Genomic DNA, 57,671 nt, shown 5'->3' with positions numbered 1-57,671 from the left:
CAGCAGGCGATGTCGTTGTTATCCGCTACGAAGGTCCCAAAGGCGGTCCGGGGATGCGCGAAATGTATAAAGCCATGAAGTATCTTTATGGTATGGGGCTGGCCAAAAAGACGGCATTAATTACCGACGGACGGTTTTCAGGCACTAACAATGGCTGTTTTGTGGGGCATATCTCGCCGGAGGCGGCTGAAGGAGGACCTTTGGCCATTGTTCAGGATGGCGATGCAATTACCGTCGATATCCCCGCAGGCCAGTTGCAGTTACACCTTTCCGAGCAGGAAATCAAGGCAAGGCTCGCAAGGTGGCGGCGTCCGGAGCCTAAGTTTAAGAGCGGTTATTTAGGTGTATACTCCAAACTGGCAAGTTCAGCGGCGAAAGGCGCTATTGTTAAGATCTAACCGCTTGCCGCCAGTCATTAGGGCCGGGCCCTTGGCGCAAGAAGTTCGTTGTGAACTGTTATCACAGGCATTTACTTCGTCTCCGGGCTGGCCAGCTGATATTTAAAATTTTATGAGGAGGGCTGCAAATGAGTTGTGGCTGCAGTCGTAGTCAATATTTACGGAAAGTTAACTATCAGGGAGACGGCTTACGGGCCGGAACCCAATGGGATGAAACTGACTTGGGAAAACTCCAGATTCTAATTGATACTGTCCACGGTGACAGTCACCCGGGCAGCAGCCATCTGGGCGGGCTGGCCGATGAGGCGAAGATTGGCGTTTATCAATCACAAGGCAAGCCGGCAGTATATGCCGTGACCGATATTTGTGATGGAATTGCAATGGCTCATGACGGTATGAATTATTCTCTGGCAAGCCGGGAAATCATGTCTTATATGTTTGAGATTCATGCTTTGGCTTCACCTTTTGACGGCAGTGTGTTTATGGCATCCTGCGACAAGTCAATTCCTGCCCAATTAATGACAATGCTGCGTCTGGATATGCCTACTTTGCATGTATGCGGCGGCTCAATGCTGAGCGGTCCGAATTATATGTCCTCCGAGATTTTATATGGAGCCGGCGACAAATATGCCAAGGGCAATCTTAGCGAGCAAGAGCTTATGTATTATTCCCGCAACTGCTGCCCCAGTGTCGGGGCCTGCCAGTTTATCGGCACAGCCAGTACTATGCAGTGTATGTCGGAAGCATTAGGCCTATCCCTGCCGGGCAATGCGCTTGCCGCCGCCTATACAACTCACCTGACCCGGTTTGCACGACGGGCCGGCAGACAAATTATCGATAACGTGAAGAATAGCCTGATACCCCGCCAATTTATCAGCAAGAAGCATTTTCTCAATGCATTGATGGTCCATGCGGCCTTAGGCGGATCTACTAATGCGCTGCTGCATATACCGGCTATTGCCCGCGAGGTGGGAATTGTTATTGATCCACAGGATTTTGACGCTGTCAACCGTGAGATTCCTGTGCTTGTCAGCCTGAAAACAGGCGGACAATGGCCGACGGACCTGTTCTGGTACGCCGGCGGCGTACCGGCTGTCATGCGTGAACTTAAAGATAGTCTGTATTTGGATGCAATGACCGTTACCGGCAAAACAGTCAGGGAAAATCTTGAACAGCTGGCGGCAACAGGGTGGTTTAGTGAAGTCAACAGCTACCTAACAAACTACAGGCTCACCGCCGGTGATATTGTTAAGCCCCGTGTAAGCCCTGTAAAACCGCAGGGAAACATTAAGATTCTTACTGGCAATCTTGCCCCGGAAGGGGCCGTAATCAAGTTATCCGGCGTAGATGAAGCCATCCATAATTTTATCGGGACAGCCCGTGTTTTTGATTCGGAGGAAACGGCTGTGGCTGCGCTGCTGGCAGGGGATATAGGCCCCGGGACAGCCCTGTTTATTCGCTTTGAAGGGCCAAAGGCGTCAGGTATGCCTGAAATGCTGCGGACAACAGAAGCCCTTTGGAATATGACGGAGCTATCCAGTAGTGTTGCCTTATTCACCGATGGCCGTTTTTCCGGGGCAACCCGTGGTCCGGCAGTAGGACATATTGCGCCGGAGGGAGTAGAAGGCGGCCCCATTGCTTATCTTGAGGATGACGATCTCATAAAAATGGATGTCGCTGCCCGCACTTTAGATATCATCGGCTTACAAGGCGAGCAGGCCACACCGGAAGAAGTGGCGGCGGCGCTGGCGGAGCGTAAAAAAAACAAAGTCTTCCCGGAGAAGGAGACGACGCCGCTGGTTAGACTGTATCGAAAACTGGCGCGTAAGTGTACGGAGGGGGCCGGATTTGACGTTTAGGCATAGTAAACAAACTCTGTAATATAAAATGCCTGCAAGACAGCCTGTGCCACCCGGGAGAACTTTGTAACTGCAATTGCCAAATCGGAATATGATATTATGGAGTCAAAAATCATAGCGGGAGGTACGAGAGATTTGGCAGCAAAACCAGTTTTCGGACGTTTTGTACCAGCGGGCAAGCATAGATTGCCCCCGTTGCCCTATCCCTATAATGCCCTCGAACCCATTATCAGTTCTGAAACATTAGAAATGCATCATGATCATCATCATAAGGCCTATGTCGAAGGGTTAAACAAGGCAGAACTGGCACTGGTGGAGGCGAGACAGAAAAATGATTTTACACTTATTAAATATTGGGAGAATGAGCTGGCCTTTAACGGTTCCGGACATATTCTTCATAGTATTTACTGGACGGTGATGGCGCCGGCGGGATATGGCGGGGAGCCTGGCCCATGCACTGAGAAGGAGATTGTAAAGTATTTCGGGAGCTTTAACGGCTTCCTGGGGCAATTCATCAATGCGGCGATAAAAGTGGAGGCCTCAGGCTGGGGAATACTCGCCTGGAATCCGGCCTGGCGGCACTTGGAGGTTTTAAACGCCGAGAAACATCAAAATCTAACGCAGTGGGGCTCTATACCGATACTGGTCGTAGATGCATGGGAGCACGCTTATTATCTTGACTATCGATATGACCGTGAGGCATATGTTAAGGAATGGATAGAGTTAATTAACTGGCAGGAAGTGGAGAACCGTCTCCTTTTAGCAATGGACGGACAGCTCCCTATGCTGCTAACCATGTGTGATTAGCGGTTGTTTCAAGTATGAGTAGCGAAGCCGCGATGGTTTTAAGATGATGATTCAAAAAAACATAATTTGGGCCTTGATACTTGTTGAGGTCACTGTCAGCATAATGTATGAAAACCATCGCTCCTGCCGCTTACTGGTCATTGATCCCGGATTGAGCATGAGAACTTTATTTTTAGTATGTATCACTGGCTGATGGCTATGTCCGAAGATGATGATATCAACCTGCTCACTGGCGAAACTTGTATAAGCTCTTTCGATAGTAGTTTTACCTGTGCCGTGGCCATGACAAACTCCGGCCCGGTATTGGCCAAGCGTTATGACCTCTTTTTCAGGCAAGCGGGACTTAATGGCATCATCATCTGTATTTCCCCAGACACCGGCAAAGTTAAAATTGGCCTGCAAATAATCAATTACCCAGATTCCGCCATAGTCGCCGGCATGAATAACGAGATCAGCATCGCGAAATAAAGTGGTTAGGTTGTCTAACTGGCCGGTGTTTTTAAGCAGGTGTGTGTCTGAAAGTACGGCAATGTTCATGAGTGATCGCAACCCCTTTAATTACGGTAAATGCAGCTTTATTAGTATAAAGCCAGGGATTAATTTGTCCCTGGCTGTTGTTTTGTTTTTTTGATTAATTGTCCCATTACCCAACGCAGCACTATGGCAATAATAAAATACCCGACAAAGGAGTAGCAATGTTTCCACATGTCAGGGTGGTATATATCCATCTGTTGAACTTCATCGTAAGATGGAATGGGCTGCATGATTGTCTCCTGGTGCTTGTCCTGCATGCGGCGCTGCATATTACCACATACTTGAGTAGTATTACCCTTTGCCAGCGGAATAAAGCAATTAGCCTATTTCGTTCAATAAATTTTCCTTGTTGACTAATAGCTCGAACTCAGCCGGCGGAACCGGCGGCGAAAAGATATAGCCCTGGACCTGATCACAATTACTCTCTTGTAAAAACGTGAGCTGAGCCTGTGTTGCGACACCCTCAGCCACAATTGTCATATTTAAGCTTTTTCCCATGCGTATTATCGCATCGGCAAGATTGGAGTCCTTCCGATTGCGCCCGATTTCATCCACGAAGGTTTTGTCTATTTTTAGACAGTCGATTTCAAAACGCTTCAAATAGCCCAGCGATGAATAGCCGGTACCAAAATCATCAATAGAAATATGGACGCCCATTTGTCTCAGAGACGCGAACACATTTAATGTTGCTGCACCTTTATTCATAAATGCGCTTTCGGTAATTTCCAGTTCCAGCCACTCCGGGGCCAGGCCGGTTTCCATAAGGATTTCTTCTATCTGACGCAGCAAGTTTTTCTGACTGAACTGATTGGGTGAAAGGTTGACGGAAACGCGTAGCGGACGCAAGCCTTTCAACTGCCATTGTTTATTTTGTTTACAGGCAGTTTGGAGAACCCATTTGCCGATTGGCAGAATTAATCCGGTTTCTTCCGCAATGGGGATGAATTCCGTCGGCGATATAAAAGCGCCGTTATACGGCAACCGCAACAGAGCCTCCATGCCGACGATTTGCCCTGAACGGATATTGACACGTGGTTGGTAATAGACTTGAAACCATTGATTCTCAAGGGCTTGATGTAAAATTGTTTCCAGTTCCATACGGAGCAGCATTTGCTGACGCATCGCGTCTGTATAAAACTGATAACTGTTCGTGCTCCGCCGTTTGGCGGCGTACATGGCTGTATCGGCAGCCCTCAGCATAGCCGCCAGGTCAGTTCCATCCCGGGGATAAAGGCTGATGCCGATGCTGCAGGTTATGTGAAATGTTTTGTTCTCGCTAGCGAAAGGATGGTCAAATACCGCGACAATCTGTTCTGCAAGTGCAGATACCTGCTGTTGACAAGTAAAATCTCGATACAGGAGTATAAACTCGTCGCCGCCTAACCGGGCCAGGGTGTCTATATTCGTCAGGTTTACTTTCATTCGCTCGGCAACGGCTGATAATATTTGATCGCCAACATTATGCCCCAGTGTGTCATTGATAAATTTGAAACGATCTAAATCAATAAAGAGAATAGCGATTGACGGTGGTGTGCTTTCGGCAAATAGCTTATTAAGCCGTTCTACAAAAAAGCGGCGGTTTGGCAGTCCTGTTAAAGTGTCCTGATAAGCCATTTCCAGGATTTGATCATTGGCCGCAATGATTTCCTGCACATAAGCTTTTAATGTGTTAGACATATGGTAGAACCCGCGGGATAACCGGCCTATTTCATCCTTCGTGTTGAGCGGAGAATACCCGCTTAAGGCATTCATATTCCCTGCTGCAATTTGTTCCACATGGTATACAATCTGGTTGACTGGGTGGGTAATTTTTCTGGTAATACGGATGCCTAACAGGATGGCAGTTGCTCCGGAAGCCAAGGACATGAATAAGATCCCGGTAGAGAAAAGTGAAACTAATTGCTGGCCTTCCACATTTTGCCTGTCAGCTAAAAACTGGCTTCGGTCTACCAGTTGCCAGAGGGTATCATCAATAAGTTTTGCCTGTACTTTTACATTTTCCTTATAGTAGCTGTAGGCGGTTTTTCCCTCGCCGCCTGTGGCAATCTGTAATAATGTGCGTACTTTGTATGTATAATCGCGGCTCTGCGCCAATAGTCCGTCGGTCAGCTCCTGCTCCGGCTCATCAGTACAGTTGTTATAAAAAGCAGTAAGTAACCGGTCAAATTCTTCTATGTCGTGGTTAATAGCATCTTCAAGATAGCTTTGTTCAATGCTGTCTCCCTTGACGGAAAGCAAAGTTAATAGATTGGCTTCTATATTTTTGTTTAAGACCCGGCATTGGCCCAGTGTTTCTATGGGTAAAACCCGGTTATTGTACATAGTTTGCACATTGGCGGCGATTTTTTTTATGGCAGTATACCCGGAAAAACCAACTATACCTAAAGAAATGGTCATTATTAATATGATTAGAAAGATTTTGTAAGACATTCGTATATCCAAGTATTTGGTCGGCACGGGTTACTGTCTCCTTTACCGGTTATTTAAGCTGTTTCTAACGCATATGGGGGATATTGTCAATAATACTGTAGATAGAATTGGGTGGCAAGTTGGATTTTATCAGTTCGCTGCTTTTTTTCAGCGAGATAGCCGGAAGCTTCATAAAGAGGAAGCGTATCGTTTGCGGAGAATCTATTACGATATAGACTAAGTAAAGCTGCAGGTAGCTATATGGATACAGAACTGTGGAGCTTACACAAAACCTTGCTGTCTAACAAGCAATGGCATTTAATTAGGGAGGCTGTCAGGCGGGAAATTGCCTTTGAGGCCATCTTTGGCAGCGCCGTTCCCCAACTGGAAGATTTCCTGGCTGTGCTTAATATCCAGTTGCTGCCGACTGTAGCTGTTGTAATCCAGGCGGATACCGCCGGGACAGACTGTTTTGACAAACGTGTAATAAAATTCCGGCAACGGGATATATACAACAGGATTACCGCAATGCTGGATGAGGATGTCGAGGGGATTATCACGGTCGTGGGCCGGGAAAATATCTTCGCCATTACGGTCGGCGAGCGTGATGTAGTCATTCTTTTGCCTGTTGACTTGCGCGACGGGCAAAGTGCCGCGAAAGTTACAGCCAAGCGGTATGGACGGCATATTAAAGCACACTTGACCAAGAATCTAAGCTACAGTATTAGTGCCGGGATTGGCCAGGGCTACAGCTTTAAGAATATCAGGCAATCCTATTTTGAAGCCTGCGCTGCACTCAATTATAAGTTTTATCAGGGAAATGGCGCCGTTATCCACTATAGTGAGGTATCCTGGGGCGACAGGGAGAATCAGCGGATATTTATTGAGTTTGAAACCAGGCTGCTGGCTACTGTTCGCAGGGGAGACTGGCCGACTGTTGCGGATACTATTGCCCACATGCTTGATGCGGCTGGCGGCAAGCGCCGCATACATCCGGATGTTCTTAAGGTACGGGTGCTGGAATTATTGACGGTTATATCCCGGGGGGTTATGGAATTAGGCGGTGATGCCGACATGCTGCTGGATCTTAAAATCAGGTCGGGTGAGGAAATTGCTAAAGTAACTACTTTGCCGGAACTAAAGGTTTGGCTAACCGGTATCATTGGCGAGATGGGCGCTTTGCTCACAGAAAAGCAGCAAGCCGCCATTGTGCGCGCCATTAGTCATGCCAAACAATTCATCACTGAGAACTATCAGCAGGATATATCACTGGAGGAATTAGCCAAGCGGGAATATCTGAGTTCCTCCTATTTTAGCCGGACTTTTACTGAGATGGTAGGCATGAGCTTTACCGATTATTTAAAAACGGTACGGATCAAGCGGGCGCAGGCCCTGCTGTTAACCAGTGGCAGAGGCGTAGCCGACATTGCCGCCGCAGTTGGTTACCAGGACCCCAACTATTTTAGCAGAGTGTTTAAACTGGTAACAGGCAAAAGTCCGCTGCAATACCGGCAGGGTAACTAGCTGGCGTTTACGTGGCGAAGGTACTTTTGAATAAGGAAGAGGCTGGGATTTGTCCTCCAGCTTCTTCCTTATTGTACTTTGTATACCAAATATAGTAAAAACTGTGCTAGTGATGACAAATGGCTATAGAGGTTTTGAACAGCTAGCTGTGTAATATTGTAAACAGAAAAATATTCCAAACTAACAAGGGGGAAGTACAGTGTCGAAAAGAAGGTTTTCTAAATTTTTTACATTGCTGGCGCTCCTAATCAGCATGGCGGTGCTGGTAACCGGCTGCGGCGGCTCGCAAAGCGCTCAGTCCGACAATAAGGGGCCCATCAAAATTGGTTTCTTTGCGCCGATTACCGGCCCGGCTGCAGCCGATGGTGAAAGTGTGCTCAACTCGGCCAAGCTGGCTGTGGAAAACATTAATAACAGCGGCGGCATTAACGGACGAAAAGTAGAACTTGTGCATTACGATGATGCGTTAGACAGTAAGCAGGCTGTAAGTATTGCCCAGAAGCTTACCACCAAAGACGGTGTTGTAGCTGTCGTCAGCGGGTCCTACAGCGGTACTACCCGGGCTTCGGCCAAGATTTATCAGGATGCCAAAATTCCTATGATTTCGGCATTCGCCCTGCATCCCGATATTACCAAGACTGGTAATTATATGTTCCGGCAGTCTTTCGTGGGGCCGGTACAAGGCCGGGCAGGCGGCAAGGTAGCTGTTGACATGCTTAAGGCTAAGCGCATTTCCATCTTACAGGTGGATATTGATTTTGGCAAAACACTAGCAGGCGGCTTCAGGGAAAAAGCGGAACAGTTAGGCGCCCAGATTATTTCTGTGGATTCCTTCTCAACCGGGGAGAAAGAATTTACCCCGGTACTGACTAAAATCAAGCAGCTCAATCCTGATCTGATTTATATCCCCGGTTATGCTGCTGAATGTTCGCAGATTGTGCGCCAGGCCAAAGAACTGGGTATTACCGCCAAGATTCTGGGCACCGAGGGCGCTGACTCTACCGTTCAATTTCTGGGCGTTGCCAAAGACGCTGCCGATGGCGTAATTATTACCACCAACATGAACCGGGATAGTGACCGGAAAATAGTTCAGGACTTTATTAACGGTTATAATCAGAAATACGGCCACAAGCCTGATATGGTTGGCGCGTCCACATATGATGCCTTCATGGTATTGGCCAGTGTTATGAAGTCCAAAGGCGCCGAGCCTGATAAAATTCGCCAGGGATTGTCCGAGGTTAAGGACTTTGAGGCTGTGACAGGACTCATTAAGGGTTACAACAAAATCGGTGAAGTTAAGAAGGCTGTCCAGGTTCAGATTGTTAAAAACGGCGAATTCCATTACTTCGGAGAGATTAATGATGAAGATATAATAACACCGCCGTCAGAGTAAAAGAAAACGGGATAGAGGCTACGCCTCTATCCCGTTGCTACCACATTCTTGATTATTCGTACCGGGAAACTATAAAAAGGAGTAGGAAACTATGATTGTGCAGCAAGTATTGAATGGTCTGGTAATCGGTGGCGTATATGCACTGACGGCGATGGGGGCGGCCATGGTGTACGGCATATTGAGAATATTGGATTTGGCCAGTGCCGGGGCGTATGCCATTGGCGCCTATGCCGGCCTGTTTCTCTATATGGCCACAGATAATATTATAATATCTTTCTTAGGCGCCATTTTGCTTACCGGCTTTTTTGGCACAGCAGTACAAAAATTTCTTTACATCCCGATGCTGAACCGCCCGCCTATTGTACCACTGATTGCCAGTATCGGCCTCTTTATTTTTATTCAGGATTTGCTAAGGCTTATTGCCGGGCCGCGTATCAGGGAATTTCAGGTAACACTGCCTATGGAAGCCTGGAAAACGGATAGTTTGACGGTAAACCCGACCTGGATACTGATTCTGGTGCTGGCGGCCGTTTTCCTGGGACTGCTGTGGTATATTCTTACCCGGACGCGTATCGGCCTGGCCTGGCGGGCGACGGCCCAGGATTTGGAGATAGCCAAAGCCATGGGTGTAAACATTAATAAAGTGGTGGCGCTAAACTTTTTTTTAGGGTACTCCTTTGCCGCTGCTGCCGGCATCATGGTTGGCATGCTGTATAGCTCGGTATTTCCGACAATGGGAGATGTGCCGGCTTATAAAATGCTGGCGCTTATTGTCCTCGGCGGTCTGGGCAGCCCGGTAGGTACTGTTGTCGCCGCCCTCCTGATCGGGCTGGTCGAGACTTTGGTAGCCGGCTATATAGGTTTCTTTTTGCCGCGGGATGCCATCGCGTTCGTCGCCTTGATTATTATTTTGCTGGTTAAACCTGAAGGGCTGATGAGCAAAAAAGCCTAATACGAGAGGAAAAGGGTGTTGGCATGTACGAATTAGTTGTAGGTATTAATATCGGCATTTTTATTCTGCTGGCCCTTAGCCTGAATGTCATAACAGGCTATGCGGGTCAACCATCCATGGGACATGCTGCTTTTTTTGGCATTGGGGCCTATACAGCGGCTGTTATGACCTCTAAGCTGGGCTTGAGTTTCTGGCTGGCACTGCCCGTTGCCGGGATTGCCGCTGGCTTTGTCGGTGTATTGTTAGGTTTAATTAGTCTCAGGGTGCGAGATGATTTTCTGGCTGTTACTACGATTGGCGTAAATTTTGTGGCTGTCGCTGTTTTTCATTATACGCCTTACTTAGGAGGCTCCTTCGGCTTGGAGGTCAAGAAACCGGCCTTCTTTGGAGCCGAGCTCGGTAATATGGGTTTCTTAGCCTTGATTGTTGTTCTTATTATCCTGGTATGCTTGCTTTGCATTAAAATTCAAGGTTCCTGGCTAGGTTTAGCTCTGAGCGGAATACGCAATAACGAAGAGGCGGCCGCCTCGTTGGGCATTGATATCAATAAATTTAAAGTTATAGCCTTTACCATTGGTACGGCCATCGCCGGTTCAACCGGAGCTGTCTATGCGCATTACATGGGATTTATCTACTCAACTGACTTTGCGTTCGTGACCTCGATTTCTATTTTGTCGATGATTGTAATCGGCGGGATGGGAACCATCAGAGGAGCTATTGCCGGGGCTGTCATTTTAGGCCTTATGCCGGAAGTTTTCCGCTTTATCTCCGACTACCGGATGCTCTTATACGGTGGTCTCCTGGTTTTGATGATGCGGTTTCAACCGGAGGGCCTGCTGGGGGAAAATAGTTTCTTGTGGCGGCTTTTTAAAGGCTTAGGCAGTACAGGGGATGAAAGGAGAGCAGCCGGGCATGGAAACTGAAAAAACGATCTCTAAAGAAAAAATGCTTGAGATTCACAACCTTAAAAAATATTTTGGCGGCTTGAAAGCCGTTAACAATGTTAGTTTTGACGTTTACAAGGGAGAAACGCTAGCAGTCATTGGCCCTAACGGTGCAGGGAAATCCACCCTGTTCAATACCGTGTGCGGGGTTTATGCGCCTACTGACGGAAAAATAGTCCTGGCGGGGGACGAGATCCAGGGTCTGAAACCGCACGAGATCGCCAGGCGCCGGGTAGCCCGGACCTTTCAGATATCTCACCCCTTAAAGGACATGACGGTGCTTGATAATATTATTATGGCTATGGGGCTAAGCGAATACAGTTCGCTGGCAGGGATTTTTAAACGCAGCCGGACCAAAGCCAATATGGAAAAAGCCGAGATGTATTTAGATAGAGTGGGTATTCTGGCCCAACAGAACCGGCGGGCCGGCGACCTGAGTCTGGGCTATATGCGGCGGCTGGAAATTGCCCGGGCGCTGGCCTTGGAGCCGGTGCTGATCCTGCTCGATGAGCCCTGCGCCGGTTTGAGCAATAATGCGGAAGATGAGTTCATTGAAATTATTAATCAGCTCAAAGCGCAGGGAACTACCATCATGCTGGTAGAACACAATATGTCGATTGCTATGACCGTCAGCGACCGGGTGGTCGTCATCAGTTACGGCGAAAAAATTGCCGAGGGGCTGCCTCAGGAGATTCAGAGCAATCCATATGTAATTGAAGCTTACCTGGGGAAGGATGATGACTGTGCTTGAATTAAACAATATAAATGCCTTTTACGGCCAGTCGCAGGCGCTGCATGATATATCCATTGAGGTCCAGGCAGGCGAGTTCGTTACCATTTTAGGGGCAAATGGCGCCGGCAAAAGTACTATTATGAAAACAATTATGGGTCTGGTTAAAGCCAAATCAGGCGGCATTGTTTTTAATGGCCAGGATATAACTGATTTGCCTCCCTGGGAACGGGCCGGTATTGGCGTTGGCTATGTACCGGAAGGACGCCGGGTATTCCCCGATCTGACAGTTGAGGAAAACCTGAAAATGGGTGCCTATCGTGTGCAGGATAACAGGCGGATAGCCAACAATTTGGATAAATCCTATGAGCTTTTTCCCCGGCTTAAAGAACGGCGCAGCCAGCTGGCCAAAACCATGAGCGGCGGCGAGCAGCAGATGCTGGCCATTGCCAGGGCGCTCATGCTCAACCCCAAGCTGCTGTTGATCGATGAAATTTCTATGGGACTGATGCCGATTCTGGTCAATCATTCCCTGAGTATTGTCAAGCGGCTCAACAGTGAGGGCCTGACTGTGCTGATGGTTGAACAAAACGCCAACAAAGCGCTTAAGGTTGCTGACCGGGGCTATATATTGAAAACAGGTAAGATTACCATGCATGATTCCAGCGAAAATTTGCGCAACAACAGCGAGGTCGTAAAAGCCTACCTTGGCGAGTAATCAAGCCAATTACTGAAAGACGCCGTCACATTAACTTGTGATAGCGTCTTTTAGTCTTTATTCCCGCGATTTTGGGACTTTCCTATAGAGTTCTTCGTTATTCTGCGTGATAAATAGAGATAAAACAGTTAGAAATCATTTCTCTATTAAATGATATGTTTCTGTTTTTTTCTCCAACTTCGTATTTCAACATGTTTTATAGGTTTTTGAAATGTACTTTTTGGAGGATGAGCCTTCGAGTATAAATATGGTAGTATTAAAGCAAAAAAAAGTCCCCATAATATAATGATCTCAAGATTTGCCATTAATATATTCATACAGTCCTCCTTGTAAATAGGCTTTCCATGGAACCCTGCAACGGAGATTAGCTCCGTTATTCTTGCTTAGTGTTACAATCAAAATATTTCAGCTTGGCGAGTTTTCGTTTTTTGAGTGTTATATATAGACTAAAATATCTGCTAATGCTAAAATTATTTCAATCCGACAAGCCAAAGTTAAATTTCGTGCCAGTCCAGCGCAGCCGATGGCGCTATTAGCTTGCAGTTTATTGTCAGGGAGGTAAGGGTTGAAAACAATCAATATAATTTATAAAGACAATAGCAGCTTGACCCAGTTTGTCAGAAACAATCATGCTGATCTCTTTTCACCCGATAAACCTGCAATTTTGGTACAAATCTTTAGCTCATGGTGTGAACCTGCTTTTTTAGCCAAATTATCCGCGGAAATTGCCGGGCTTATTCCTCACGCGCATATTGTTGGTACAACTACATCCGGCGAAATTATGAACGGACAAGTAAGTGGCTTACGGACTGTTTTATCAATTTCTATCTTTTATCACAGTACAGTACGAACCGGAATTTTTGCCAAAGATGGTCAGGATGATTATCTGCTGGGGCGGAAAATTGCTGCTGATTTGGGGAGCGATAACGCCAAAGTACTGGTGCTGTTTGGCACCAGCTTATCCATAAACGCCCGGGACCTCTTACTGGGTATTCAATCAATATCTCCTAATCTGCCTGTGTCCGGCGGTAATGCCGGCAGCAATCTGCTTAATTCACAAAGCTATGTGGTATGTGACGGACAGGTCAGTGATAGCGGCGTAGCCGGAGTTGTGCTAGCAGGCGAGCAGTTAATTGTCAACCGCCATACTCATTTAGGGTGGCAGTCTATTGGCAAGGAAATGACCATTACCCGGGTCGACGGGACGCGTGTATATACGATTGATCATATGTCTGCCTACGAGGTTTACCGCAAGTATTTAGGCCTTGATGAGAACAGCAACTTTTCCAGTGTTACTGAATTTCCTTTGATAGCCAACAGGCAGGGGATTTTAACGGCCAGAACACCCAAGATCCGGTATGGAGACGGTTCAATCGGTTTTGCCGGGGAGTTGGCCGAAGGAGAAAAAGTTCGCTTTAGTTTTGGCCATATTGCGACCATTGCCGAAGAGGTTGCCGGGCTTTGTAAAAAGATCAGACAACAGCCGGCAGAGAGTATTTTTGTGTATTCCTGCGAGTGCCGCCGGGGGTTTCTTCAGGAATCCAGCCGGATAGAAACCGAACCTCTGCAGCATATTGCGCCGACCGCCGGTTTTTTTACCCAGGGTGAATATTTTCATGTTGCCGGTACCAATCAACTGCTTAACGCGACAATGACGGTAATGGTTTTATCTGAAGCGCCTGTTGACAATATGACCGGTGTATTTAAAACGATGCCGCCGGAAGAAATCCATTCCCGTGTTGATGCTGTCGCTGCAAGAAATAGCGGTGTGCTAAAGGCATTAACTCATTTGGTTAATACGGTAACTGACGAGCTGGTCAGCGCCAACGAAAAGCTTCATTATATCAGTGTGCATGATTCGCTTACAGGCTTGTATAACCGCACTTATTTTGCACAGGAAATGAGACGTTTGGCCGAAATGGATAATCCGATCGGAGTGTTTGTCTGTGATTTGGATTTTCTGAAAAAACTGAATGATGTTTTGGGGCATCATGTAGGCGATCAGGCCCTGCAGGCAGCCGCAAATATATTAACAATATCCTGTCCCCCAGAGGCTGTCATCGCCAGAATTGGCGGCGATGAATTTGCTATATTGCTTATGAACGCGGAGTTGTCCGCGCTGGAAGCGATCAGCCAGACAATATTGGCAGAAGCCGCAAACTATCGCCGGCAACATCGCAATAAGTTGCTATACTTGTCGGTCGGATATGCTCTAAAGGGGCCCGGCGGCTCAGGTAGCATGGGTGAAGCCTTAAAACTGGCCGATGAAAACATGTATCGAAATAAACGGGCAGACAAGGCCGGTGTTCGCCGGGCGCTTACCCGCAATATTAAAGCAATACAAAAAAATGCGGAATAGTTGCTAACCTTATTGTTATAGTGCAGGATCCTCCAGGATGGAGACAATAGTTATCTGTTCATGATTATCTAAGTCCAGTAAATGGCCGTTATCCAGTTGGATTACCGGTTTGGCATTGGCGATATTGCCGACCTGTATTACCTGGCCTTGCATACCGTTGCTTAATAACACCCGTGTGCCAATCAAATATTTCCAAAGCTTAGCCAACAGCGTTAAGCAAATAATAGAATCCAGCTGGTTGCCCATACTGCCAAGCATCTGGTTGATGGCGACAAAGGGCGGCAATTTTTTTCGGTATACACGCTCGGTAGTCATTGCATCATATACGTCGGCAACAGCGACAAATTTTGCAAATATATGCACGTCGCCGCCTTTTAACCCCAGGGGATAGCCGCTGCCGTTCTCTCTTTCATGATGCTGCAATACGCCGAGTTTAACTGCCTCGGGAATTTCGGTGCAATCACTTAACAAATTGTAGCCTTGCATGGTATGGGTTTTAACAATTTCCATTTCCTCAACCGACAACGGGCCCGGTTTATCAAGTATTTTTTGCGGGATAAAGGCTTTGCCGATATCGTGCAGCAAACCGGACAGGATCAAGTTCTTTAGCTGCGAGCCTTTAAAGCCCATCCATTTGCCCAATAAACCGGTAAGGATAGATACATTAAGTGAATGGCTGAAGGTATAGGCATGGTGTGTTTTAACCCGGTACAGGCTGTCCAGCACACCCTCGATATCGATCATAAGTTCTATGTAGTTTTCAGCCAGTTCTTTGCATTCGGCAATCGGCACTTCTTTGAACTTTTGCACTTTGGTAAACGTTGCCGCCACTAAATCAAGAGTTTCTTTATATGTATTAATAAAAGGCCGGTTTAACCGAGCGGGTAGTTCCGCCCGTTTTATCCAGACCGTTGCAACGTGCCAGTTTTGGAGGCTTTTTATATTTTCACAGGTAAGCACTACTCCCTGTTCTAACAGGATTTGTCCGCTTTCTGAGAATACGGGTTGTGCAATCACCATACCTGTCCTGAGGTCTGCTGTTAACACAATATCATGGTTCAAAAAACTCATATATTTTACACCATACTCCTGACAAAATTCTGATTTTTATTTGTAGTTATGCCAATTTTCTACTTTACACATAATTTTAAGATATTTAATAGACAAATTCTATTAGGATAAACCCCAAAAAAAAGAAGCAGTTCTTGTTTCACAATAACAATGAACGCTTCTTTGGAACAAGTAAACATCGCAAATTTTTTCCATACTACCTGGATTAGGCGCGGATGCCGGTTTTATTTTGCAATTCCCATACTTTCAGATGCAGCATGAGTATGACCCGCGTTTCCATCTTATCCAGAGATATTCCTAAAAGTTCTTCGATACGATGCTTTCGCCATATTGCGGTATTATGATGGATGTAAAGCTTTTTGGCAACCGTCTTTAAACTTTCATCTTCCAAAATACATTTTAATGTTAAAAGTAAGCTGCCGCCGCGTGTTTTATCATACTCATCAAGAATCCCTATGGTATTATTGGCAAGAGAAATCGTAGTTTCATCCTTGATAAGCTGAAAAGCAATTTTATATAAACCGATATCGTCGAAGTGTGTAATCCGGTCCAGGTCGCCTGAAGCGGCAACAATGGCCGCACGATATGCTTTTTCATAGATATCCCTGATGTTAAGCGGAATGCGGGAGGCACCCGAAATCCCCATTGTGATTTCGATAGCGGGAAACTGATTCGTTATTTTGCCGGTCAGTAGTCTGGCAAAATCCAGTTGGCTTTGTTTGGATGCTAGCAGGCTGTCTGTTACCGGCATTAACAGAATTATGCTGTTATTTAAGCACCAGACTCTGTCACACCCTTTATTATAAAGCCAAATGAGCACCTGATTTTTTATTAGCGCCAGCTCTCCGTCACGCAGATTAGCGGCCGCTGTATCTGTTTTATCGGCTTGAATAACAAAACAGCAATATTCGCTATCTGCTTCAATGCCAAACTCGCTCAGCGCTTTGCCCGCATATTCCAGGGGATAGTCATTTGTCAGTAAACGATTTAAATAATCGCTGCGGGTTTTTAACTGATCAAGTAAGATCAGTTCTTTTTCCGTTATTTTTTTCCGCTCTTCCGATTGTTTTTTTTCCGTAATATCCAGTGTAATTCCTAATATTTTACTGGCTACAGTACCGCAACGGGCGTATAACCAGCCTGTGGAGCCATCTGCCTTTACAATTTTGAATTCTCCTTCCGGGCTGTATGTACTGCTGGTCTTTGCGATCATGACGCGCAGCAGCTCAATATCTTCCGGATGGATACGAGAACAGAGAAAATCTAAAGTCGGAACAAATTCCTGCGGCTCAAAGCCAAAATTCCGGTATTGCTGATCAGACCAGTAGAGCGTTGCACAGTCCGGGTTCCATACGAAGTAACCTAGTTTGGCGATTTGCTGAACATGGGCCTGATTGTCCTGGCGAGCGGATAATTTCGCAATAACTCGCTGCTTTTTGGTAATGTCATATACTACACCAAGCACCGATTCGACTTCCTGGCGGCCGTTCTTTTCCGGCAACAGCGAGATATGGTAAAACCGCTTGCCGGTTTGGAGTTGAAAGGTTTCTTTTTTTGCGTTTGCAAAGGCTCGGTTTAAGTGATAGGTACATATTTCATAATTAAGTTCGGCTGGCGGAAAATACCGCATATTCTTACCGGTTATGTTTTGCGGCAGGAGGCCAAAAACTGGATCAATATAACTCACCTGCAGCAGTGTCCCTTCGTAAGTAAGCTTGCTGATCAAAATTGGGCTACAGGCTACAGCGGATGTTTTGTTTTTTTTAAGCAGACTACTGCCTTTTTGATGCACGATACCACAACACTCTTTCATATTCTCCTCTTCAACCGTTTTCTTATAGCAGCGGCGCGGCGGCAAAAACGCTGCGGCCATAGTCAATTATTCTCAGTATTCCGCCTAATCGCCAAATCTCCTTTTTTTGTTAAGATGTTCATTTTCCGAATTTGAGTTTTTAGGAATATCCGAAAAAATTGAGATTGATTTTTGTATACACAGATGCTATAATAATTTCAAGAATAAAGTATACATAGCCGATCGGCGACAGAATGAACAGTATGTTCGGGGTCTGCCGCTGGTCGAGTCAAGTATACACCTGAATAAAAGATCCCATCTTGGAGTTGTGTTCATAAACCGCCTCTAAGATGGGATCTTTTTAATTTCCAGCAGAACACGGACTTTATGTTAGCCAGCGCAATTTACCCGACGGCTTAATGTGAACTGCAAACAGGGCAGCCCTGCATGCGGAATGGCTTTTCCAAATGCGCTCCGGCAAGGAGTTCTTCGTTCTGAAAAATCTCCAGGGTCGGTCCATCAGCTATGACGGTGCCGGCGCTTAAAACAACGGTACGGGCGCAAAGATCCAGTACCAGATCAAGGTCATGAGTGGCGATGATTTTAGTGTGCTCAAAGGTTTTTAAGAGATTGATCAACTGGCGCCGGGCCAGCGGGTCAAGTCCGGCGGTAGGCTCGTCCATGACTAAGATACAAGGCTCCATAGCCAGTACCGCAGCTATTGCCACAGATCGCTTTTGACCGCCTGACAGCCGGTAAGGAGTACGGTCTTTTAGATGCAACGCACCGACTGTAGTTAACGCGGCTGTTACCCGGGCATCCACCTCGGCGGGGGGCAGGCCCAGATTGAGTGGACCGAAGGCAACATCATCATACACGGTGGGCATAAACAATTGATCGTCCGAGTTCTGAAAAACCATACCTACAGCCCGGCGAATATGCGGCAAAGTCTGTTTGGTGACCGGATAGCCGCCGATGTTGATTGAACCGGCCGTCGGGAAGAGGACGCCGATCAGATGCGACAGCAGGGTGGTTTTTCCCGAACCGTTAGCACCGACGATAGCGACAGATTCTCCGTGGGTAATACGAACAGAGAGACCGCGCAGCGCTTCGGTTTGATCAGGGTAAGTATATTTCACGTCTTTTAATTCTACGATATGATGGCTCATGACCAGACCCCCATTAAGAGTTTGCCGAGCAGCTGCGGCAGATTAAAGAAGCGGGCTGCAAGGAAAAAAGTAATCCAAAAAGCCAGATAGATGAGATCTGTACTTTGCATGGTATTTGTCCGCAGCAGCCGCACTTCGCCGTCGAAACCCCGGCATAACATAGACTGATAGATGCGGTTGGCCCGGTCGACAGAGCGGATCAGCAACTGTCCCAAAAGCGACCCCCACGCCCTGAAGCGGATGCCGGTGCCATGAAAAGAACGCAGACTGTAGGCCTGCAGGCTGCGAATAAACTCTTCCAGCAAAACATGCAGGTACCGGTACATAAATAAGAGCTGAATCACCAGGATTTTAGGAACTCCAATCCGCATGAGGGCGGAACCCAGAGCATCAATACCGGTTGTAGCCACTAGAATTAAAGCAGTGGTTACTGTCAGACAGAGCCGGATAGTAATAGAAGCAAAAGAAAGCCAGCCGCCGGTAATGATAAATGAGCCTATCTTGGCAACCGGGGCAGTGTCAAATAACGGGTTAAAGATACCGATAAATAGTACAAAAGGAGCTACCAGTAAGAGCCGCTTGCCGAGTGGGCCGGCCGGCAGCCCGCCGAGTGAAATCAGTACAGCCGGAAACAGAAAAAAAGGCAGCAGTCCGGTGATTTCATATTTGGGAAAGGAAGTCACAACAATAATAAAGAAAAGCGTGGTAATCAATTTTATGCAGGGGTTAAGCCGATGAACCGGAGTGCTTTTACTGGCCAGTGTATCAAGGTAGCGCAGGTCAATCCAGTTTGCTTCTATTTTTATCATATAACATCCTCTTTTAATGATAAGAATGGGATACGGTCAAGCCGTATCCCCATTTTTCCTGCTAGAAAGTATAACTTCTGCCCGGATTTGGGCAACTCGGCTTCCACCCATGCCAAGGAATCAGCGGCAGCCGTAGTTTCTGCGCCATCAGTGCTGTTTGGAAAACCGCTGCAGGCCTTTACCGATAGTAAAGGCAAGTGCCAAGGTCAGCAGCGAGCCAATAATACCGGCTGCTGAAGTACCAGTGTCTACAGCAGGCCAGGAAGGTGCTTCTTTTTCTGTGGTTGCCGCAGGCTGACCATCATGTTTAAAGTTGTAGTCAGGGAGAAAAGCGATTTTTTCTTGTAATTCGGCAAGTGCGCTATGAATTCCTTCCGGAGATTTTAATTCGTCTTCGCCGATTACATTGGCAATTGACCACTCCAAACCGTCGGGATCGCTGGAAGCAAACCAGGATAAAGCACCGCCGGTGATAATAGCGGCAATTAAGAGCGTAACTAAAACCGGTTTTACAGATATATTACCAAGCGCTTGACCTTTGGCCGTTTTCGACAGAATTTCCGGTGACTCTTTAGCGACAAACAGGATGACAGCGGCCGTAACCAATCCTTCCACAAGGCCGATGGCTAAATGGATGGGCTGCATCAAAAGGACAAAGGTACTGAAAGGCAGCTCGGATATTCCCGAAAAGGTGGTTTCCAAGACAACTCCGAAGGCGCCTAATTGGAGGCCGATTACAGCGGCCAGGACGGAACCCAGCAAGAGCCGGCCTTTGCTCAGCTTGTCGCCAACAATGGGTTTATAAATAAAAGAATAAGCAATAAAACAGGATAAAAACCCCATGTTGAAAATATTGCTGCCAAGCGCCAACAGTCCGCCGTCGGCAAAAAATAAGGCCTGGATGGTTAAGATGGAAGCCATTGTTAACAAAGCGGCCTGTGGTCCCAGCAAAATTGCCAGTAGCAAACCGCCGCCTAAATGACCGCTTGAACCAGTGCCTGGAATGGAAAAGTTTATCATTTGGGCGGCGAAGACAAAAGCGCCCAGAACCCCCATGAGGGGAATTTTGCGTTCATCAATATCCTGCTGCACTTTTTTCGCAGCGTAGGTAGCCAGGCCAGCCGTTGCCGCCCACATAGCCCCGCCCACTACCGGGGAAATTAAAGCGTCTGCCATATGCATTACAAATCACTCCATTTTTCGAAAATTCTCTTAAATTCAGCAATAAAAAAAACTACTAAGAAACCCCAGGCATTGCTGCCGGAATAAGACTTTCGTAGCCCAGTTCACCGATATATAATTGGATGAAATGAAAAGCAGTTCTTCAGAACTATAGACATCTTCATGATGTACTATATTGTGAATAATTTCATCAATTAATGTTATTCGCTACCGGTATATTTATTCCTGCTGTATTTTCAAGTTTTTCAAAATTTTTACTAAGTTATCATTACTGCCTTACGGCCAGGCTTATCTTCTTAACGTAATATATTAAAACATGTAACTTCTGCAGGTTTTTTACAGTTTGGACAGAATATTATGGAAGTGGTTGTAAATGTTATGTGTGGAGGCTGTTATAATTTATGACACATATAAGTCGCATACTAATGGGGATGACACTGGCTTTCCTTCTGCTTCTGGGCGCGGGTTGTACTTCAGGCGGACTGTTTGCTCCCAAGCCATATCAGGACACGCAGTTCTTGATGGATACCGTTATTGAAATAACGGCCTACGGCCCTGGGAGCGAGGCTGGTGTCAAGGCCGCCTTTGATGAATTCAAGCGGATTAATGCGTTGACCAATCGTTTTGATGAGACCAGTCAGGTATCAAAAGTTAACCAGGCCGCCGGAAAAGAAAGGGTTCAGGTAGATGCGGATGTTATTGCCATGCTCAAGCTGGCGCGCAGCCGTTCCGAGCAGCTAGACGGCGCCCTGGATGTCACGATTGGCGCGCTGACAGATCTTTGGTCTGTTGGCCATAAAGGGGAATTTGTCCCCGCTGATGCTGAAATCAAGGCGCAGTTGCCTTTAGTCAACTATCGGCTGTTGGAAATTGATGATACGAGCAATACTGTCTATTTACCCAAGCCCGGCATGAAAATAGATTTGGGAGCAGTTGCCAAGGGCTTCGCCAACCGCAAAGCCATTGATGCCCTGAAAGCCCATGGGATTGCTTCGGCTTTGGTGAACGCTGGCGGAGATGTCAGGGTTATCGGTAAACGTTCCGATGGGCAGCCCTGGCGAATTGGCGTGCAGGACCCGCGCAATACTGAGGGAATCGCCGCCAAACTGGCCTTAAGTGAATGGGACGTGCTGGAAACTTCGGGCGACTATCAACGGTTTTTTATAAAAGACGGCGTGCGTTACTCCCATATTCTTGATCCGCGCACCGGCTATCAACCGCGGGAAATTGCCAGTATTACCATTGTGGCGAAATCCGAAAACTATGTGGACATTTTGAGCACAGCCATGTTCGTGCTTGGGGTGGAGAAAGGGCAGGAATTATTAAAGAAGTATCCGGGGACAGAGGCGATATTTATTACCAGTGACGGCAGAAAAGTAATTACTCCCGGCTTATCTGGAAAAATTGAACTATAGCCAAGGTTGCGGGACAAACGGCGGGCTTGCTATAATTACAATGCGGTAGACCCTGATATGAGGTGAAAGTAATGGATACCAATAAAGTGAAAACGGCTTTGGCCTGTATGCTCCATGGTCAAACAGGCAGGCTCGCCAATGCCGAAGATTTCTTGCAGTCCGCTGTTACTGTTCCCCTGATTGATGTAGCCGGACAACCGGCTGTTTTATTTGAAGTGCGTTCCGGAAAACTTAACTGGCAGCCTGGGGAAATTTGCTTTCCCGGCGGCCGCATCGAAACCTATGACGCCAGCCCGTTACAAACTGCCGTCCGGGAGACGGTAGAGGAACTTGGCATTGCCAGGGACAGTATTGAAGTATTGGGTGCGCTGGATTTTCTGGTCAGTCCGATCGGCGTTCTGATTTATCCCTTTGCGGTGCATATTGCGGCTTCGCTGCCGTTTTCGCCTAATGCCGATGAGGTAGCCGAAGTATTTACCGTACCGCTGGATTTTTTGCTTAACGCCAAGCCGCAGACAGCCACAATGGAAATGGCAACCAAGCCGCTGTCCGGTTTTCCCTTTGACCTCTTGCCGCCGGACTATCCGCAAGGCTATCGGCGCCGGGCCAATTATCCGGTTCTGTTTTACCAATATAACCAGTATATAATTTGGGGTATTACGGCCAGGGTGCTGGCCACTTTTATCGAAGTATGCCGGAGTCAGTTCATTGGAGGCCCTGGCCGATGATTCCGCATGTTATCCTGCTGGTCAGTATAACCGGACTGGTATTTACCTACCCGTTTGACGGTTATTTTCGTTTCACCCTCAGTGTGGTTGTACTGGCCACACTGCTGCTGTATTTTCAACGGCTGCCGACAATCCGTATTGCCACGGCTGTTGGGGTAATGATTCTGTTTTTCCGGACAATCATAAAATATCCATTTGCTGATGAGCCGTTGCTCAGTGTTTTATTGCATAATTTGCCGTCGTTCGGTTATTATCTTGCTTACGGCTTGCTGTTCAGAGGTTTGAAAGTACGTGACTATACAGGCAACATCCCGGCCTTGGTTCTTCTTCTTAGTATTTGCGATATTACCAGTAACTGTGTTGAACTCATCATCCGGTCAGAGTTGGTAGGACGAAGCCTGGAAGAAGTTCTGACACGGGTGGTGGCTGTCGGGGTTGGTCGTGCCCTGTTGGCCGTGATTGGCTATTACTCGTTAAAACGCTATCGCGATTTTGTATTGGCTGAAGATCATGCCGCCCGGTATGCCGAGTTAATTTTTATCATTGCCAAGCTTAAGGCCGAATTGTTTTATCTGAAAAAATCCTCGGCCGATATTGAATTGGTTATGGAAAAAGGCTATACCTTGTATCAAACCCTTAACGCCGCCCATCCGGGCGAATTATCCCAGACCGATTCGCCAGCCGCCCGAGCGCTGGCGATTGCCCGCGATATTCACGAGGTTAAGAAAGACTATTACCGGGTCACCCGGGGAATAGAGGAAATCCTGAATGTTGCTGTGAGTGAGGAAGGGTTGCCGCTGGGTGAGTTTTTTCAAATTGTCGAGCAAAATACCCGGCGGTATATCAACGGGCTGGACAAGCCTCTGACGATAACCTTTCATTATAATGGTGATTTAATTACCGATAAGTACTATGCCATTGTCTCCATTTTAAACAATCTGATTACCAATGCGGTAGAGGCGGCGGAAGCCGCCGGCATTATTACGGTAACAGCACAGTCGAGCGGCGGCAAACTGGTACTGGTTGTTGCCGATAATGGTCCTGGTATCAGCCCGGAAGAACTGGATTTGATTTTTGCGCCGGGGTATTCCACCAAATTTTCGGAAGTTACCGGCCAGATGTCCACAGGACTGGGATTAAGCCATGTCAAAAATCTTACAGAGTCATTGGGCGGTGAGATAACAGTGAGTTCCAGGCCGGGAAAAACAGTATTTACAGTCACGTTTTTGCTGGAAAACCTGCTGGTAAACCGGCCTAGTCTATCATAAGCCGTTATAATTGGATAGGAGTGCAAAGCAGTGCGGTTTGTTATAATTGAGGATGATATTAGTGTCAGAAAAATTATCGGCAATATTATTGATAAATATAAACTGGGAACGGTGGTTGCCGAGAATGGTGACGGTCTGAAAGCCGAGGCCATCATCGCCGAATACTCGCCTGATGTGGCTCTGATTGATTTACTGCTGCCGGGTCAGGATGGTATTGCATTAATCAGGCGGCTTAAGGAAAGCGGCCTGGAAACCTCCTTTATTATGATTTCGGAAAGCACCAGTCAGCCTATGATCACCAAGGCCTATCAGTCCGGAATTGATTTTTATATACACAAACCTTTGAATGTGCTGGAAATTGTATCGGTTATTGGTAAAGTCGAGGAAAGCCGCCGGCTGAGACAGGTCATGTCGCTCATCTCCCAGACAACTGCCCGGTATGTCGGTCCTGCCAACCGGGCGGTAGAAAGCGATGATACTAATAAGAAAAACCGGATCAACCGAATTTTTTCCGAATTGGGGATCATTGGTGAAGCCGGCGCCAAGAATATTCATCAGTTGGTTCAACTGGTGGACAGCCGCCTGGCAGGGGGGCATGATCAGGCCTATCAGCTGCATGAACTGTATCAGGAAGTATCCCAGGCTATCGGCCAGGATGTCAAAACCATTGAACAGCGAATCCGGCGCACTATTGCCAAGGCCATGCAAAATGTTGCCACTATGGGAATTGAAGACTTTCATAATGATAAATTTGAAATGTACAGCGGCGCATTATTTGACTTTAAAGAGGTCAGGCAGGAAATGGCTTTTGTTCAGGGGAAAGGCACTTATCGGGGCAAAATTAATATTAAAAAGTTTGTGGAAGGTCTGCTTTTTTTGGCTGCCGAATAACCCCGCTAAGCGGGGTTATTGTATTCTGTATACATTTTCTTTGCCGGTGAAACTTTGTGTCTGTTTTTGTAGTTTTTTATAGAGAGACATTTACATTAAATTCTGAAAAGAAATGCAAGCTTAAACTACAAAAGGAGGTACTATCAATGTCTCACGTTCAAGCTGAGAAGCCGAAAAAAGGCATGGGCCTTACAACACAAATTTTTATCGGTCTTATCCTAGGTGTAATTTTTGGCTATGCGTTCCCTAAGTATGCGGTTGAACTGAAACCGGTCGGTGACATGTTCATTCGTATGATTAAAATGATTGTTGTACCGTTGGTATTCAGCTCACTGGTTATGGGGATTGCCGGCACAGGCGACTTTAAAAAGCTGGGCCGCCTGGGTGTCAAAGCCATTCTCTGGTTTGAGATTGCCACGACGCTGGCGCTCATTGTCGGTCTGCTTGTTGTTAATGTATTCCAGCCAGGCGTTGGTGTTAATGTTGTCGCCGGTGATGCGGGCGCTGCCGCCGCCGCCGCCAAGAAAACCATTGACATGACGCAAATGCTTGTCAACATTGTTCCTACTAATATCGTGGATGCTATGGCCCGCGGCGATATGCTCCAGATTATCTTATTCTCGACCTTCTTCGGTGTAGCAGCTGCTGCTATGGGGGCAACCGGCAAACCGGTTGTGGATCTGTGCATCAGTGTTGCCGAGATTATGTTTAAATTTACCTGGTACGTTATGAAGCTTGCACCAATCGGTGTATTTGCCCTGATTGCCTTTACTGTCGGCAAGTTTGGTCTGGGGATGCTTATTCCACTGGCCAAGTTGATCGGTTCATTGTACTTTGCGCTGGTTGCCTTTGTACTCCTGGTATTGTTCGGTGCATCAATGGTTATCCGCGTAAACTTCTTCCATCTGTTAAGAGCCCTGAAAGAACCAATTCTTATTGCGTTCTCAACTGCTTCCAGTGAAGCGGCTCTGCCTATTGCCATGGAGAAACTGGAAAAGTTCGGTGTTCCCAAGCACATTATCACGTTCGTACTGCCGACAGGCTATACCTTTAACCTGGACGGATCGACTTTGTATAGTGCACTGGCGGTTGTGTTCATTGCCCAAGTATATGGCGTGCCGTTTGATATCTCTCAGCAAATCCTTATGGTTCTCACCCTTATGCTGTCGACCAAAGGCATTGCCGCTGTACCAGGCGCATCGCTTATCGTTATTGCCGGTACTGCCGCCGCCTTCGGTCTGCCTGTCGAAGGCATCGGCATCATTCTCGGGGTTGACAGGATTCTCGATATGGCCCGTACGGCCTGTAACCTCATCGGCAACTGTGTAGCCGCCGTTGTTGTTGCCCGCTGGGAAAAGGAATTACCTGACGAAGTATTAAAAGTGGCTTACGCACAAAGCTACGAAGATTAATAGTAACTTAAAAAAGGAGCTGCCTCAGGGCAGCTCCTTTTTTGATATAACAGAAATTATAAGTTTTGCGAATCGCTGAGGCCATATAAAGCAAATGGTGCCAGGCACAAAGCCCGGTGCAGGCGACCATTATACAACGCTGCGCCGTTGGCGCTTAACCTCCGCTTATGCATAACGGCCGCCTGCGCCTCAGTAAGTTTACGCCCAGGTTGAGCCAGGAGACGGTGATCCCGGCAACCCTGGTAACTCCCGTACCCCTCCGGCCTTTGCCGGAAAAGCGTTCCATAGGCTTTTAGAGGCTTTGGGCCTAGACCTTTTGTTACTTTGGGCAATGCCAAAAGTAAAACCCTGTCCCTTGTATTCCAGCATCATCTGACGTGTGCAAAGCCAAGGACCGCATTGGCGGTTTTTCTTATCCTGATAGAAAGTATAACTTTCGCCTGGATAAGGGCAACATCGGCTTCCGCTTTCGCCAAAGGCTCAGCGCAAGCCGTGTTTTCTTTATCCTAACAAAAAGGTTGTAATTTTTTACTTTAGCCCAAAAAAGGATAAAAGCAAAAATCATAGAATTAAGGTATATAAATAAAATTACCATATTGGTTGGAGACAGGTATGACTATACAAATTTCTTTAGCATACGGGCTGCAGTCTATGAGTGTCGATGTTCCGGAACAGCGCCTCGTTGGTATCCTGGACAGCCAGGACACACCTCATGTGCAGGATATTCCGGCGGCCGTCAGGGCGGCCCTTGACAATCCCTGCGGATCGCCGCCGTTGTGTGACATCGTGTCGTCCAACGACAAAACAGTTATTATTGCATCAGATATAACCAGACAATGGGTCAGGCACGACTTGTTTTTGCCGACATTGCTTAATGAACTGAACCGGGCCGGTGTGGACGACAGCCAGATATTGCTGGTAGTGGCACTGGGAGCCCACAGACGCCAGACAGCGGAAGAAAATGTTTTAACTTACGGTCAGGAAGTTGTCAGCCGGATTAAAATTGTCCAGAGCTATGCATCGGACAGTGCGGAATTTGTTGCAGTCGGTTGCACCGGCCGGGGTACCGAAGTGTTTATAAACCGCCATATAATCAGTGCGGATAAAGTCATTCTGACAGGCGGAATCACCTATCATTCCATGGCCGGGTTTGGCGGCGGCCGCAAAGCAATCTTGCCTGGGGTGGCGGGATATGCGACTATCCAGGCCAATCACCGGTTATGCCTTAGCCGGCAGGAGGGCCGGGGGCTTAATCCTGAGTGCCGTCAGGGCAGCCTGGAAACAAATGATATGCATTTGGATATGATGGAAATTGCCGCGATGATAAAACCTGCTTTCCTGCTCAATGCGGTTTTTAACGGGCAGGGTGATTTTGCTGCCTTTGTTGCCGGAAACTGGCAGGAGGCCTGGCTGGAAGGGTGCCGGATGGCTGCCGGGATTGCCAGTGTGCCTGTGGAGGAACTTGCCGACGTCGTTATTGCTTCGGCCGGCGGCTATCCAAAAGACATCAATTTCTATCAAGCCTCTAAAACTATCGAGAATGCCTGCCTGGCAGTCAGGCAGGCAGGTGCGCTGATTGTTGCCATGGAGTGCCGCGAAATTGATGATCCGCCGGATTTTAGCCAGTGGTTCAGCTATACTACTCTGTATGAGCGGGAAATGGCGCTTAGGAAAAGGTTTACTGTTCCGGGTTTCGTGGCGCTAAAACTAGGCTATATTGCCAAAGAACTGACTGTTATTGTAGTTTCACGGCCGGAAAATCAGCAGTTCCTGGAGCGGGCAGGCATGCTGTTTGCTCCGTCCCTTGATGCTGCTCTTGCAGTGGCTTCGCAAAAACTCGGGCGGGAGGATTTTTCCATAAGTATTCTGCCGCAGGGTGGAAATGTTGTTCCGATGAGGACAATTTAATCGGATGTATATTTATGCGGGATATTTTAATATTCTTGAAAGCAAGGCAGGAATATAGTGATTTATGACGAAATTAGTGAAAAAACCAGTATAAATATTATCTGAGGAGAGGGATTTCATGCAAAAGAGAATAATGGCGTTGCTGTTGCTGGTAGCTATGCTGGCTGTGGCAGTTGCCGGCTGTGGCGCCAGCAAACCCGCGGAAAAGGCTGCACCGCAGGCAGCAGAGAAAAAACCGATTATTATTGCCTATACCCCGTGGACAGGGTATGGTGCTCTATTTGTTGCTCAAGAGAAAGGCATGTTTAAGAGCAGGGGCGTTGACGTTGAACTGCAGGCGATTGAGGGCGTTGGTGACCGTAAACAGGCGCTGGTAGCCGGCAAAATCCAGGCTATGGCGGCTTCGCTGGATGTATCGGTATCGGCTGCCGGTGAAGGTGTGCCGATGAAATTCGTTTGGGCATTCGATTCTTCCAATGGCGCTGACGGGCTGATCGTGAAAAAGAGTAAAGGTATTGAAAAAATCGCCGACCTGAAGGGTAAAGAAGTGGCATTTCACCGGGGTTCGGCCTCGCATTTCCTGTTGTCTACCTTGCTTGAGAAAAACGGTCTGACAGATAACGATGTCAAAGCTGTCGATATGAAAGCCAGTGAAGCGGCATCCGCATTTATGGCCGGCAAAGTGGATGCGGCAGTTACCTGGGAACCGCATTTAGGCAAGGCCAAAGCGGCCGGTGAAACGGTTTTGGCTACCACCAAGGATACCCCCGGCCTAATTGCCGATGTACTGGCTTTCCGGGAAGATATGGTGAAGAATAATCCGGATACTGTACAGGCTGTTGTCGCAGCATTAGCCGAAGCTACCGAATTTATGAGCAAAAACCCGGATGAAACCAACAAAATTCTGGCCGCAGCTTTCAAAATGAAGCCGGAAGAGGTTGCAGCCGATATTGCAACCGTTAAGTTTTATGGTTTGAAAGACAATCTTGAGTTTTACGGCACTAATGAAAAACCAGGTCCTATTTATGATGTAGGCAAACGGGCCGGCGACTTCTATGTCAAACTCAAATTGTTATCACAGGCTCCTGACCTCAATAAGTATGTTGACAATACCTTTATTACTAAAGTCAAGTAGCAGGCTAGCCGGTAATGGGGCCGCGCTAGAGGCGTATGCGCTTCTACGCGGCCTTTCTTATACTGAAAGACAGTATATGTTTTTTTAGTATAAGGGCAATATCGGCTTCCACCTTCGCCAAAGCTCGGTGCAAGCCGTGTTTTCTTTATTTAAGGAGGATGTAGTATGGTCAAGTGCAAGTTTTTAACACCAAAAGCTGAAATTGCCGCGCCGCTGTATCTTACTTTAAGCGCATTGACCTTTATTTTGCTCGGAGTGGTCTGGTCGGCGCTTACGTACAGCGATCTAATTCCACCGATGTTTTTGCCGCCGCCGGACAAGGTAATTAAAGACGGCATTATCTTATTTTCCGAATTCAATTTGCTGGACGACATCTGGGCAAGTGTCTTGCGGGTCACAATTGGCTTTCTGCTTGCCGCTGTTATTGCAGTGCCGCTCGGAATTCTGATGGGTACTCTGAAAGTATGTGAAGCGCTGGTTGAGCCGCTCTTAAGTTTTATCCGCTATATGCCGGCTTCGGCTTTTATACCGCTTTTCATTCTGTGGCTGGGAATTGGTGAAAGCGAAAAGATCGCCGTTATATTTTTCGGAACCTTTTTCCCATTGGCCCTCATGATTATGGATGTCACCAAGAACGTGCCCCATGATCTAATTGAGACCTCTTACACGTTGGGTGTATCCCGCCTGGGTGTGTTTCGCCGGATCATCCTGCCCTCCAGTATGCCGGGCATTATCGACACGCTCCGTATTGCTTTCGGCTGGGCCTGGACATATCTGGTGGTGGCCGAAATTGTGGCTGCCGGCTCGGGTCTGGGCTATATGATTATGCAATCCCAACGTTTTTTAAAGACTGGAAATATTATTGTCGGCATTGTTGTTATCGGCATTATCGGCATTCTGATTGATGTGGTATTCAAATGGCTGTACGCCAGAATGTTTCCCTGGATGGGCAAAGGAGGACGGTAGCATGACTGATGCGACACAGGATAAGTTACTCATTGAAGGGGTAAGCAAGATATTTACCAGTAAAGAGCGTCAGGTAACCGCACTGGCAGAGGCCAGTTTTACCGTGAAACCCAGCGAGTTTGTCACCATCCTGGGGCCGTCAGGCTGCGGCAAATCAACGATATTGAAGATTGTCGCCGGACTTGAAGCGCCGACTTCCGGGCGCGTGCTCTTGGACGGCCGGGAAATAACCGGACCGGGACGCGACCGGGGAATGGTTTTTCAGACCTATACTTTGTTTCCGTGGTTGTCGGTGCGCCAAAATATAGAGTTTGGCCTGGATGTCGCCGGTAAAAGCGTAAACGAGCGGCGGGAGATCTCTGAGCACTATATTGAGAAGATCGGCCTGAAGGGCTTTGAAAACTTTTTCCCCCGCGATTTATCAGGCGGTATGAAACAACGGGTGGCTATAGCCCGCGCTCTGGCTAACGACCCCGAAGTTCTCCTGATGGATGAGCCGTTTGGCGCCTTAGATGCCCAGACCAGAACCGTCATGCAGGAATTATTGCTGGATGTGTGGGATGAATCCCATAAAACCATACTTTTTGTTACCCATGATGTTGACGAGGCGGTATTCATCGGTGATACAATTTATGTAATGACTGCCCGGCCAGGGCGAATCAAGGCCCGGATCGAGGTAGAACTGCCCAATCAGCGGACTTTTGATTTAAAACTTAGCGAAGAGTTTATGAAAATCAAACGGGAAGTTATGGGACTTATCCGGGAAGAAGCCTGGAAAGCAGCCAACACCAATACATAATGCGCGGAGGGACCACCCATGAAAAATTTGTCCAGAATTACTGAGACTTTTTCCGAATCGGTTATTCGTGAGATGACCCGGATTTGCGACGAGGCAGGCGGTTATAACTTATCCCAGGGTTTTCCTGACTTTGAGAGTCCCAAGGCTATTCGGGACGCCGCTGTCCGAGCGATTGCGGAAGGGCTTAACCAGTATCCGGTTACTTTCGGCGAACCTGAGCTCAGAGCGGCCATCAGCCGCAAAGTTGCGCACTATAACGGGATAACCTGCGACCCTAAGACAGATATTACCGTGACCTGCGGGGCTACCGAAGCCATGATTGCCACATTGAAAGCTCTGATAAACCCCGGTGATGAAATTATCATTTTTGAACCGTTTTATGAAAACTATGGCCCGGATTCCATTCTATCCGGCGCCACACCGCGTTATGTGACTTTGTACGGACCTGACTGGCACTACTCGCCGGCGGAGCTGGCAGCTGCATTTAATGAAAAAACCAAAGCCATTATCATTAATACTCCCAATAATCCGACCGGTAAGGTCTTTTCGCGGACGGAACTGGAGGAAATAGCCGCTTTATGCGTAAAGTGGGACACCTATGCGGTGGCGGATGAAATTTACGAGCACATACTCTACGACGGCGCAGAGCATGTTTCCATTGGCTCTCTGCCGGGCATGGCGGAGCGGACAGTCACGATTAACTCTATCTCTAAAACCTACTCGGTTACTGGCTGGCGGGTAGGCTGGGCAATCGCCGCACCGGAAATTACCCAGCGCATCCGGAAGGTTCACGACTTTTTTACTGTGGGCGCACCTACTCCTTTTCAGCACGCCGCCGCCGAGGCCATGTCCTTTGGACCGGAATACTATGAGGACCTGAAAAGTCACTATGGCGAAGCCCGGGACTTTATTCTGGCCGCGCTGCGGCAGGCCGGTTTTAGCTGCGAATTGCCCCGGGGAGCTTACTATGTGCTGACAGACGCCAGTAGTGTTATGGAGCGCCTGGGATTAACCGACGATACCGCTTTCAGCCGTAAACTGATTGAACTTACCGGCGTAGCTACCGTGCCTGGTTCTTCCTTCTATGTCGAAAAGAACAAAGGCAGCAGGCAGGTACGGTTTTGCTTCTGCAAAAAGTGGGATACCCTGGAGGCGGTTGCTGCGGCACTGACCACCAAGCTGCCTAAATAATTAGATTTGGATTTAGTCTGATGAAGGATTCCTCATGATGCATATGACTGAAGCGTGGCTCTGGTTAAAGAGCCGCGCTTTTTGTTTGCATAGCGGCGGTATACCAGTGGAGCAAATCCATTGGCAAAAAATAATGCAGGCTTTTCAATTATTTTGTATAAGAAGGCGTGACAGAGAAAAGGAATTTTGACAATTGATGTCAAAATTCTCAGTAAAGTGTTTTCCGGGAGGTAAGCGGCGGTGCACCAAGATAATTTATTTGAGGATTTTGTTCAGGAAGCGCGTAGTTATATTGCCGATATGGAAGCCTGTCTGCTAGCCCTGGAACAGGAAAACTATGAAGATGATACGGTAAACCGGTTGTTTCGAGCAGTTCACACCATCAAAGGAACGGCTGCTTTTTTTGATTTGACTACTATTGTCGAGTTGACACATACCCTGGAGAATCTGCTCGATCAGTTGCGCAACCGGAAATTGCCGGTTACTTCCTCACTTGTGGATATGCTGCTGGCAGTAACTGATTTTTTAAAACAGCTTGTCAATCAGCCGGCAGCTAGTCAGAGTAAGGATATCGGCCAGGTGCTGGCGCAAATCCGCTCTTTTCTTGCTGCGCCCGAGCCCGCTCCCCAAACATTGCATGATGCCTGGGAATTGTGGGATCAGCTTATTGTGGAGTCAGCATCACAGACCTATGCGGAATCTTCTTTGCCGCCGCCGGCACCTAGTGAAGGAGCTCAGACCTTGCCGACGACGAGTCCGCCACCTGACAGCAGTTTTGTACTCCCGATTGTTCCGGTTGCGGCCCAACCGCCGCCCGAGGAGCACGCCGGCGCCAGGGGCGTGGAAGATAGTATCCGGGTCGGGGTAGAGCTGTTAAACGATTTGCTGAATATTGCCGGGGAGATGGTATTGAGCAGGAATCAACTGCTGAAAATTGTGGAGGCCGGCGGGCGGGAAATCCCCAACCTGGAGTTAGTGACCCGCAATATCGATTTTATGACTACCAGGTTGCAGGAACGGGTGATGCAGGCCCGGATGCAACCGGTGTCTCACATATTCAGCAAGATGCCGCGAATTGTCCGGGACCTGGGCCGGAAAATTGGCAAAGAAGTCGACTTGTTAATAAAAGGTGAAACCGTTGAACTTGATAAAACAATTATGGAAGGGCTTTTAGAGCCGCTCACGCATTTAGTGCGTAATGCCATTGATCACGGACTGGAGCCGGCTGAGCAGCGGCGTCAATTAGGCAAGCCGCTGGCGGGGAGGCTGCTGTTAAAGGCCAGTCATGAGGCCGGCAAGGTAATTATTGATGTAGCGGACGACGGACGGGGCATTGATGTTGAGAAGGTGGCGCGCAAGGCCATTCAACAAGGTTTGGTTGAACCGGCGTTAGCCGCGACGCTGGAAACCGGCCAGATTTTATCATTCTTGTTTCATCCGGGATTCTCAACTGCGGAAAAGGTTAGTGATATTTCCGGACGTGGCGTTGGTCTTGATGTAGTAAAAACCAGTATAAAAAAGTTAGGCGGAAAAATTGAGATAATTAGCGAGCAAGGTGCCGGTGCGACATTTCGCTTGATGATGCCGCTTACCCTGGCCATTATTGCCAGTATTATTGTGGAGTCGTCCGGGCAACTATTTGCTTTACCGCAGGTCAATCTGAAGGAATTTGTCCTGTTGCAGCCGGAGGAGAGCCGGACAACCGTGGAATTTGTCAGAGAACACCCTGCTCTATATTTAAGAAACGAGCTCTTGCCGATTGTCAGGCTGTCACGTGTTGTTGGTCTTGAGGAAAATGAGAATTGTCCCGATACTGAGTATTTCCGGCAGCAGAATCGAATTTTTTCCTTTTTGGTGGTAAAAAGCGGCTATCGTCAATTTGCCTTGGAAGTCGACCGCATTTATGACAGTGAGGAAATCCTGGTTAAACCGTTGCCGCCTGCACTTAAAGACTGCAACTGGTATTCCGGCACCACCGTGCTGGGGGACGGACGTATCGCCATGATTCTTGATACCGAGAACCTAAGGGTTAAAGCCGGAATTTTTTTAATTGAGGAAGAGTTTGCCCAACAAAACAACGACAACCTAATGGCTGCTCGGTCTAAAAAGGCGGCTGACAGTCAGCGGTTGCTCCTGTTTCGCTGCTCAGGCGGAGAAACTCTGGGGCTGGATCTGGGAATGGTGGCCAGGGTGGAGGAGATACAAGCAACGCTGCTGCAAAGTATTGGTGAGCATGAATATGTCAGTTTTCGTGGCAAGTCCCTGCGGGTGATCCGACCTGAGTCCTGTTTGCCCATCAAACAAAAGGAGCAAGAAAGTCAAATTTTATATTTGATTATTCCGCGGCTGATAAAACGGCCGGTAGCGCTCATAGCCCACGAAATCATTGACATTATCGACACCGGTGCCGTTTTGGATACCGAGGTAATCAGTGGCTCGGGTGTCATTGGCTCCACGCTGGTTGCCGGGAATATGGTTTTACTGATCAATTTATACGAACTGCTGGAACTTGCAGACCCTGCCGGACAGCCCGGCTTTTTGCCCAATGCGCCGTCAACTGAACGCAAGATACAAGTGCTGTTAGCTGAGGATACGCCGTTTTTTGCCCGCATGACCAAAGGCTATCTGGAGTGGGCCGGCTATGACGTTCTGTTGGCTGAAAATGGACGTGAAGCGTTGAAACTGCTTGACAGTAAGCCGGTAGATATTATTGTCAGTGATATTGAAATGCCGGTTATGGACGGACTGGAACTTGTACAGACAATCCGGAGTGACGAAAATTTGCGGCATTTACCTGTTATCGCCTTAACGTCTCTGAGCCGCCCGGATCAAAGAGAACGGGGACTCAGGGCCGGTTTTGACTTATATGAAGTCAAACTGGACCGGGATACATTGCTGGAAAGTGTGGCATTACTTCTGAAAAAGAGGCTGAAGACTGGGTAGCTGCCGTTTGGTACCAGAATAAAGGTTGAAAGAGGGATGTTGGTGTTTAATTTTCGCAGTATTAATTTTAAGTTAACGGTTACCGTCCTGCTTGTTATTACTGTTGCTCTGGCCGCATTGGCAATCAGCGCTTATATTTCTGCACGGGATGTTATTGTCAGCAATATAAACAAAGAGCTGGAAGACCGGGCCCATAACGTTTCGGAAGATATGGCGCTATGGTTTGATATGAAAAAAGGTGAAGTAGCTGCTATTGCCGCATCCCCTATCCTGGAAAAAGCCAGGCGGGATGATTCGCTCGCCTATATTGCCGCCGAGGCTAAGCGGTTAAACGGCTACGAAATTCTTTTGGCCGGTAATGACAAAGGTGATTATTTTACCAGTGCCAATCAGACGGCCAATAATATGGATCGCGATTATTTCAAAGCAGTTATGGCAACCGGTGAAACATATGTGTCTGATCCGTTGGTAGCCCGTACCGCCAAGAAAAATGCTGTGATTGTAGCCGCTCCTATCCGGCATAACGGTAAGACCACAGGCTTGGTTGGCGGCTTGGTATTGTTGGAAAATTTGGAAAAACGGTTAAAAATGGACAATGGAGTCAAGGGAGCATATGCCTATCTAGTGCAGGCGGATGGGGTGATTATTACCCATCCTGATCCCGGCTATGCGATGAAGAAGAATATTTTTACGGAATCCGGCATAGATGAAAAGACAAAAACGGCATTGCGGGAGGCAGTTGCGGGGCGGATTACGACCAGCAAATACGTAAGTTCATACACCAATAAGGAAGAGTTTGTGGCTTTTGCCCCCATAAGAGGTACAAACCAGTGGGTGGTTGCAGTTACCGCGCCAGTTGATCAAACGATGAGCCTCTTGAGCCGGCTTGGTGTATTATTTACCATGGCTACAGTGATTTTGTTGATTGCTGCTATTGTTGTCTTACGCTACTCACTGAAACGGATGATAATCAAACCGTTATATAATCTGAAACAGCTAATGAGCAAAGTTGAAAGCGGCGATTTTTCCGCCCGGGTTGAAGTCCGGTCCGATGACGAACTGGGCGTGCTGACAGAAGCCGTAAATCAAACAGTAGGCCGCATCAGTCATACCATGGGGCAAATTAACATGGTTGGCGGTGAACTGCGCCAGGCCGTGGCTGTATTGCAGGAAATCTCGAATGGAATGGCGGCCAACAGTGCGGCCACCAGTAACCGGGCAAGGGTGACCAGCGGCGCAGTGGAGGAGATTCTAGCGAAAATCAGTGATGCAGAAAGCTCTGCCGGTGAAACGGAAACCAATATAACCAATATAGCAGCCGCTGTTCAGGAAATGGCGGCAACGACGGCAAACTTAGCCGTAGTGGCGCAAAAAGTGGCGCAGGAAGTTAATCATGTAAGCAATGTTATTGATGGAATTTATACCAACACCAATCTGGTGACCGCTTCGGTGTCCGATATGTCAGCCAGTGTAGAGAATGTAATTAGTTCTGTCCGCGACATTAACGACTCCCTGGGTGAAGTCAGCGACAAATGTGAGCGTTCTATCAGGATTACGCAGGAAGCAAGGGATTTCGCCGGTGATACCCGCCGTATTATCAGTCAATTGAGTGATTCCTCCAAAACAATTTATAAGATAGTTAATATTATCAGCAGCATTGCCGGCCAGACTAATATGCTCGCGCTTAATGCCACCATTGAAGCTGCCAGTGCCGGAGAAGCGGGCAAGGGCTTTGCCGTTGTCGCCGGTGAAGTAAAAGAACTGGCGCAGCGCACCGCCAGAGCGACCGGAGATATTGGCCAGCAGCTGGAGGATATGCAGACCAATATGCACAATGCCGTTCAGGCAGTGGAGAAAATTACCCAGGTAATTTTCGAAATAACCGACATTACCGGCACAATCGGCCGGGCAGTATCTACTCAGTCCCAAACGTTAAATGTTATTTCCGGTGAAGCGGGCGCCACCGGACAGAAAGTGAATGCTATTGTAAAAGAAATTATGACGGTTAACGAGAACTGCCGGTCAGCAACCCGCAGTGCTGTTGACGCGGCCGAGGGCGTAGATAATATCGCCAACTCCACCGGAGAAATGTCAGGCGCAACTCATTCGATAGCTCAGAATGTGGAAAAGGCCTCGGCTATGATGGTTGCTGTTGTCGAGACCAACCGTGAGATTCTGATCAGTTCCAATGAAATAGCGGCCAGTGCGGCCGAGGTAAGCCAGACTTCAGTTGATACGGCGACGCAAGCCGATGAGACTAAGAAGTCGGCTGATAAGCTGGCTGATATGGCTACCCGGCTGGATAACCTGTTAAAGCAGTTCCGGTTTGAGCATAAGGATCTGGAGCAAGACGGGGGCAAGCAATAGGGAGTTATGGGCAGTGAGTGTAAGATGCAGGAGGACATGGCGTTATGAACAATCGAGCCGGAGAAATCATGGAAGCAGAACTTGCCGCCTGCCAGGCCAGACTGGCGGATTGTGAAGCCAAACTGGCCGGCCTTATCAACAATCCCAACGACTTTATTTGGGCTATTGACAGCCACTATCGCCTGACGGTGATGAATGATAACTTTCAGGATACTTACCGGTCGACTTATCAGGTTGAACTGGTCCCAGGCGATAGTGTGCTGGAGATAGTGCATCCCCATATGTCCGGTCAGTGGCGCAGCCTGTATACCCGGGCTTTGGCCGGTGAACGGATTGTAGAACAGCACGTCATGGGTGAAGGGGAAAGAAAACAGTTTTTTGATGTATTTCTGCACCCGATAAAACAAGAAAATAGAGTGACCGGAGCGGCTGTTTTTGTGCGGGATATCACAGCAAAAAAGCAGATGGAACGTCAGGTTCATCAGTTAAACCAAATGTACGAAATGATAATTGAAAATGCTAATGTCTGGATTACCGTACAAGACTGCGACGGCTGTTTTGTTATCTGGAATCAGGGAGCTGAAGCCATTAGCGGCTATTTGCAGGAGGAGGTCTGCGGGAACCGGCAAATAGCTGAAAAGCTGTATCCTGATGAGGAGTACCGCCTATATGTTGAACGCCAGATGAATAATGTCCGGAACGGGCATGTACTGGATAATTTATACCTTTCAGTCCGGAACAAGGAAGGCGAGCAGCGTATTCTGGCTGTCAATGCCAGGCGGATAGTAGACGAGACAGGGAAGTGCGACGGCATTTCCCAAATTGCCTTTGATATAACTGAACATGATCAGCGGGAAAAAGAGCTTACCTCTTATGCCAATACCGATTCACTAACCGGTGTTCTGAACAGGCGGACCGGTCTGGACGCGCTCCGCCGCATGCTGCAGATTGCGGTGCAGGACAAAACACCCATGTGTGTCTGCTACGCCGATATGAATGGGCTGAAAAAAATTAATGACACTTATGGGCACCAGGAAGGTGATGCAGCTATCATGACAGTGGCAAATACGATTATAGAAACCATAAGACAGTCGGATATCGTTTGCCGACTGGGCGGCGATGAATTTTTGATGGTTTTGGGAAATTGTACAGCACAATCGGCACGGCGGGTGAGAGAGGAAATTGGCCGTCGCCTTGCTGCCTATGGTCAGATGCGCGGCAAACCCTACTTTGTATCTGCCAGTATTGGTATCTGCGAATACAATCCTGTGCTGGATGAGACCTGTTGTGCCGAAGAACTCTTAGCCCGAGCCGACCGGGATATGTATCAGGAAAAATGGGCAAGTGTCAATCTGTAAAGGTGGCAAGGAAAGATGGCAAAAATTCTAATTGTGGACGATTCTTCGATTATGCGGCGCAGTATGAGCAGTATGCTTCAGCAGGCCGGGCATGAGATAGTGGCGGAGGCCGATAACGGGCTAGCGGCTTGCGAGCTGTATGCCACTTACAGACCGGATATCGTGACGATGGATTTGGCAATGCCGGACATGGATGGCTTAGAAGCCATGCGGCGCATTGTTGCTGTTCATCCGCTAGCGAAACTCGTGGTGATTAGCGCATTAAGCGGAAAGGATAAAATCGTGGCCGCCGTTAATGCCGGCGCCAGCCATTTTATCATTAAACCGATCACGTATGACAAAGTAGTCAAGGTCATAAAAACTGTGCTGGAAGGCAATATTGCGCCGGAGCAGAGACTCAAGCTGGCGACAAGGCTTACGGCCGATGAGGCGGCCCCTGCCCCGGAATTCCCGGTAGGGCCGGCACTAAGGGAAGAGTCGTCTTATATACTGGAGAATAAACATGGTAAATTTATTTCTATAACCGTTAAGCAGGGTATGAATACCGCACAAGCCGAGCAGCTGGCAACAGATATTGAGGACTGCCTGTTTACCGGCTACCGCCGGTTTTTATTCGATTTTGGTACTGTTACACAAATACAGGCTGAAGTTTTTGCTATTTTGACCGCTGCCGTTGCCAGTATTCAGGCCGAAGGCGGCCAGGTGCGCGCTATGGCCGAATCCGCCATATTTATTCGGTTTGTGCAAAGCAACGCCAAAGCGGTAGCAATAGGTTTAGCCAGTGTTTTGCGCCAGGTAGGTGAGCGATGAATAAGAACTGTCACCAGGCCAATACTATTGTTGAGAAATTCAATAATTAGTAACGGAAAGGGTGACAGTTTTGCGCGTTCATAAAGGCTATCAAGTAATTGCAGGTGCTCTCCTCGTTATGTTTGTTATCGCCGCTGTTTTGACCGGCGGCTGCGGTACCGCCAACAAGCCGGCGCCCAAGCCCCTGCCCGGCGATCAGTCCAAGCAGGGAGCACCGGGAAATGTAGTTATGCCGCCTCGCATGATAATCGGTTATTACGAGAATCCCTGGCCGGGGACACCTGACCAGACAGGTTCCTTTCCCAGTATGAAGGCTCATGCCAAGAGCATGACGGCAGTCGGCCCCTTCTGGTATAAAGCTACTAAAGAAGGCACGCTGGAAGCTAAGGACAGTCAGCTTGTTTTTGACACGGCACGGCAGTCAGGGCTGAAAATGTATCCCCTGGTGACGAATAAAACCGGATCGACCGACGATGTGCTTGGCGATCCGGCAGTGCGTACCAAGGTAACTGACAGTATTGTCAAGTTAGTGCAGGAAAAAGGCTATGACGGCATTAATATCGATTTTGAACTTCTGCCGCCCAAGCATAAGGATAACCTTACAGCCTTTATGGCCGAGCTATATCCTAAAATGAAAGCTATTAATAAGCAGGTCATTATTTCGGTATTCCCCCGGGTAGAAGTGGCTGAAGATGTTTCCGGCGCGTATGATTATCCGCAGCTAGCCAAGAATACCGACTTTCTCCAAATCATGACCTATGATAACCATTGGGCTACTTCTGAGCCTGGTCCTATTGCTCCTATCGACTGGTATGAGAAAAATATAAAATATGCTATTGAACAGGCCGGCGGCCCCCACAAAGTCATTATTGGCGTAGGCGCCTATGGCTACGACTGGGTCGGCAAGGAAGGCGAGACAATTAAATATGCTGATGCCATTGTGTTAGCAGAAAAAAATGGCGCCAAAATCAATTACGATGATAAGGCGCAGGCGCCCTGGTTTAAATATAAGAATCATGAAGTTTGGTTTGAAAATGACAAAAGTACGGCCGCCAAACTCGATATTGTAGCCAAGTATAATCCGGCCGGGATTGCCATCTGGCGCTTAGGCCAGGAACAGCCGGAAATCTGGGGAAGCATCGATAAAAAATTCCCGAAAGGTCAGTAAAATCTGCCTGCCGTGAGTGCGGCAGGTTTTTTTCTGCATAGTGCGAAATAATTCATTGTAAAGTAATAACCGGAGGCGAAAGCTATGGCTGTTGTGGAAGTAACCATTGTTCCCTTAGGAACAGGATCCCCCAGTGTTAGTCAGTATGTGGCCGGTTGCCACAAGGCGCTCGAGCAGGCTTCAGACCTGACTTACCAGTTAACGCCTATGTCGACAATTATTGAAGGAAAGCTTGACCGGATAATGGAGGTTATCCGCCAGATGCATGAGACGCCGTTTGCGGCCGGGGCCCAGCGGGTGTCTACCACCATCCGTATTGATGACCGCCGGGACAAAGAAATTACTATGTCCGGAAAAATGCAAGCAGTTATCGAGAAGCTTTAATAGCCAACAGCTGCGGCTAAAAAGTTCTTGACGTAAAACAACATTTTTTGCTATACTACAAGACAAGCCCCCGGCGCGGGGGCTTGTCTTGTTATGTAATAATGCTGCAAATAGACGATGAAAGGGTGATCGTGTAATGACATCATCACGCCTCGAAAAACGATTGACAGAACAGCGCAAAGTCCGGCGCAACCGGTTTTTACTCATATTTATCTGCCTGCTATTATTCATTAGTGTTGCCGGAGCCACTTATTACTGGGCAACAGGCGGTACCTTCGAAAAAGCGCGGCGGGCCGGTGCCGCCGTTACGGGTGCACCGCATAAAGTAAATATACTTGTAATGGGAGTGGATGAACGCAGCGACGATGTAGGCCGGTCCGATACCATGTTCGTTGTAACTGTGGACACCTCGACAAAACAGGTATCGCTCCTCTCCATACCGCGTGACACTAGGGTAAAGATCCCCGGTCACGGCTGGGATAAGATCAATCATGCATATGCCAATGGTGGCCACACTTTGTCTCAACGGGCGGTGGAGGAGCTACTGGGCATCCCGATGGATTATTACGCCATTATTAATTTTTCCGCTTTTAACAAGATTGTGGATGCTGTTGGCGGAGTGACGGTAGATGTCGAAAAACGCATGTATTATGAAGATCCTTATGACAACCTGGTAATCGACCTTCGACCAGGCGAACAGGAGATGGACGGACGCACAGCTATAAAATATGTACGCTACCGGGATGAAGAAGGCGATATCGGCCGGATAGAACGTCAGCAGAAATTTATCAAGGCTATGCTCAAAGAAGTGGCAAGTCCGTTTATCCTGCCACGGATTCCGGCTATAATCCGTGAAGTCAACGCCGCTATCAAAACCGATATGACAACAGCGGAAATGCTGAATCTGGCCAAGCTTTTGAATGATGCGTCCAAGGCGGGTTTAAAGACGGAGACTGTACCGGGAAAACCGGCCTATATCAGTGATATTAGCTACTGGTTGCCTGATATCAATGAATTAAGGAATTATGTGGCGCTTTCCCAGGGGATGACAGCCGATTCCAAATATTTGTCGGAGGCGCGTTCCACTGCTGCCCAGTATGAACGATCCATCCCACAGGAAATGAAAATTGTCGAAGCGCCGAAAAAACCGGCTGAGCCGGCTGCTGCCGCTAAAACGACAACGGTTACCGACCCCAAGGCTCCTGTTAAACCCAAAGAAGCCGATAAGCCGACGGTAACCGAGCCTAAGAAACCCTCTACCGGCGGCAAACTGCGGTTTGAAGTGGTTAACGCCAGCGGTGTCCCCGAAGCCGGCGATAAGATGGCGGCAGCACTTAGAAGTCAGGGATATGATGTTGCCAGTGTAGCCGATGCTGGCTCGGCCAATAGAAATACCGTTGTTATTGCGAGTAGCAGCGAAGCGAGCGGTAAACTGACCGCCTTGCCGTTCCGTTATGCTCTGCAGATCAATAAAGATGACAGTAATGCCAATACAGTAAGGGTAATTGTTGGCAAAGACTATCTAAACCAATAATTGCAGTACAGTATATTCTTCAAATAGCTTGGTTTCCGCCTTGGCGGTAACTAAGCTATTTTTTTCTGCCTGTTATGGGATACTATGTATGTGGAATTTTTAGCTCTAGGAAAAGGAGACAGCCTATGTGGGACGAAAGAAGCCGTCGCCTTACGATATTAGCGGTTATTGTGGCAAGTGTTATAGGCGTACTTGTGCTCAGGCTGGTCTGGATGCAGTTGGTCCAGGGCGTCCAGTATAAAAAAACAGCCGAACAAAATCGCACCAGGCAGATCACCGCCCAGGCGCCCCGCGGTACATTCTATGATAGAAACGGCGCCGTTGTTGTTGCCAACAGGCCAAGTTTTGCTGTATCCATTATTATAAATGATTATAGCCAGCCACAGGCGGCTACCCCTCTTTTGGCTTCCATTACCGGTCTTGCGGTGGATGAAATTAATCAGATGATCCAAAGCAATGCCGAATTTCCCTACACGCCGGTTCGCATCAAACGGGATGCCGATGATGCCATGATTGCCAAAATTCAGGAACGTCAGGCTTACCTGCCAGGGGTGATTATTGAGGCCATTCCGGTCAGACACTACGTATATAAAGAATTGGCCGCGCATGTTCTGGGGTTTGTTGGCAGCATCAGCCAGGAGGAGTATGCCCGCCGAAAAAGTCAGGGTTACCATCCTGACGACTTAGTCGGCAAGGATGGACTGGAGCGGGAATGGGAGGATGTGCTGCGCGGCATAGATGGCGGCAAAAAGCTGGAAGTAAACGCCGGCGGCGAAGAAGTGCGCTCGCTCGGTGATCAGCCTGCCATTTCCGGGCAGGGCCTGGCACTTTGCCTGGATGCCAATCTGCAAAAAGCGGCGGAAGAAGCATTGGCCACGCAGATTGAAGACAGCCGCAAGCTGGGCGAGCCGGCCAAAGGCGGCGCAGTTGTCGTGCTGGATGTAAAAACAGGCGGTGTGCTGGTTATGGCCAGCAATCCGTCCTTTGATCCTAACCTGTTTGCCGGCGGCATCACCAGCCGGAACTGGAATCAACTGATTGCCAATCCTAATTACCCGCTTAACAACCGCGCTATTCAGAATGCCTATCCGCCAGGCTCGGTTTTTAAAGTGGTTACAGCGGCCGCTGCGCTGGAAATGAATTTGACAACCCCCCAGGAAATATTCGAGGATAAGGGCGTCTATGTGTTAAATGGCTGGAGCTTCTACGGCTGGGATACCAAAGGGCTGGGAAAACTGACCGTTATCGATGGTCTGGGGTGGTCCAGCGACCCGGTATTTTATGAGTTGGGCCGCCGTTTAGGCGCCGACAATCTGGCTGCTTACGCGCTGACTTTTGGTTTAGGCCAGAAAACCGGAATTAAACTTGCCGGAGAAGAGAACGGGATGGTGCCGTACATTGAGTGGAAACAGGCCACCTACGGTGAACCCTGGTATCCGGGAGAAACGCTCATAGCCGCCATCGGGCAGGGATATTATCTTGTAACACCCCTGCAGCAGGCGCTGCTGTTGATGGCGGTAGCCAACAACGGGACAATTTACAAACCCATGATTGTTGACAAAGTGCTGACACCGGAAGGAAATCTGGCCGAAAAGCTCACGCCTGAAGTGCTAAGGACGGTGAACCTCAGGCCTGAAGTATGGGATACCCTGCACCAGGGGCTGCTGGCAGTAACGACCCGTGGTACAGGCGCAAGTGTATTTCGGGGGTTTGTCCGTCCTGTTGCCGGTAAATCGGGTTCTTCGGAAACAGGGCGGGGTACAACTCATTCCTGGTTTGCCTGCTACGCGCCGGCCGATAAACCGGAGATAGCCATGGCCGTCCTGGTAGAAGAAGGCGGGGAGGGATCTATGGCGGCTGCACCGGTTACCCGCCGCATTCTGGAAGCCTATTTTGGCGTACCGCAAAAGGCGTTGCCGCCGGCAACCAAAACGGATTAACGCCGGCTGGATGTTTATCAACTGCCGTTTACTAAAGTAGGCGCGGGGCAAGCAGTAAAATCAGGATTCACAGCATGTCCGCGGGATAGGAAAATTCTAAGGCTGCTGCCGGCAAACTAAAGGACTTGGCACAAGTAAGGTTTTTCTAACAAATAAAAGGAGAATTACCATTTCAGCGCGAAGTATGATAAAATATTTGTGGTAAATAACTCGTCCAGGACGTGAAAATAAATGGAGTTATATCCAATCAATCTCAAATTGGCCGGGCGGCGCTGCGCTGTCGTCGGCGGCGGGACGGTAGCCGAGCGGAAAGTTAAGACATTGCTGGCAGCCGGGGCTGCAGTAAGCGTATTCAGTCCGGAGTTGATTCCCGGGCTGCATGCTCTTGAAGCCGCAGGCCAGCTGACCTGGGTACCTCAGGTGTATCAGTCCGGGGATTTACATAACTTTTTTCTTGTCTTCTGCGCGACAGACAAACAGGATATAAACCGGCAGGCCGCGGAGACGGCCCGGGCGGCAGGAGCTCTGGTGAATATTGCCGATGCGCCGGATTTGTCGGATTTTTTTGTGCCAGCCCAGGTTGCGCACGGTGATTTATTGCTTACCGTATCGACGGGCGGTGGCAGCCCGGCTCTGGCCAGGCGGCTGCGGGAAGAAATCGCTGCAAGGTATGGGCCTGAATACGGGCACTATCTGGCGCTTATTGCCAAACTTAGGCCGGAGATAAGAAGCCGTCTGGGAACAGCCAGGGAACGGGAGAAGTTTTGGCGGGAAACCATTGACCATGAGGCGCTTGATTTGCTGAAACGCGGCAAGTTTAGCGAAGCAGAGGAGAGAATACGACATGCAGCTTGTTGTACTGGGCCTTAATCATAGAACCGCCCCGGTAGAAGTCCGGGAGTGCTTCTCTTTTTCCGAAGAGCAAATCAAAGCAGCTTATAAGCGGCTCCATGAGTATGATGATATTCGCGAATGCGTTATTTTGTCGACCTGCAACCGCACCGAAATGTATGCGGTGGTTGAAGATGCCGATGACGCCCTGCCGGTTATGCAGGAATTTCTTGATAATATGTCTCCCGGTGTGCTGGCTGAGACAAGCTATGATTATTTGTTCTATTTTCAGGAAGAGGAATGTATCCGGCATTTGTTCAGAGTAAGTGCCAGTCTCGATTCGCTGGTGCTTGGCGAAGGCCAGATTCTAAGTCAGGTAAAAACGGCATATGCTTTGGCACGGGCTGCCGGTACCACCAGCACGGTGCTAAACACACTGTTTAATAAAGCCATAGCCGTGGGGAAAAAAGTGCGGACAACTACCCGCATTGCCTATAATGCAGTATCTGTCAGTTATGCCGCCGTGGAACTGGCAAAAAAAGAGCTGGGTGATTTGTCCAGTCTCAACGTACTTGTGCTGGGGGCCGGTGAGATGAGCGAACTGACAGCCCGCCACCTGGTAGCCAGCGGCGTAAAAACTGTATTTGTATCAAATCGTAATTTTGACCGGGCAAAGGCTTTAGCCGATAAATTCCGGGGAGTGGCCATACCCTTTGAAAACTGTATGAAGTGCGCTGTTGACGCTGATATTGTAATTACCTCAACAGGCGCACCCCATTATATAATTCACTCCTGGGATGTTGCTCATCTTATGCCCAAACGGCAGGGACGGCCTATTTTTTTCATCGACATAGCCGTACCGCGGGATATTGAACCCGAGGTAGGGGCCATTGCCGGTGTAACATTATATAACATCGACGATCTCGAAGCCGTTGTTGAATCCAATCTGCGCGGCCGCGAACAGGAAGCCAAAGAGGCGGAACGGCTGATTGACGAAGAAATGGCCGGGATTATTGAGCGATTCCGTTATCTGTCTTACCGTCCGACCCTGGCCCGGCTGACTGACAAGGCCGAGCGCATCCGCCAGCGGGAAATTAAACGGGCGCTCGCCAAACTGCCGGATATTTCGCCTGATGAACGGCGAATATTTGAGAATATGTCAAAAATGATTGTGAGAAAATTGCTCCGTGATCCCATTATCCGTCTCAATGAAGCGGCCGGCACCGATAAGGAATCTTACTATCAGGATGCCCTCCGTAAAATGTTTAAGCTCGATATTGCACTGGAAATGGCGCGGGAGCATCAAGACCACTTAGGAGAGGAACACGACAGTGAAACAAAAACTTGTCATCGGTACGCGCGGCAGTAAGCTGGCATTATGGCAGGCCAATCACATTGCCGCCTGCCTGCGGGATAAGTACCCGGGAGTTGAAATAGAACTCAAGAATATGGTAACAACAGGCGACAGGATCTTGGATGTGCCTCTGGCTAAAATCGGCGGCAAGGGACTGTTTACCAAGGAACTGGAAGTAGCTATGCTGAGCAGGGAAATCGACCTGGCCGTTCACAGTCTGAAGGATATGCCTACCGAACTGCCGGACGGCCTCGTGCTGGCGGCGGTTACTGACCGGGTTGATCCCGGTGATGCATTAATTAGCCCTGCTTACAAGACGCTGGCTAATTTGCCGCAGCAGGCGCGGGTGGGTACTTCCAGCCTGAGACGCAAAGCTCAGCTTTTAAATGCCCGTCCGGATCTAACGATTGTTGACTTGCGCGGCAATCTGGACACCCGGCTTAAAAAGCTGAATACGGAGAAACTGGATGCCATCATGCTGGCGGTGGCCGGTCTGAGGCGGCTGGGCTGGGACGAACACATTACCCAGATTGTGCCGCAGAATATCTGCCTGCCGGCGGTCGGACAGGGAGCGCTGGCCATAGAAGCGCGGGCGGAGGATATCGAGACACTGGCTATGCTGGCGTTTTTAAATCATGAGCCTACTTGCCAGGCTACCTTAGCGGAACGGACTTTCCTGGCGGAAGTGGAAGGCGGCTGTCAAATTCCGATAGGCGTTTACGGGCGGGTTATAGAGGGGCTGCTCAGCGTGAATGCAGTTATCCTGTCGCCGGACGGTAAAGAAGTTGCCCGCGATAATATCGCCGGCAATCCGGATGCTGCGGCTGAGTTAGGCCGTACACTGGCTGAGCGTATGCTGGCCAACGGCGGTCGGGAAATACTCGCCAGATTGTATGAAGTTTAAGGGGGATGCCAATGAAGCAGGGAATTGTCTATTTAGTCGGCGCCGGTCCCGGGGACTACGGACTAATTAGTCTAAAAGCAATAGAATGTATTAAACAGGCAGATACCATCGTCTACGACCGTTTGGCGGATGACCGCCTGCTGGATCATGCCCGGCCCGATGTCGAGCTGATCTATGTCGGCAAGGCTTCCAGCAACCACACCATGCGCCAGGAGGATATCAACCAGCTTTTGGTTGATAAAGCCCAGGAAAATAAAATTGTTGTCAGGCTTAAAGGGGGCGACCCGTTCGTTTTCGGACGCGGCGGGGAAGAGGCCCTCAAACTTTTAGAGAACAAGCTGCCATTTGAGGTTGTACCAGGCATTACTTCAGCCATCTCCGTGCCGGCGTATGCCGGTATTCCGGTTACCCACAGGGGAATTGCCACTTCTTTTGCCGTCATCACCGGCCATGAGGATCCCACCAAAGGCGAATCAACGATGAAATGGGAAAAGCTTGCTACTGCTGTGGATACACTGGTGTTTCTCATGGGGGTGGAGAATCTGCCGCATATAACCGGCAAGCTGATGGAGCATGGCCGGGCGGCCGATACGCCTGTTGCCGTTATCCGCTGGGGCACCAAGCCGGAGCAGGAAGTGCTTGTGACTACGGTTGGCCGGGCGGCCGCCGATGTAGACGCCAAAGGTCTAAAGCCACCGGCCATTTTTATTGTGGGTCATGTGGTATCCCTGCGCGAAAAACTGGCCTGGTTTGATAATAAACTGTTATTTGGCAAGAAAGTATTAGTAACCCGGGCCCGCGAACAAGCCAGTATCCTCACCGATGCCTTGGCCAAACTGGGGGCTAACTGTATTGAGGCGCCAGCCATCAAAATCGTAGCGCCGGATAGCTATGCACCGCTTGACGAAGCCATAGCCGGTTTAGAGGAATATCAATGGCTGATCTTTACCAGCGCCAACGGCGTTGACCACTTCTTTGCGCGTTTGGCGGCAGCCAAGCTTGATACCCGCGCTATTCACGCCCGAGTGGCCGCTATTGGCTCACAAACAGCCGCCAGGCTTAAGAACTATGGTATTACGGCCGATGTAGTGCCGGCCGAGTTCAGGGCCGAAGGCATTGTTGAAGCTCTGGCAACCTATGTAACACCAGGCATGAAAGTGCTGATTCCCCGTGCTCTGGTAGCCCGGGATATATTACCGGAAAAATTGAAAGAACTGGGGGCCGACGTGAATGTCGTGCCCGCATACCGCACGGTTACCGGTGGCACAGACGGCCAGGCGCTGGCTGCCGGACTGGCTGCCGGTGAATTTGAGATGGTTACCTTTACCAGTTCCTCGACTGTTTCAAACCTGCTCAGTTTGCTTGGTGAGAATGGCGCTCAGCTTGTTGTCAAAGCCAAAGTCGCCTGTATAGGCCCGATTACGGCTGAGACCTGTCTGAAAAACGGCATCAAGCCGGACGTCATTGCCGAAGAATTCACTATCAAAGGCTTAGTGGAGGCTATTACCACGTTGTATCACAAGGAGGAGTAGAAATGTCCATCATTCACCGGCCCCGGCGGCTGAGAACCACCGCCGGCGTTCGCAGTATGGTGCGGGAGACGGTACTGACGGCCGCTAATCTGGTCTATCCTTTATTTGTTGTACCTGGTACCAAGGTGAAAAAAGAAATATCCTCACTACCGGGGAATTTTCACTTATCACCGGATATGGCGGTTGAAGCGGCCAGAGAAACGTTTGCAGCGGGTATTCCGGCTGTGCTGGTTTTTGGGCTACCGGAGTACAAAGACGAGCGCGGCGCCAGCGCCTGGGATATGAAAAGTCCGGTGCAGCAGGCCGTCCTGGCGATCAAGCAGGCAGTTCCTGAGCTTGTGGTCATTACCGATGTCTGCTTGTGCCAATATACCACTCATGGTCATTGCGGCCTGTTAAACGGCCATAAGGTGGATAATGATCCGACCTTGCCGCTTCTCGCCGAGGTGGCGCTTAGTCATGCCAAGGCCGGCGCCGATATGGTAGCCCCGTCCGATATGATGGACGGCAGAGTGGCTGCTATGAGAAAGGTGCTGGATCATAACGGTTTCAGCGATGTCAGTATAATGTCTTATGCTGCCAAGTATGCTTCGGCCTACTACGGTCCTTTCCGCGATGCCGCCGATTCGGCGCCGCAGTTTGGCGACAGGCGGGCTTATCAGATGGACCCGGCCAATTCACGGGAAGCGCTGAAAGAAGTGGCGCTGGATATTGAAGAAGGCGCCGATATCGTTATCGTCAAGCCGGCGCTGGCGTACCTGGATATTGTCCGCCAGGTCAAGGATGAATTTTTGCTGCCGGTGGCTGCCTATAATGTCAGCGGTGAGTATGCCATGGTCAAAGCCGCCGCCGCCCAGGGGCTGATCGATGAACAGCGCCTGGTTATAGAAACGCTGACAGGTATGCGGCGGGCGGGAGCCGATATTATTATTACTTATCACGCCCTTGATGCGGTTAAATGGTTGTAGTACTCGTCGCACTAAAGGAGACTTTGCGCTTAGTGAAAGGAGAATAGATATGACCTTTACATTAAAGAAATCTACCGCTGCCTTTGCCGAAGCCAAACGGTACATTCCCGGCGGAGTCAACAGTCCGGTCCGGTCTTTTCGGGGAGTTGGCGGTACGCCGCCCTTTATTGCCAAAGCAGCCGGCAGCCGTATCTATGATATTGACGGTAATGCTTACATCGACTATGTAGGCTCCTGGGGGCCGATGATCTTAGGCCATGCCCATCCTGAAGTCCTGGGTGAATTAAAGGAAGCACTTGAGCGCGGCACCAGTTACGGTGCGCCCACACTCCTGGAGACCGAACTGGCCCGGCTGATTATCGAAGCCGTCCCTTCCGTAGAACTTATCCGTTTTGTTAATTCCGGGACAGAAGCAACTATGAGCGCCTTACGACTGGCCCGAGCTTATACCAAACGCAATAAAATTGTCAAATTCGCCGGTTGTTACCACGGCCATCATGACAGCCTGCTGGTTAAAGCCGGATCAGGGGCCACTACCCTGGGTGTGCCTGACAGCCCCGGTGTACCGTCTACCATTGCCGGCAATACGCTGACAGTGGAATATAACGATGACGAGGAGCTGGCGGCCGTCTTTGAACAGCATGGCGAGGATATAGCCGCTGTTATTATTGAACCGGTACCCGGCAATATGGGGCTGGTATTGCCGCGGCCCGGCTATCTGGAAAAGGTTCGCGCCATTACCGAGCAGTATGGCGCCCTGCTAATCTTTGACGAAGTTATGTCCGGTTTCCGGGTAGCCTATGGCGGCGCACAAGAAGTTTATAAAATAACTCCTGATCTTACTTGTCTGGGTAAAGTAATCGGCGGCGGGCTGCCAGCGGCAGCTTACGGCGGACGCCAGGAGATTATGGAGATGATTGCTCCTGCCGGTCCTGTATATCAAGCGGGTACTTTAAGCGGAAACCCCCTTGCTATGGCTGCCGGTTTGGCTACCTTACGATTGTTATCGCAAACAGAGGATTTTTACGAAAAGGTAATAACCATGACTGCCGCCCTGTGCGCCGGCATTCAGGCCCAGGCGCTCGCCTATGGCTTCAATTTCCAGTTCCATCAGGCGGGTACTATGTTTGGACTGTTCTTCAGTGATAAGACGGTCTATGACTATAATAGCGCCAAGCAGTCCGATGTAGCTGCTTTTAATATCTTCTTTCACGCCATGCTGGCCGAGGGCGTTTACCTGGCTCCATCCCAGTTTGAAGCCGCCTTCATGTCCGGCGCTCATACCCATGCTGATATAGGTGCAACTATTGCCGCCAGCGGCAATGCATTTGCCAAAGTCGCCGAATACTACCGTCAGCAAAAACATTAATAAAAAGAGTTCTGTGTGTACACACAGAACTCTTTTTATTGACGAATATTGTTGGAATATAAGAGAAAATGTGTAGATGTTTTTCTGCAAAGTACAAAGATACTACTTTACTTTTTAGGTTAAAAATATGATAATATAATACCAGAAGCGTACAATTTTTCTCCTAGCAGTAAAGGAGTTTTTTGGCTGGATGAGTGTAACAAAAAGCGCGTTTGCAGTTAAAATGTGGAATGACTCGTCCTCCCGGTTGCAAAACATTGCCAGGCGAATGAGTTGCATTTCCGCACTGTTCAGCATGGCTGCCGCTGTGTTGAATCCGGGTCCGCACTGGATTACTGTTGCTGCTCTGTCTATTCTGTATATCTGTTATCATTTAATTCTTAGTGTAAAAAGGGTAAAACCTAACCTAACCGAACTGGCTGCCAGTTTGGTTTTGTGTGCTGGTCTCACCCTGGCCGGTGCCGTCTATAGCAATGTTTTGTACCACCTGCTCTTGATTCGCATGGTGCTTAAGGTCGGACACGGCCGGGCGAGGCGGATGCTGATTGCGGTGGCGGCAGTTTACCTGGCTGCCCATGCTATGGCACTTGGTTCATTTACCTTACCGTTTTTGCTGGAGGTAGCCTATAACGTTATTGGTTTTACAGTTTTAGCTTTTACTGCAGTGTACATGCATAGCGTGATGGAAATTCATTATGAGCATGAGGGGCAAATCGCTGAGCTCAGGCGGGAGAATGCCCGCCATTATGAGCTGGCTCACACCGATGAGCTGACAGGCCTTTTAAATCACCGGGCCTATCTGGAGAAAACCGCTGACCTGCAGCAATATGTCCTACTCATTGTCGACATTGATCATTTTAAGAAACTAAATGATACCTATGGTCATCTGTTTGGTGATCAGGTATTACACACGGTTGGCAACATTATTAAAATGAGTATCCGCAGCAAGGATATGGCTTTTCGCTATGGCGGTGAGGAGTTCGCTCTGGTGCTGCCGGGAACAACGCTGGATGTTGGCTTGAGAATTGCCGAACGCCTGCGCTATCAGGTAGCCAATTGTGAGTTTTACCACAATCAAGAACAGGTGGGCATTACTATCAGCATCGGGCTGTCCAGAAAGATGCCCAGCGCGGCCTGTCAGGACGCTTTCCGGGAAGCCGACAGTGCTTTGTACCGGGCCAAACGGCAAGGCCGGAATCAGTGCGCCGTGTTCTAGTGAATATAAAGAGACTGCTTGCCGCAAAATTTGCGCTCAGGCAGTCTCTTTTGTTTATTGCTTAGCCTAATATAGCTTTTAAATCTTCATCCGGAGTGGTAATTGGCTGCAGGCCAAAGCTCTCGTTAAGAACCTTGAATACGCCTGGGGATACAAAAGCCGGAGCGGATGGGCCAAGGCGGATATTTTTTACGCCAAGGTGCAGGAGGGTGAGCAGAATGGCCACCGCTTTCTGTTCAAACCAGGATAATACGAAGGAGAGCGGCAGGTCATTTACACCGCAGTTGAATACTTTAGCCAGGGCGACGGCGACCTGAATGCCGGAGTAGGCATTATTGCACTGGCCAAGGTCTATCAGGCGGGGAATACCGTCAATAGTGCCGAAATCAAGATGATTGAAGCGGTATTTGCCGCAGGCTACCGTGAGAATAACGCAATCCTGAGGTACTTTTTCGGCCAGTTCAGTATAGTAGTTGCGGCCTGGCTTAGCGCCGTCGCAGCCGCCGATGAGGAAGAAACGTTTAATTTTACCGGCTTTTACTGCGTCCACAATTTTATCAGCCAAACCAAGAATGGCATTGTGATGGAAACCGGTGGTCAAAGTATAGTCGCCTGCTTTGTCGGTCAGAGCCGGCAGCGCTTTGGCTTTAGCAATGATTGTTGAGAAATCGCGGCCGGCAATATGGTTGCCGCCTTCCAGGCCGGTAACGCTGCGGGTAAAAATGCGGTCGCCGTAGGACTCATTGGCTGTCAGCGGCATTACACAGTTCGTGGTAACCAGGATGGCGCCGGGGAAGGCTTCGAATTCTTTGCGCTGATTCTGCCAGGCGGTTCCGTAGTTGCCAACAAGGTGTTTGTATTTCTTCAGTTCAGGATAAGCATGACCTGGCAGCATTTCGCCGTGAGTATAGATATTGATGCCGGTACCTTCGGTTTGTTTTAAAAGCTCTTCCAGATCCAGAAGGTCATGACCGGTAACGAGAATGCCATGGCCGGCTTTAAAGCCTGTAAAGACTTCAGTAGGAACGGGTGAACCAAAATGGTCAACGTGGGCTTTGTCCAATAGCTCCATGACTTTGAGATTGATCTCGCCACATTTTAAGACCATATTAATATGTTTTTCGAGGCTGAAATTTACGTTGGTCAATGTAAAGAAGAGGGCGTCATGCATAAAGGCGTCAACCTGTTCGTCCCGGGCGCCCAGTTCGCGGGCGTGATGGGCATAGGCGGCAATGCCTTTAAGACCGTAAACCAGTGTATCCTGCAAGCTGGCGATATCTTCATTCTTGCCACAGACTCCCACTTTGGTGCAACCGGCGCCGCCGGCAGTTTGTTCACATTGGTAACAAAACATACTCATTGTTGAATCCCCCTTGTTATTTAACTTATAAGTTAATTATAGGGGATAGAGAAACCTGAGACTGTGATGTGTGTCACAGTCTCAGGTGATTTTTTAAGAGGAGATTCAATAAAGATTTTAGTTTGTTTTAATATCCACAGTGTCGCCATTTTTAACAATAGCTGTATATTCGGTTGGTGAACCGTTCAATAGCACGGTAACCCGGCTTGTCGGCGGCAGGGTGCGCGGATCGAAATCAGCAGCGAGCAGCACGTCGCTAATTAGCGGCAAGCGATCGGGAATGAGCGTAAAATTTATATTGCTGCCGGGGGATGCAATCTGGCCGGCTTCTGCCGGCTGGCCGTCCACCTGTATAGTATACCGGCGAATAGGAATGATACAGGGTGCACCGTTGAACAAGACATGGATAGCTGACTCGCTGTCGCTAGCGTCAATCCCCAAAACTTCCGCCAGAGTGGGCGGCGGCAACTGGAGTATGCTAACCTCGTCGCTGTCTGACACCACGCTATCGGCTGAAGCCGCCGCCGCGTTGATTGAATATTTGGGCCAGGTCCGGTATGAGCGTTCTGAACCGTTAACCTGGTAGCGATGCTCGGCAGGCGCTGACTCAAGATCAAGCTCTTTTAACACCTGACTAAGTGGAAACGTGCTGGCGGTAGTAACCTGATCGCGGTCCTTAAGCACCGTTTCCGCCGCGGCCGGCTTGCCGTTGACTGTTACCTGCGGCGGTAGTTGATACTCTTTGCCGTCAATGCTGACTCTTACAGACTCAGGTACCGGGGCAACTTCTTTAAGCCTGGGGGCCGGTGTTGCTCCGTCAGATCCCAGTGTTACCACGATACTGTCCTCATCGGTCAGCGCATCGTCCAGTCTGGCCGGCTGGCCGTTTATAGCGATTTGGCCGGGAGCGCCGTGCCCGCCGGCAATAAAGCGGGTTTGACCGTTGACGGAAATGGTCAGTCCCATACCAGGGCGGCCTCTGAGTGCCCGGATGTCAATGCCGGCGGCTAATAGCGCGTCGGCCACTGCTAAGCGGCTTAGGTTGAAGAGGCGGATAGAGCGTTCGTTTACTGTTATGTTAATAAAGTTTAACGTACGTCCACCGGCCAGTTTTAATATTCCAAGCGGGGTTACCGCGTCCGGTGTGCAGAGGGTGGCGGGAATGCCGGTAATACCTTCGAGCGAGTCCGGGCGGCGGATGGCAACCCTGGCGGCGGGAATATTGAGGGCTTCGGCAATGGCTTCCGGTAAAAGGGGGGTCAGTGCGCCGCCGCCGACTAAGAGTACGGCCTGGGGCTGTTCAATGTTGAGCGACAGGATTTCGGCGGCAATGGCTTGAGCCAGTTCGCCGACTTTTGGAGTCATAGCGTCAAGAATGGTTTTTGCCGGTAGCTTTTGGGACATACCTAATACATCTGTAAAAGATATTTTCTTATTTTTACCGCCTAACTGCCGTTTGACAGTTTCGGCGACATTGAAATCAAGCAAAAACTGCTGGGATATGGCTTCGGTAATTTCATCGCCGGCAAACGGCACCATGCCGTAGGCGATAACCGAGCCGTCACGGGTAATGGCGACGTCCGAAGTGCCGGCGCCGACATCAACAAGCACAAGATTAAGATGGCGCATAGTAGCCGGAATGAGTACATTGATAGCGGCAATAGGTTCAAGGGTCAGGGTAGCCATTTCAAGACCAACTGTCTGAATGGCTGATTGCAGTGAGTCGATAACCTGCCGGGGTAAAAAAGTCGCGATGACTTCAATGGCCGTGCGCTTACCGCGCTGGCCAACAAGGCTTTTAATGCGGGTTCCGTCCAAGCTGAAGCTGACGACACTATAGCCTACGCAGTAGTAATCGGCCGGATCGGGGACGGCGCCGGAAGTAGCCAGTTCGGACTGGGCTGTCTGGATGGCGGTAAGCTCAAGGGAACGTTCGTCTTCCGGTGTCAGGAGTCCTCGGCTGGCAGTTTCAAGCTCGGCGGTAACCCGCAAGGTGCACAATGCACGGCCGGCTGCGGCAACGGCTACTTTTGTCAGCTTGCCGACAGTAGTTTCCAGGCGATTCTTCACGGCGGCAAGTATTTCGGCCACTTCCTGCACATCATGAATCTGTCCGTCCAGCATAGCACGGGTATGATGTTCTTCCCGGTCTGCAGCTAACAGTCTGATAGCGCCGTTTTGCACTTCGCCAACAAGGCCCACTACACTGCGGGTCCCAATGTCTAAAGCAAAGAGGAGTTGGTTATTTTCCATAGTTACTCCTTAAAAAGTGTTATAATGAATAGTAACAATTGAACACTCACATAATACAGCAACTTTACATACCTTATTCTTAATTCGCCGCGGAATATCCTATTTCCTGTCAGCAAATGAAAGAATATAGCATAGACTTGTAGGTTTTGCGGTAATTGACCGAAACATTATTTTAGTATATTTGGCTCTGATAATTTGGTAAAATATAGTTTAAGCTAAGGAGAGGAGTTTACGAACGTTGTCAGATATACATATTGTGGTTGACAGTACTGCCAATTTGCCTGCTGCAGTGCTGGCAGCCAACCCGAATCTCCATGTTGTGCCGCTCAAGGTGATGTTGGGTGAAACAGCTTGGAGTGAACAGGAATTGACAAACGCGGAATTATTCCGCCTGGCCCGGGAAAAAGGGATGCATCCCCGTACTTCGCAGCCATCGCCCGGTGATTTTGCCAGAGCTTTTGAACCTGCCGCCGCCGGTCAGCCTGTGATCATGATTAGTTTAGCAGGCGGGTTAAGCGGCACAGTGGATGGCGCCAGAGCGGCCGCCAGGGAATACAAAGGTGGAGAGATACATATTGTTGATTCAGGCACTGCCGCCACCGGTGTAGTCAAACTGACGGAAACGGCCCTTGCAATGGCTGCTGAGAAAGAGCCTCCGGCTGCTATCGCCGGACGGCTGCAAGAACTGGCAGCCGCAACCCGTACGCTTTTTATCCCTGATTCCCTGGAATATCTTCATAAAGGCGGGCGGATTGGCGGCGCTGCTGCACTGTTCGGTTCCATTCTGCAGATAACTCCCATCCTGCATTTGCATGAAGGCCGGGTGCAGGTGCTTGACAAAGTGCGCACCAAGACGCGCGCGCTGGAACGCATGCTGGCAGAACTGGAGAAGCGCGGCGAGCTTGCCTATATCGGCGTGGCGCACGGCGAATTAGCGACGGCTGCTGAAAGCGCGTATCATACCATTTGCCAGCGATATCCCAATATACCTGTATCGCTTAATCCTATCAGTCCTGT

46 protein-coding genes (2 of these 46 running past the window's edge) are annotated in these 57,671 nt (G+C 49.0%); 36 read left to right on the top strand and 10 right to left on the bottom strand.

The features are described 5' to 3' along the window. The 3 genes from ilvD (SATMO3_RS27815) to SATMO3_RS27805 all read left to right on the top strand — a co-directional run. Positions 1 to 398, top strand: the end of a protein-coding gene (gene ilvD / locus SATMO3_RS27815; protein WP_371374031.1) for a dihydroxy-acid dehydratase. It extends 1,282 nt beyond the left edge of the window; the window shows 398 of its 1,680 coding nt (coding positions 1,283-1,680); the start codon falls outside the window, past its left edge; its stop codon occupies positions 396 to 398. A gap of 128 nt (positions 399 to 526) precedes the next feature. Then, positions 527 to 2,257 (top strand): dihydroxy-acid dehydratase, encoded by a 1,731-nt coding sequence (ilvD, locus tag SATMO3_RS27810; protein ID WP_371374028.1) that lies wholly within the window; start codon positions 527 to 529, stop codon positions 2,255 to 2,257. 135 nt (positions 2,258 to 2,392) lie between these two features. Next, positions 2,393 to 3,064, top strand: coding sequence for a superoxide dismutase (locus tag SATMO3_RS27805; protein ID WP_371374024.1), 672 nt, complete (start codon positions 2,393 to 2,395; stop codon positions 3,062 to 3,064). Between the two features lie 51 nt (positions 3,065 to 3,115). On the opposite strand, the gene SATMO3_RS27800 is transcribed toward SATMO3_RS27805, so the two are convergent. The 3 genes from SATMO3_RS27800 to SATMO3_RS27790 all read right to left on the bottom strand — a co-directional run bounded on the left by SATMO3_RS27800 (position 3,116) and on the right by SATMO3_RS27790 (position 6,055). Next, complete coding sequence (locus SATMO3_RS27800) at positions 3,116 to 3,601, bottom strand: metallophosphoesterase (protein WP_371374021.1); 486 nt, start codon at positions 3,599 to 3,601, stop codon at positions 3,116 to 3,118. A gap of 59 nt (positions 3,602 to 3,660) precedes the next feature. Continuing rightward, the gene (locus SATMO3_RS27795) at positions 3,661 to 3,828 is read right to left on the bottom strand and encodes a hypothetical protein (RefSeq protein WP_371374018.1); all 168 of its coding nucleotides are present in this window, start codon (positions 3,826 to 3,828) and stop codon (positions 3,661 to 3,663) included. A gap of 88 nt (positions 3,829 to 3,916) precedes the next feature. After that, complete coding sequence (locus SATMO3_RS27790; protein ID WP_371374016.1) at positions 3,917 to 6,055, bottom strand: EAL domain-containing protein; 2,139 nt, start codon at positions 6,053 to 6,055, stop codon at positions 3,917 to 3,919. A 213-nt stretch (positions 6,056 to 6,268) separates the two neighbouring features. On the opposite strand from SATMO3_RS27790, the gene SATMO3_RS27785 reads away from it, so the two are divergent. The 7 genes from SATMO3_RS27785 (at position 6,269) to SATMO3_RS27755 (ending at position 14,627) form a co-directional block, all read left to right on the top strand. Further along, positions 6,269 to 7,531 carry a helix-turn-helix domain-containing protein gene (locus SATMO3_RS27785; protein WP_371374013.1) on the top strand — a complete coding sequence of 421 codons (1,263 nt, stop codon included), beginning with the start codon at positions 6,269 to 6,271 and terminating at the stop codon, positions 7,529 to 7,531. 199 nt (positions 7,532 to 7,730) lie between these two features. Further along, positions 7,731 to 8,924: an ABC transporter substrate-binding protein gene (locus SATMO3_RS27780; protein WP_371374010.1), complete on the top strand. Its 1,194-nt coding sequence runs from the start codon at positions 7,731 to 7,733 to the stop codon at positions 8,922 to 8,924. 91 nt (positions 8,925 to 9,015) lie between these two features. Then, a complete protein-coding gene (locus SATMO3_RS27775; protein WP_371374007.1) occupies positions 9,016 to 9,876 on the top strand; it encodes a branched-chain amino acid ABC transporter permease in 861 nt (286 codons plus the stop codon). Positions 9,877 to 9,899: 23 nt separating this feature from the next. Next, positions 9,900 to 10,799 (top strand): branched-chain amino acid ABC transporter permease, encoded by a 900-nt coding sequence (locus tag SATMO3_RS27770; protein WP_371374005.1) that lies wholly within the window; start codon positions 9,900 to 9,902, stop codon positions 10,797 to 10,799. After that, complete coding sequence (locus SATMO3_RS27765; protein ID WP_371374002.1) at positions 10,789 to 11,571, top strand: ABC transporter ATP-binding protein; 783 nt, start codon at positions 10,789 to 10,791, stop codon at positions 11,569 to 11,571. The genes SATMO3_RS27770 and SATMO3_RS27765 overlap by 11 nt, the downstream gene beginning before the upstream one ends. After that, positions 11,558 to 12,268, top strand: coding sequence for an ABC transporter ATP-binding protein (locus tag SATMO3_RS27760; protein WP_371373999.1), 711 nt, complete (start codon positions 11,558 to 11,560; stop codon positions 12,266 to 12,268). The genes SATMO3_RS27765 and SATMO3_RS27760 overlap by 14 nt, the downstream gene beginning before the upstream one ends. Positions 12,269 to 12,833: 565 nt before the next feature. Continuing rightward, entirely contained in the window at positions 12,834 to 14,627 is a 1,794-nt protein-coding gene (locus tag SATMO3_RS27755; protein WP_371373996.1) for an FIST N-terminal domain-containing protein, read from the top strand. Positions 14,628 to 14,642: 15 nt separating this feature from the next. On the opposite strand, the gene SATMO3_RS27750 is transcribed toward SATMO3_RS27755, so the two are convergent. From SATMO3_RS27750 to SATMO3_RS27730, 5 genes are all read right to left on the bottom strand, one after another. Continuing rightward, a complete protein-coding gene (locus tag SATMO3_RS27750; RefSeq protein ID WP_371373993.1) occupies positions 14,643 to 15,698 on the bottom strand; it encodes an HD-GYP domain-containing protein in 1,056 nt (351 codons plus the stop codon). A gap of 205 nt (positions 15,699 to 15,903) precedes the next feature. Further along, positions 15,904 to 17,571, bottom strand: coding sequence for a PAS domain-containing protein (locus tag SATMO3_RS27745; RefSeq protein WP_371381812.1), 1,668 nt, complete (start codon positions 17,569 to 17,571; stop codon positions 15,904 to 15,906). A gap of 335 nt (positions 17,572 to 17,906) precedes the next feature. Then, positions 17,907 to 18,659, bottom strand: coding sequence for an energy-coupling factor ABC transporter ATP-binding protein (locus SATMO3_RS27740; RefSeq protein WP_371373990.1), 753 nt, complete (start codon positions 18,657 to 18,659; stop codon positions 17,907 to 17,909). Next, entirely contained in the window at positions 18,656 to 19,468 is an 813-nt protein-coding gene (gene cbiQ, locus SATMO3_RS27735) for a cobalt ECF transporter T component CbiQ (protein WP_371373988.1), read from the bottom strand. The genes SATMO3_RS27740 and cbiQ overlap by 4 nt, the downstream gene beginning before the upstream one ends. A gap of 147 nt (positions 19,469 to 19,615) precedes the next feature. After that, positions 19,616 to 20,650 carry an energy-coupling factor ABC transporter permease gene (locus SATMO3_RS27730; RefSeq protein ID WP_371373985.1) on the bottom strand — a complete coding sequence of 345 codons (1,035 nt, stop codon included), beginning with the start codon at positions 20,648 to 20,650 and terminating at the stop codon, positions 19,616 to 19,618. Between the two features lie 401 nt (positions 20,651 to 21,051). On the opposite strand from SATMO3_RS27730, the gene SATMO3_RS27725 reads away from it, so the two are divergent. The 25 genes from SATMO3_RS27725 to SATMO3_RS27605 all read left to right on the top strand — a co-directional run bounded on the left by SATMO3_RS27725 (position 21,052) and on the right by SATMO3_RS27605 (position 53,041). Further along, the gene (locus tag SATMO3_RS27725) at positions 21,052 to 22,065 is read left to right on the top strand and encodes an FAD:protein FMN transferase (RefSeq protein WP_371373982.1); all 1,014 of its coding nucleotides are present in this window, start codon (positions 21,052 to 21,054) and stop codon (positions 22,063 to 22,065) included. A 71-nt stretch (positions 22,066 to 22,136) separates the two neighbouring features. Further along, positions 22,137 to 22,793 (top strand): CoA pyrophosphatase, encoded by a 657-nt coding sequence (locus SATMO3_RS27720; protein WP_371373979.1) that lies wholly within the window; start codon positions 22,137 to 22,139, stop codon positions 22,791 to 22,793. Beyond that, on the top strand, positions 22,790 to 24,061 hold the full coding sequence (locus tag SATMO3_RS27715) for a sensor histidine kinase (RefSeq protein ID WP_371373977.1): 1,272 nt from the start codon (positions 22,790 to 22,792) through the stop codon (positions 24,059 to 24,061). The genes SATMO3_RS27720 and SATMO3_RS27715 overlap by 4 nt, the downstream gene beginning before the upstream one ends. A 30-nt stretch (positions 24,062 to 24,091) precedes the next feature. After that, positions 24,092 to 24,952 carry a response regulator gene (locus tag SATMO3_RS27710; protein WP_371373975.1) on the top strand — a complete coding sequence of 287 codons (861 nt, stop codon included), beginning with the start codon at positions 24,092 to 24,094 and terminating at the stop codon, positions 24,950 to 24,952. A 146-nt stretch (positions 24,953 to 25,098) separates the two neighbouring features. After that, positions 25,099 to 26,364, top strand: a complete 1,266-nt coding sequence (locus SATMO3_RS27705) for a dicarboxylate/amino acid:cation symporter (protein ID WP_371373973.1) — start codon at positions 25,099 to 25,101, stop codon at positions 26,362 to 26,364. A 612-nt stretch (positions 26,365 to 26,976) separates the two neighbouring features. Beyond that, a complete protein-coding gene (larA, locus tag SATMO3_RS27700) occupies positions 26,977 to 28,272 on the top strand; it encodes a nickel-dependent lactate racemase (protein WP_371373971.1) in 1,296 nt (431 codons plus the stop codon). A 118-nt stretch (positions 28,273 to 28,390) separates the two neighbouring features. After that, positions 28,391 to 29,407 (top strand): ABC transporter substrate-binding protein, encoded by a 1,017-nt coding sequence (locus SATMO3_RS27695; RefSeq protein ID WP_371373968.1) that lies wholly within the window; start codon positions 28,391 to 28,393, stop codon positions 29,405 to 29,407. Positions 29,408 to 29,572: 165 nt separating this feature from the next. After that, positions 29,573 to 30,373 carry an ABC transporter permease gene (locus tag SATMO3_RS27690; RefSeq protein ID WP_371373965.1) on the top strand — a complete coding sequence of 267 codons (801 nt, stop codon included), beginning with the start codon at positions 29,573 to 29,575 and terminating at the stop codon, positions 30,371 to 30,373. A gap of 1 nt (position 30,374) precedes the next feature. Next, positions 30,375 to 31,172 carry an ABC transporter ATP-binding protein gene (locus SATMO3_RS27685; RefSeq protein WP_371373962.1) on the top strand — a complete coding sequence of 266 codons (798 nt, stop codon included), beginning with the start codon at positions 30,375 to 30,377 and terminating at the stop codon, positions 31,170 to 31,172. 18 nt (positions 31,173 to 31,190) lie between these two features. After that, the gene (locus SATMO3_RS27680) at positions 31,191 to 32,363 is read left to right on the top strand and encodes a pyridoxal phosphate-dependent aminotransferase (RefSeq protein WP_371373959.1); all 1,173 of its coding nucleotides are present in this window, start codon (positions 31,191 to 31,193) and stop codon (positions 32,361 to 32,363) included. A gap of 240 nt (positions 32,364 to 32,603) precedes the next feature. After that, positions 32,604 to 35,306, top strand: a complete 2,703-nt coding sequence (locus SATMO3_RS27675) for a chemotaxis protein CheW (protein ID WP_371373956.1) — start codon at positions 32,604 to 32,606, stop codon at positions 35,304 to 35,306. Positions 35,307 to 35,348: 42 nt separating this feature from the next. Continuing rightward, positions 35,349 to 37,673 (top strand): methyl-accepting chemotaxis protein, encoded by a 2,325-nt coding sequence (locus tag SATMO3_RS27670; RefSeq protein ID WP_371373953.1) that lies wholly within the window; start codon positions 35,349 to 35,351, stop codon positions 37,671 to 37,673. 44 nt (positions 37,674 to 37,717) lie between these two features. Next, positions 37,718 to 39,031: a diguanylate cyclase domain-containing protein gene (locus tag SATMO3_RS27665; RefSeq protein ID WP_371373950.1), complete on the top strand. Its 1,314-nt coding sequence runs from the start codon at positions 37,718 to 37,720 to the stop codon at positions 39,029 to 39,031. A gap of 15 nt (positions 39,032 to 39,046) precedes the next feature. Further along, entirely contained in the window at positions 39,047 to 39,841 is a 795-nt protein-coding gene (locus SATMO3_RS27660; RefSeq protein WP_371373947.1) for a response regulator, read from the top strand. Between the two features lie 61 nt (positions 39,842 to 39,902). Continuing rightward, the gene (locus SATMO3_RS27655; RefSeq protein ID WP_371373944.1) at positions 39,903 to 41,009 is read left to right on the top strand and encodes a glycosyl hydrolase family 18 protein; all 1,107 of its coding nucleotides are present in this window, start codon (positions 39,903 to 39,905) and stop codon (positions 41,007 to 41,009) included. An 84-nt stretch (positions 41,010 to 41,093) separates the two neighbouring features. Further along, positions 41,094 to 41,393: an MTH1187 family thiamine-binding protein gene (locus tag SATMO3_RS27650; protein WP_371373941.1), complete on the top strand. Its 300-nt coding sequence runs from the start codon at positions 41,094 to 41,096 to the stop codon at positions 41,391 to 41,393. A 136-nt stretch (positions 41,394 to 41,529) separates the two neighbouring features. Further along, positions 41,530 to 42,927, top strand: coding sequence for an LCP family protein (locus SATMO3_RS27645; RefSeq protein ID WP_371373938.1), 1,398 nt, complete (start codon positions 41,530 to 41,532; stop codon positions 42,925 to 42,927). Between the two features lie 125 nt (positions 42,928 to 43,052). Continuing rightward, entirely contained in the window at positions 43,053 to 44,867 is a 1,815-nt protein-coding gene (mrdA, locus tag SATMO3_RS27640; RefSeq protein ID WP_371373935.1) for a penicillin-binding protein 2, read from the top strand. 231 nt (positions 44,868 to 45,098) lie between these two features. Then, positions 45,099 to 45,737: a bifunctional precorrin-2 dehydrogenase/sirohydrochlorin ferrochelatase gene (locus tag SATMO3_RS27635; RefSeq protein WP_371373933.1), complete on the top strand. Its 639-nt coding sequence runs from the start codon at positions 45,099 to 45,101 to the stop codon at positions 45,735 to 45,737. Beyond that, entirely contained in the window at positions 45,712 to 47,067 is a 1,356-nt protein-coding gene (gene hemA / locus SATMO3_RS27630; RefSeq protein WP_371373931.1) for a glutamyl-tRNA reductase, read from the top strand. Before SATMO3_RS27635 ends, hemA begins: the two co-directional genes overlap by 26 nt. Then, positions 47,030 to 47,956 (top strand): hydroxymethylbilane synthase, encoded by a 927-nt coding sequence (hemC, locus tag SATMO3_RS27625; RefSeq protein ID WP_371373928.1) that lies wholly within the window; start codon positions 47,030 to 47,032, stop codon positions 47,954 to 47,956. The genes hemA and hemC overlap by 38 nt, the downstream gene beginning before the upstream one ends. 11 nt (positions 47,957 to 47,967) lie before the next feature. Continuing rightward, entirely contained in the window at positions 47,968 to 49,488 is a 1,521-nt protein-coding gene (cobA, locus tag SATMO3_RS27620) for a uroporphyrinogen-III C-methyltransferase (RefSeq protein ID WP_371373926.1), read from the top strand. A 2-nt stretch (positions 49,489 to 49,490) separates the two neighbouring features. Beyond that, positions 49,491 to 50,456, top strand: a complete 966-nt coding sequence (gene hemB / locus SATMO3_RS27615; protein ID WP_371373923.1) for a porphobilinogen synthase — start codon at positions 49,491 to 49,493, stop codon at positions 50,454 to 50,456. Between the two features lie 49 nt (positions 50,457 to 50,505). Then, positions 50,506 to 51,825 (top strand): glutamate-1-semialdehyde 2,1-aminomutase, encoded by a 1,320-nt coding sequence (hemL, locus tag SATMO3_RS27610; protein WP_371373920.1) that lies wholly within the window; start codon positions 50,506 to 50,508, stop codon positions 51,823 to 51,825. Positions 51,826 to 52,015: 190 nt separating this feature from the next. Next, positions 52,016 to 53,041 (top strand): GGDEF domain-containing protein, encoded by a 1,026-nt coding sequence (locus SATMO3_RS27605; protein ID WP_371373917.1) that lies wholly within the window; start codon positions 52,016 to 52,018, stop codon positions 53,039 to 53,041. Positions 53,042 to 53,102: 61 nt separating this feature from the next. Here the strand turns inward: SATMO3_RS27605 and hcp are convergent, their stop codons facing one another. Continuing rightward, the gene (gene hcp, locus SATMO3_RS27600; RefSeq protein ID WP_371373914.1) at positions 53,103 to 54,401 is read right to left on the bottom strand and encodes a hydroxylamine reductase; all 1,299 of its coding nucleotides are present in this window, start codon (positions 54,399 to 54,401) and stop codon (positions 53,103 to 53,105) included. Positions 54,402 to 54,518: 117 nt separating this feature from the next. Beyond that, positions 54,519 to 56,654 (bottom strand): cell division protein FtsA, encoded by a 2,136-nt coding sequence (locus SATMO3_RS27595; RefSeq protein WP_371373912.1) that lies wholly within the window; start codon positions 56,652 to 56,654, stop codon positions 54,519 to 54,521. Between the two features lie 238 nt (positions 56,655 to 56,892). On the opposite strand from SATMO3_RS27595, the gene SATMO3_RS27590 reads away from it, so the two are divergent. Then, positions 56,893 to 57,671, top strand: partial view of a DegV family protein gene (locus SATMO3_RS27590; protein WP_371373909.1) — the 5' portion only. It continues 58 nt past the right edge of the window; 779 of the gene's 837 nt are visible here — the first part of the coding sequence; the start codon lies at positions 56,893 to 56,895; the stop codon falls past the right edge of the window.

It is taken from the genome of Sporomusa aerivorans (genome assembly GCF_041428895.1).
GTDB lineage: Bacteria > Bacillota > Negativicutes > Sporomusales > Sporomusaceae > Sporomusa > Sporomusa aerivorans.
Note: the sequence above shows the minus strand (reverse complement) of the source record. Positions and strands in the feature narration are given on the sequence as shown.

Coding starts and splice junctions, on each gene's coding strand:
- SATMO3_RS27720 (WP_371373979.1), top strand. CDS start 22,137: ATGGATACCAATAAAGTGAAAACGGCTTTGGCCTGTATGCTCCATGGT.
- SATMO3_RS27715 (WP_371373977.1), top strand. CDS start 22,790: ATGATTCCGCATGTTATCCTGCTGGTCAGTATAACCGGACTGGTATTT.
- SATMO3_RS27740 (WP_371373990.1), bottom strand. CDS start 18,659: ATGAGCCATCATATCGTAGAATTAAAAGACGTGAAATATACTTACCCT.
- SATMO3_RS27785 (WP_371374013.1), top strand. CDS start 6,269: ATGGATACAGAACTGTGGAGCTTACACAAAACCTTGCTGTCTAACAAG.
- SATMO3_RS27680 (WP_371373959.1), top strand. CDS start 31,191: ATGAAAAATTTGTCCAGAATTACTGAGACTTTTTCCGAATCGGTTATT.
- SATMO3_RS27645 (WP_371373938.1), top strand. CDS start 41,530: ATGACATCATCACGCCTCGAAAAACGATTGACAGAACAGCGCAAAGTC.
- hemA (WP_371373931.1), top strand. CDS start 45,712: ATGCAGCTTGTTGTACTGGGCCTTAATCATAGAACCGCCCCGGTAGAA.
- cbiQ (WP_371373988.1), bottom strand. CDS start 19,468: ATGATAAAAATAGAAGCAAACTGGATTGACCTGCGCTACCTTGATACA.
- SATMO3_RS27650 (WP_371373941.1), top strand. CDS start 41,094: ATGGCTGTTGTGGAAGTAACCATTGTTCCCTTAGGAACAGGATCCCCC.
- SATMO3_RS27635 (WP_371373933.1), top strand. CDS start 45,099: ATGGAGTTATATCCAATCAATCTCAAATTGGCCGGGCGGCGCTGCGCT.
- SATMO3_RS27795 (WP_371374018.1), bottom strand. CDS start 3,828: ATGCAGCCCATTCCATCTTACGATGAAGTTCAACAGATGGATATATAC.
- SATMO3_RS27730 (WP_371373985.1), bottom strand. CDS start 20,650: ATGCATATGGCAGACGCTTTAATTTCCCCGGTAGTGGGCGGGGCTATG.
- mrdA (WP_371373935.1), top strand. CDS start 43,053: ATGTGGGACGAAAGAAGCCGTCGCCTTACGATATTAGCGGTTATTGTG.
- SATMO3_RS27690 (WP_371373965.1), top strand. CDS start 29,573: ATGGTCAAGTGCAAGTTTTTAACACCAAAAGCTGAAATTGCCGCGCCG.
- SATMO3_RS27765 (WP_371374002.1), top strand. CDS start 10,789: ATGGAAACTGAAAAAACGATCTCTAAAGAAAAAATGCTTGAGATTCAC.
- SATMO3_RS27660 (WP_371373947.1), top strand. CDS start 39,047: ATGGCAAAAATTCTAATTGTGGACGATTCTTCGATTATGCGGCGCAGT.
- SATMO3_RS27685 (WP_371373962.1), top strand. CDS start 30,375: ATGACTGATGCGACACAGGATAAGTTACTCATTGAAGGGGTAAGCAAG.
- SATMO3_RS27595 (WP_371373912.1), bottom strand. CDS start 56,654: ATGGAAAATAACCAACTCCTCTTTGCTTTAGACATTGGGACCCGCAGT.
- SATMO3_RS27695 (WP_371373968.1), top strand. CDS start 28,391: ATGCAAAAGAGAATAATGGCGTTGCTGTTGCTGGTAGCTATGCTGGCT.
- SATMO3_RS27705 (WP_371373973.1), top strand. CDS start 25,099: ATGTCTCACGTTCAAGCTGAGAAGCCGAAAAAAGGCATGGGCCTTACA.
- SATMO3_RS27725 (WP_371373982.1), top strand. CDS start 21,052: ATGACACATATAAGTCGCATACTAATGGGGATGACACTGGCTTTCCTT.
- SATMO3_RS27665 (WP_371373950.1), top strand. CDS start 37,718: ATGAACAATCGAGCCGGAGAAATCATGGAAGCAGAACTTGCCGCCTGC.
- SATMO3_RS27775 (WP_371374007.1), top strand. CDS start 9,016: ATGATTGTGCAGCAAGTATTGAATGGTCTGGTAATCGGTGGCGTATAT.
- ilvD (WP_371374028.1), top strand. CDS start 527: ATGAGTTGTGGCTGCAGTCGTAGTCAATATTTACGGAAAGTTAACTAT.
- larA (WP_371373971.1), top strand. CDS start 26,977: ATGACTATACAAATTTCTTTAGCATACGGGCTGCAGTCTATGAGTGTC.
- SATMO3_RS27800 (WP_371374021.1), bottom strand. CDS start 3,601: ATGAACATTGCCGTACTTTCAGACACACACCTGCTTAAAAACACCGGC.
- SATMO3_RS27750 (WP_371373993.1), bottom strand. CDS start 15,698: ATGAGTTTTTTGAACCATGATATTGTGTTAACAGCAGACCTCAGGACA.
- SATMO3_RS27760 (WP_371373999.1), top strand. CDS start 11,558: ATGACTGTGCTTGAATTAAACAATATAAATGCCTTTTACGGCCAGTCG.
- SATMO3_RS27770 (WP_371374005.1), top strand. CDS start 9,900: ATGTACGAATTAGTTGTAGGTATTAATATCGGCATTTTTATTCTGCTG.
- hcp (WP_371373914.1), bottom strand. CDS start 54,401: ATGAGTATGTTTTGTTACCAATGTGAACAAACTGCCGGCGGCGCCGGT.
- hemB (WP_371373923.1), top strand. CDS start 49,491: ATGTCCATCATTCACCGGCCCCGGCGGCTGAGAACCACCGCCGGCGTT.
- cobA (WP_371373926.1), top strand. CDS start 47,968: ATGAAGCAGGGAATTGTCTATTTAGTCGGCGCCGGTCCCGGGGACTAC.
- hemL (WP_371373920.1), top strand. CDS start 50,506: ATGACCTTTACATTAAAGAAATCTACCGCTGCCTTTGCCGAAGCCAAA.
- SATMO3_RS27605 (WP_371373917.1), top strand. CDS start 52,016: ATGAGTGTAACAAAAAGCGCGTTTGCAGTTAAAATGTGGAATGACTCG.
- SATMO3_RS27745 (WP_371381812.1), bottom strand. CDS start 17,571: ATGGCCGCAGCGTTTTTGCCGCCGCGCCGCTGCTATAAGAAAACGGTT.